Origin of the sequence: Eubacterium uniforme (genome assembly GCF_900167115.1) — a bacterium.
In the GTDB taxonomy this organism is placed as follows: domain Bacteria; phylum Bacillota; class Clostridia; order Lachnospirales; family Lachnospiraceae; genus Eubacterium_S; species Eubacterium_S uniforme.
The window spans coordinates 1-47,368 of the sequence record NZ_FUXZ01000017.1 but is presented as its reverse complement, the minus strand read 5'-3'; the positions used below and the strand labels follow the sequence as shown (position 1 = coordinate 47,368).

At 31.8% G+C, this 47,368-nt stretch carries 36 protein-coding genes and 1 pseudogene; 7 read left to right on the top strand and 30 right to left on the bottom strand.

Annotation, left to right across the window (positions count from 1 at the left end):
* From B5D16_RS11480 to B5D16_RS11465, 4 genes are all read right to left on the bottom strand, one after another.
* The coding region (locus B5D16_RS11480; protein ID WP_479723675.1) for a transposase at window positions 1-258 on the bottom strand (258 nt) is incomplete at its 3' end.
* Window positions 259-342: 84 nt separating this feature from the next.
* Window positions 343-1,215 (bottom strand): Uma2 family endonuclease, encoded by an 873-nt coding sequence (locus B5D16_RS11475; RefSeq protein ID WP_078767129.1) that lies wholly within the window; start codon window positions 1,213-1,215, stop codon window positions 343-345.
* A gap of 142 nt (window positions 1,216-1,357) precedes the next feature.
* Window positions 1,358-1,732 carry a hypothetical protein gene (locus B5D16_RS11470; RefSeq protein WP_078767128.1) on the bottom strand — a complete coding sequence of 125 codons (375 nt, stop codon included), beginning with the start codon at window positions 1,730-1,732 and terminating at the stop codon, window positions 1,358-1,360.
* 161 nt (window positions 1,733-1,893) lie between these two features.
* The gene (locus B5D16_RS11465) at window positions 1,894-3,816 is read right to left on the bottom strand and encodes a leucine-rich repeat protein (RefSeq protein WP_078767127.1); all 1,923 of its coding nucleotides are present in this window, start codon (window positions 3,814-3,816) and stop codon (window positions 1,894-1,896) included.
* 528 nt (window positions 3,817-4,344) lie between these two features.
* On the opposite strand from B5D16_RS11465, the gene B5D16_RS11460 reads away from it, so the two are divergent.
* Complete coding sequence (locus B5D16_RS11460; RefSeq protein WP_078767126.1) at window positions 4,345-5,073, top strand: LytR/AlgR family response regulator transcription factor; 729 nt, start codon at window positions 4,345-4,347, stop codon at window positions 5,071-5,073.
* Between the two features lie 202 nt (window positions 5,074-5,275).
* Window positions 5,276-6,922 carry a sensor histidine kinase gene (locus tag B5D16_RS11455; RefSeq protein ID WP_159444379.1) on the top strand — a complete coding sequence of 549 codons (1,647 nt, stop codon included), beginning with the start codon at window positions 5,276-5,278 and terminating at the stop codon, window positions 6,920-6,922.
* A 57-nt stretch (window positions 6,923-6,979) separates the two neighbouring features.
* Here the strand turns inward: B5D16_RS11455 and pfkB are convergent, their stop codons facing one another.
* The 6 genes from pfkB to B5D16_RS11425 form a co-directional block, all read right to left on the bottom strand.
* A complete protein-coding gene (gene pfkB, locus B5D16_RS11450) occupies window positions 6,980-7,909 on the bottom strand; it encodes a 1-phosphofructokinase (protein ID WP_078767124.1) in 930 nt (309 codons plus the stop codon).
* 18 nt (window positions 7,910-7,927) lie between these two features.
* Complete coding sequence (locus B5D16_RS11445; protein ID WP_078767123.1) at window positions 7,928-12,340, bottom strand: S8 family serine peptidase; 4,413 nt, start codon at window positions 12,338-12,340, stop codon at window positions 7,928-7,930.
* 85 nt (window positions 12,341-12,425) lie between these two features.
* A complete protein-coding gene (locus tag B5D16_RS11440; RefSeq protein ID WP_078767122.1) occupies window positions 12,426-15,656 on the bottom strand; it encodes a clostripain-related cysteine peptidase in 3,231 nt (1,076 codons plus the stop codon).
* A gap of 332 nt (window positions 15,657-15,988) precedes the next feature.
* Window positions 15,989-18,844, bottom strand: a complete 2,856-nt coding sequence (locus B5D16_RS11435) for a clostripain-related cysteine peptidase (protein WP_078767121.1) — start codon at window positions 18,842-18,844, stop codon at window positions 15,989-15,991.
* Between the two features lie 259 nt (window positions 18,845-19,103).
* A complete protein-coding gene (locus B5D16_RS11430) occupies window positions 19,104-20,297 on the bottom strand; it encodes a family 8 glycosyl hydrolase (protein ID WP_341465217.1) in 1,194 nt (397 codons plus the stop codon).
* Complete coding sequence (locus tag B5D16_RS11425; protein WP_078767120.1) at window positions 20,264-21,583, bottom strand: MATE family efflux transporter; 1,320 nt, start codon at window positions 21,581-21,583, stop codon at window positions 20,264-20,266. Before B5D16_RS11425 ends, B5D16_RS11430 begins: the two co-directional genes overlap by 34 nt.
* Before the next feature lie 311 nt (window positions 21,584-21,894).
* Between B5D16_RS11425 and B5D16_RS11420 the strand changes: the two genes are divergently transcribed.
* Entirely contained in the window at window positions 21,895-22,746 is an 852-nt protein-coding gene (locus tag B5D16_RS11420) for a helix-turn-helix transcriptional regulator (RefSeq protein WP_078767119.1), read from the top strand.
* 41 nt (window positions 22,747-22,787) lie between these two features.
* Here B5D16_RS11420 and B5D16_RS11415 read toward each other — a convergent pair whose 3' ends face one another.
* Entirely contained in the window at window positions 22,788-23,480 is a 693-nt protein-coding gene (locus B5D16_RS11415; RefSeq protein ID WP_078767118.1) for a PrsW family intramembrane metalloprotease, read from the bottom strand.
* A gap of 197 nt (window positions 23,481-23,677) precedes the next feature.
* On the opposite strand from B5D16_RS11415, the gene B5D16_RS11410 reads away from it, so the two are divergent.
* From B5D16_RS11410 to B5D16_RS11400, 3 genes are all read left to right on the top strand, one after another.
* Window positions 23,678-24,391, top strand: a complete 714-nt coding sequence (locus B5D16_RS11410; protein WP_078767117.1) for an AzlC family ABC transporter permease — start codon at window positions 23,678-23,680, stop codon at window positions 24,389-24,391.
* Window positions 24,392-24,429: 38 nt separating this feature from the next.
* Window positions 24,430-24,744, top strand: coding sequence for an AzlD domain-containing protein (locus B5D16_RS11405; RefSeq protein ID WP_078767116.1), 315 nt, complete (start codon window positions 24,430-24,432; stop codon window positions 24,742-24,744).
* Between the two features lie 153 nt (window positions 24,745-24,897).
* Window positions 24,898-25,734, top strand: coding sequence for a DegV family protein (locus B5D16_RS11400; RefSeq protein WP_078767115.1), 837 nt, complete (start codon window positions 24,898-24,900; stop codon window positions 25,732-25,734).
* Between the two features lie 429 nt (window positions 25,735-26,163).
* Here the strand turns inward: B5D16_RS11400 and B5D16_RS11395 are convergent, their stop codons facing one another.
* The 19 genes from B5D16_RS11395 to B5D16_RS11305 form a co-directional block, all read right to left on the bottom strand.
* Window positions 26,164-27,321 carry an ABC transporter permease gene (locus tag B5D16_RS11395; protein WP_159444378.1) on the bottom strand — a complete coding sequence of 386 codons (1,158 nt, stop codon included), beginning with the start codon at window positions 27,319-27,321 and terminating at the stop codon, window positions 26,164-26,166.
* A gap of 1 nt (window position 27,322) precedes the next feature.
* Window positions 27,323-27,994, bottom strand: coding sequence for an ABC transporter ATP-binding protein (locus B5D16_RS11390; protein ID WP_078767113.1), 672 nt, complete (start codon window positions 27,992-27,994; stop codon window positions 27,323-27,325).
* Window positions 27,995-28,004: 10 nt separating this feature from the next.
* Window positions 28,005-29,180, bottom strand: a complete 1,176-nt coding sequence (locus B5D16_RS11385) for an FtsX-like permease family protein (protein ID WP_078767112.1) — start codon at window positions 29,178-29,180, stop codon at window positions 28,005-28,007.
* Between the two features lie 215 nt (window positions 29,181-29,395).
* Window positions 29,396-30,106 (bottom strand): response regulator transcription factor, encoded by a 711-nt coding sequence (locus B5D16_RS11380; RefSeq protein ID WP_078767111.1) that lies wholly within the window; start codon window positions 30,104-30,106, stop codon window positions 29,396-29,398.
* A gap of 2 nt (window positions 30,107-30,108) precedes the next feature.
* Window positions 30,109-31,245, bottom strand: coding sequence for a sensor histidine kinase (locus tag B5D16_RS11375; RefSeq protein ID WP_159444377.1), 1,137 nt, complete (start codon window positions 31,243-31,245; stop codon window positions 30,109-30,111).
* Window positions 31,246-31,461: 216 nt separating this feature from the next.
* Window positions 31,462-32,799 carry a leucine-rich repeat protein gene (locus tag B5D16_RS11370; RefSeq protein ID WP_078767109.1) on the bottom strand — a complete coding sequence of 446 codons (1,338 nt, stop codon included), beginning with the start codon at window positions 32,797-32,799 and terminating at the stop codon, window positions 31,462-31,464.
* A gap of 203 nt (window positions 32,800-33,002) precedes the next feature.
* Entirely contained in the window at window positions 33,003-33,224 is a 222-nt protein-coding gene (locus B5D16_RS11365) for a hypothetical protein (RefSeq protein WP_078767108.1), read from the bottom strand.
* Between the two features lie 56 nt (window positions 33,225-33,280).
* Window positions 33,281-34,453 carry a sugar ABC transporter permease gene (locus B5D16_RS11360; RefSeq protein WP_341465216.1) on the bottom strand — a complete coding sequence of 391 codons (1,173 nt, stop codon included), beginning with the start codon at window positions 34,451-34,453 and terminating at the stop codon, window positions 33,281-33,283.
* Window positions 34,453-35,994 carry a sugar ABC transporter ATP-binding protein gene (locus B5D16_RS11355; protein ID WP_078767131.1) on the bottom strand — a complete coding sequence of 514 codons (1,542 nt, stop codon included), beginning with the start codon at window positions 35,992-35,994 and terminating at the stop codon, window positions 34,453-34,455. The genes B5D16_RS11360 and B5D16_RS11355 overlap by 1 nt, the downstream gene beginning before the upstream one ends.
* Before the next feature lie 103 nt (window positions 35,995-36,097).
* Window positions 36,098-37,228, bottom strand: a complete 1,131-nt coding sequence (locus tag B5D16_RS11350) for a substrate-binding domain-containing protein (RefSeq protein ID WP_341465215.1) — start codon at window positions 37,226-37,228, stop codon at window positions 36,098-36,100.
* 246 nt (window positions 37,229-37,474) lie between these two features.
* Window positions 37,475-38,575 carry a sugar ABC transporter substrate-binding protein gene (locus tag B5D16_RS11345; protein ID WP_078767107.1) on the bottom strand — a complete coding sequence of 367 codons (1,101 nt, stop codon included), beginning with the start codon at window positions 38,573-38,575 and terminating at the stop codon, window positions 37,475-37,477.
* Between the two features lie 33 nt (window positions 38,576-38,608).
* Window positions 38,609-40,195, bottom strand: a complete 1,587-nt coding sequence (locus B5D16_RS11340; RefSeq protein ID WP_078767106.1) for a response regulator transcription factor — start codon at window positions 40,193-40,195, stop codon at window positions 38,609-38,611.
* On the bottom strand, window positions 40,196-41,770 hold the full coding sequence (locus tag B5D16_RS11335; RefSeq protein WP_078767105.1) for a sensor histidine kinase: 1,575 nt from the start codon (window positions 41,768-41,770) through the stop codon (window positions 40,196-40,198).
* Complete coding sequence (locus B5D16_RS11330; protein ID WP_078767104.1) at window positions 41,751-42,890, bottom strand: substrate-binding domain-containing protein; 1,140 nt, start codon at window positions 42,888-42,890, stop codon at window positions 41,751-41,753. Before B5D16_RS11330 ends, B5D16_RS11335 begins: the two co-directional genes overlap by 20 nt.
* Window positions 42,891-43,113: 223 nt before the next feature.
* Window positions 43,114-43,821 carry a response regulator transcription factor gene (locus B5D16_RS11325; RefSeq protein WP_078767103.1) on the bottom strand — a complete coding sequence of 236 codons (708 nt, stop codon included), beginning with the start codon at window positions 43,819-43,821 and terminating at the stop codon, window positions 43,114-43,116.
* A 204-nt stretch (window positions 43,822-44,025) separates the two neighbouring features.
* Window positions 44,026-44,748 (bottom strand): LytR/AlgR family response regulator transcription factor, encoded by a 723-nt coding sequence (locus B5D16_RS11320; RefSeq protein ID WP_078767102.1) that lies wholly within the window; start codon window positions 44,746-44,748, stop codon window positions 44,026-44,028.
* 19 nt (window positions 44,749-44,767) lie between these two features.
* Window positions 44,768-45,757 carry a flotillin-like protein FloA gene (gene floA / locus B5D16_RS11315; protein WP_078767101.1) on the bottom strand — a complete coding sequence of 330 codons (990 nt, stop codon included), beginning with the start codon at window positions 45,755-45,757 and terminating at the stop codon, window positions 44,768-44,770.
* A complete protein-coding gene (locus tag B5D16_RS11310) occupies window positions 45,758-46,240 on the bottom strand; it encodes an NfeD family protein (protein WP_078767100.1) in 483 nt (160 codons plus the stop codon).
* 1 nt (window position 46,241) lies between these two features.
* Complete coding sequence (locus tag B5D16_RS11305) at window positions 46,242-46,976, bottom strand: sensor histidine kinase (RefSeq protein ID WP_078767099.1); 735 nt, start codon at window positions 46,974-46,976, stop codon at window positions 46,242-46,244.
* Window positions 46,977-47,168: 192 nt separating this feature from the next.
* Between B5D16_RS11305 and B5D16_RS11300 the strand changes: the two are divergent.
* Window positions 47,169-47,368: pseudogene (locus tag B5D16_RS11300) on the top strand (hypothetical protein); the annotation flags it as partial.

Genomic DNA, 47,368 nt, shown 5'->3' with positions numbered 1-47,368 from the left:
TTCGATTTCTCTTAAGGAACAATAACCGTTCTCCATGAAAGCAAACAGAATAACTTTTAGTAACTTTTCTGCATCACATCTTGGGCGACCTGTTTTGTAGCCTTTCCCTTCTACAAAGTATGGTGTTAGGTCAATGTGATCCATTACATCACAGAAAGTATAAACTGGATCAGAAATATTAATTATTTTTTCGATAACCAATGGTAATTTTAGCTGACGTGCTGTATAATTATCATTGATATTTTTATTTTTTAGCATAATTAATTATATCAAAAAACGGCTATGAGCGCGAGCTCATAGCCGTTTTTCTATTAGGGGATTTTTTTTACAGCCCCTTTTTTATCATTCAAAATCTTCCCATATATCTTTCATCTTCTTTATATGTTCCTTAATCTTTCCAAAATCAATTTTCAACTTCCCACCATAAATCAAAATAGGAATTTTATCATCAAAGTCAAACATATCAATCAAACAATTATCCTCAAAGTCATATCTAATAACTTTCTCATTTTTATAATCAACAACGACATACTCTCTTACACCATACTCACAATACTTGTTCATTTTTATGGTTAAATCTGTCTTTCTTGTTGACGGTGATAAAACCTCTATCACCAAATCTGGACCACCTTCTGATATCTTATTCTTTCTTTCACTTTTACATTTAACAAAAACATCTGGCTGTACAACTGTTTTATCATCATTACCCGCTGCAAGTCTAATATCAAAAGGTGCCATTCCAACAAAACAATCACCTTTATTCTTCTCTATAAATTTAGATATTTCACTATATAAATCTCCAACTATAATCTGATGAATCTGACTAGGTGATGACATATCATACACATAACCATCTATTATTTCAACTCTCTTGCCTTCCGGCAATCTAAAATTCAAATAATCATTATATGTAAATTCACCATTTTTCTTATCACCAAAATCATAACCTGAATCATAATATCCCGAATCATACTTAGCACTCTCTTCACTAAGCACTCCACAGTATCGTTCCTCTTCCACCACATAACTAGTCTTCTTATCATACTCTACAAATGCAACAGACATCTTTTCAAGAGTACTCTTTCTAGGTCTATTAATCAAACCTCCAAATACCTTTTGTACAGTACTAATAGGGAGTCCGGATTTTTCACTAATCTCTTTATAACTAAACCCATACATCTCTCTCATATTTTTCATTTCTTCCAAAGTATACATATCTTGCCCTCCCTTCAATTTTCTACAATTATTATATCATTATTTCATAATTATATCAAATATATATCAATTAAATATCAACAATATGTAAAATAGCACAAAAAAAGACTTGCCCGTCATACGACAAAGCAAGTCTTTTTTATCATTCCGATAATTTAGGCGTATTATCTTTATTTCCTTTTATCAAACACACAAGTGCTAAGCCAGCATTAATTGCACACCAACCAGACCATACTACCAAATCAGGATATGTGCTTGAATTAGCAAATCCTATCAATGCAGCTAATCCAAATATAATTAATACTGCAATATTGCCACCCTTACCTATAGATTTTCTAACCGCAATCGAAACTATTCCCCCAGCTAATAGCAAAATTGCAACTAACATTCCAGCACCACTTGATGTACTTTCATTTTCTTCCAAACCATCAGCTACTGCAACAGCACATGATTGAAACAAAACAATAACTGTAAAAACTATTGATAATATCCCCGCTACCAATTTCCATGTTTTCATTGTGCTACCTCCTCCATATCTAATATTGTTTTATAGATACCTACATGTCAATGTAGGTATCTATTTGAGATATATGTAGTATATCAACGCATTTTTTCGTTTTTTAAGCAATCTAATCATCAAAAAAACAACAAGCTAAACGCTTGTTGTTTTCTATATTCCTATTTTATTTTTCCTTCATATCCAGCCTTCTTTAAAAGCTTTCTATACTTCTTAAACTTTGTCTTAGGAACCTTAATAATAAATTCTTCTGGAGTTTCAGCAAATGCACCCATACCTATCTTTTTTATAATAACAGTTTTAAATGTTACCTTCTTTAGGTTCTTACAATTTGCTAATACACCTTCACCAATAAACTTAACATTTTTCCCTATTGTAACTTTTTCAAGTTTCTTAAGTTTACTAAATGCATTCTTTTGAATCTCAGTTACTTTATATCTATCCTTTTTATACTTAACTACACCTTTTATGGTAGCTTTTGATACTTTCTTTTTTCGAAGCCCAACTATTTTAACTTCGCCAGTTTTCTTTCTTGTACCAACTTTTCTAATCTCATATACAAATGTAGCATCTTTAAATTTGTAGCCAGCTTTATATACCTTAGTTTTTTTCTTAGTCTTTTTCGTTACTTTTACAGGTTTTTGTACTGGAGTTGTTTCTTCTGCTTTTACCTCTTCATTCTTTTCAATAGTAAAATCAACCACAACGCTTCCTGTAAACATATCAATACCATCAACCTTAACACTTGCCTTACCAGGATTTACATTTTCAGTATAACTTACTTTATAATCAACATCCTTTATAAGGCCCTTAATTGTCACTTCAGGAGTTTTTGCATTTCCATCATATGTATATTTATCTTCTGAAAGTTTAACCTTTAAATCCTTAATATCGCTGCTATTTAAATAAACTATCTTTTTAGGATTAACAACTACATTTTCAAATTCTGAATGAAGTTTTACATTACCGCTGTACGCTCTTGGTGTAATAATGATAAATCTTGTATCTTTCTGAACAAGATCATAATTTGAATATAAAATAATGCCCTCAGCCTTTCCATCTTTAGTCTCACTTAATATGGACATTTCATTATTAATCTTACCAAGCGAATCATCTACATCCTTATATTCAACCTTAATTGCTCCACCATCTAAAAATACTTTTTCAGCAAATACACTCTGTGTATAAATATGCTTAACAACATCCTTATTTACACTAACCTCAGACTGAATCATGTTAACAATAAGTGAACCAGACTTCATTGTAAATTTACATTCAGCGTATTCTTTTTTATCATTAAGATTTCTTTTAACAACTTTAAAATTTTTCCATGTAGATTTCTCAGTACTTTCCTCTGTACTATTTTCAGTTTCTTCTTCAGTTGATTCTTCCGTCTCCTCCTCGGTTAACTCTTCTGTCTCTTCCACAGAAAATTCTTCCTCAGATGTTTCTTCTACCTGACTTTCTGTTTCACTTTCTGTCTCACTTACAGTTTCAGATGAACTTTCTGTCTCTGTTATACTTTCAGTTTCTTCTTCATCACCATCAGTCTTTGTACTTATAACTTTAACACCTTCTTTAGAGTCATTTACAATAACACGTGGTCCATCAATAACTAAATCTCCATCACAAATAGATACACCGTTTCTATCATTTACGATTTCTTCTTTAATCTCATCACCTAACTCGTTAATAGTTAGTATCCCCTTGCCACTAAGTTCTATATTAGTTCTATTAACAAGGAGATTACCGTTAATAACATTATTCCCCTTAACTATAACCTTTAAGTCAGCTATTTTATATAAACTACAATCTATGTGTATACTTCCACCTTTATATCCATCCAAGGTAAGTACATTATCTTCAAGTTTAATTCCTTTAATGTCTGATTCTTCTGTTAACTTTACAAAACCATCCTCCGCTGATAAAGCAATCATAGGAACAACTATTTCATCATCAACATCAATAATCTGACTTCCAATATTTTCAGCTTTTATTTTACTTCTGTAATCACCAACTGGTCCAATTGTAACGAACATTACACACGCTAGTGATATACACAACCCTCGTCTTTTTATCCTCATTTAATTATTCATCCTCCTACAAATTATAACCCTTATGTCAAACCAACTTTAGACTTTATTATTATATCATATATATTTTTATACATACAATTATTTACAAAAATAAAAAAGACCATCTTCGCTAGCAAGACAGTCTTTTTATCTGTTTCCATAACCATTATCTCTTGCAGTATTATGATTCCCCCTGAAAACAATAACATTTCGTTTTTCTTTTCATCAATTTTATATAATACCGCCAACCCCTATTTGTTTTTTATATTTCCACGAAACATTGGTTATGCAAATCAATAAATATTAACCATACATCTGTATGGTACAACATATTTTGACTTTTTTAAAGAACTGAAAATTTAGATTTTCTTGCAAAATTGGTACTTGACAAAACACCAATTGCTTGTTCAATGGCTTTTTTACTATATTTTTTCTTATTAAACTTGCATATTCCCATAAAATATTTTATAATAAAAAAAGTTAAAAAAGGGGTTGACGAGAGGTTTTTATATAAAAAATAATGTGTTGAGGTGTTATATGGATACTATAAAAATTGCTGTTTGCGAAGATGAAGATAAGGAGTATAATCGTCTGACCGAACTCCTATCCGATTGCAAATATAATTATACTATTGAACGTTTTAATGAAGGGCAGGCTTTACTCGATAAGTACTACCCTTATAAATATAACTTAATTTTAATGGATATTTACATGGAGGGATTAGGTGGTATTGATACAGTTGCTAAAATTAGAACTGTTGATAAAATGACCACCATTGCATTTACCACAACAAGTCTAGATCATGCACTTGATGGGTATAAGCATCATGTAAATAGATATCTTGTAAAACCATTTGCTCAAGAAGATTTAATGGAAACAATCGAACTTGCTTACAATGAGATGCAAAATATTCCATCCATTTCAGTAACTCAAAACAATAAAGACATTAATATTCCATTTACTCACATTAGATATATGGAACAGATTGGAAAGGATATTAGTCTTTATCTAATGGATGAGATCATTGTAAAGCCTCAGACTAAACTTTCTGACTTACTTAAGACACTACCAAAACCACCATTTTATCAAAGCCATAAAAGTTTCGTAGTTAATCTTACACATGTTAAGTATCTTAACAAGGAACTCAACGTTTTTGAAATGAACGGCGGTGGTAATGTTTACATCAGAAGAGATAGTTTAAAAGAAGCTGAAACAACATATAAAGATTATATGTTTGAACTCGTAAGAAAGGGTATGGACGAATAAAATGAAATACTTAACCAAGAGGAATTTATCTGTTATAATCGCAGTTATTCTCTCCATGCTTTTATCAATCATTCTGATTATAACCTATGTATTCCGTGTTACTCAGATCAACCCAGCTACAACTTGTAAAACAATAAATAATGTTTCAATCTATTCTGAGGATAATAATAACAACAGGGTTAAAGGAGCACAAAAATATAAATTGCCATATACTTATGTTTGTAATAAAAACGAAGCTGAAGCTACAGTTGAATTCAACATAAATAAGAATGAAGATGACTTTTTATTTTTTGGAACTATTTACTGTCCTTTAAGAATATACGCTGATGATGAAATAATATATGATTATGGTCTTATAAACCGTTTCCCAAAAATATTCGTTGATCCACCTACTAATTTTGAATCAATCAAAATACCAGATAGGTTTAAAGGAAAAACAAATATCAAAATGGTTTATGAAAAACCAAAGACAAGAGATGCCATAAGAGTGTATGCACCTGTGGTCGGTGACAAAAACGCTATAAATGCAAAACTATTCACCGACGATGGTCCTTCATTTATATATGCTTTATGTTTCTTCTTTTTAGGAATAATGTTATTCTTCGCATCATTTGCTATTATACATTTATCTCCTAAGGCTGAAGCATTAGTATGGACTGGAGTATTTTTAGTTGCAGCCGGTACATGGCAGTTATGTGAAAACACGCTTGTAACATATTTCGTACAAATGCCGGAATTTCTATACATATTTGATTTCTTATCTTTTTATATGTTATTAATTCCATTAAGCGAAGACATGCAGGTATTTATAAACGACAAGGAAAGTCCATTCCTAAACGTTGCAGTAATTGTAAATGTAACTTCATACATAATTTCATTACTTCTATTTGTTACTAACGTATGTCCATTACACCAACAATTACCTTACTTCCATGCATTGCTTATAATGACACTGATACTTATAACAATAAACATTACATACAAAGCATTTCGATTTAATAACCGAAGGGCGAAGACATTCTTCTTCCCTTTCCTTATACTACTTATATTTACACTTTTCGAATTGCTTAGATATAGAGTAAATTCATCCTATCATATTTCATCATTCTTCCAGCTTGGAATTATGTTATTTATGTCATTCTTAATTATTTACTCTACAATTCATGTTAGATCGTTAATTAACGCAGTCGTTAAAAACACTGAATTAAAACAACAATTAAAATATCAATCAACTATCATTCAGGCTAACAAAGCTAAGATGGATCTTTTAATTAGCCACGATGATGAAATAAGAAAACAAAGACATGACATTAGACACCACTTACGAACCATTGATGAAATGATTAAAAGCGGTATGGAAACGGAGGCATCTAACTACATACAAGACATTGCAGATTCAATGCCTGCTAATACTTCCATTAATTATTGTGATAATACAATTGTTAATTCAACAATTAGTTATTACATTAGCCACGCTCAGGAAAAAGGTATTAAAACAAAGGCAAAAATTGTTGTACCCAATTCAAATCCTAACATCTCAGATGTTGATTTATGTATAATCTTTGGTAACTTATTAGAAAATGCCATCGATGCATGCAAACATCTTGAAAACATACCAAAAATTATTTCAATCAATGCACAGGTTAGTGGCGAAATGTTATTTATATATATGGATAACACATATGACAACGAAATAAAAATAATCGATAATGTCTACCAGTCAACTAAGCACGACGGTGCAGGAACTGGTCTTACATCAATCGAATCCACAGCTCAAGCTCATGAAGGAAGTGCTAAATTCACGACTAAAAATAACCATTTCATAAGTGAAGTTTGTGTTAGATTATAAAAATAATATACAATATAAAAACGCCCTAGGTATTAACCTAGGGCGTATCTTATTTTATTATTTATATGTCTTATTATATAAGTCTATTATTTCAGACTTAGTAGCTAAATTACTACTAAATGCTGATGCAGATCCAGCAGATAATCCTAATCTAAAGGCATGTTCATAATTAATTTCATCTAATAAACCACCTTCATCATTCAAACATCCAGCCACAAATCCTGCAACCATTGAATCACCTGCACCTACTGCATTAATAACTTTTCCAATTGGAGCCTCGCTTTCATATACTTTGTAGTCATCTGCTACTAACAGAGCACCATCTCCAGCCATAGATACAAGTACATTCTTTGCACCCATATCCTTAAGTTTTTTTGCATATGATATTATACTTTCCTTATCCTCTATCTTCACTTTAAAGATTTCTTCTAGTTCATGATTATTTGGCTTTATCAAAAATGGTTCATACTTTAATGTATTAAGCAATAACTCTCCTGTAGCATCTACTACTACTTTTACATTCTTTGCAGGTACAATATTTAAGATATCACTATAGATGGTATTAGGCATTGATGAAGGAATACTTCCTGCGAGTATCAAAACATCACTATCTTTTAATTCCTTTAATTTTTCAAGTAGTTCATCTACTTTTTCACTAGGAATATCTGGACCTAATCCATTAATTTCTGTACCATCAATGTTTTTTATTTTCACATTAATTCTACTTAAACCATCTTCTAACTTTATACATTCTGATTTAATCCCAAAGTCATGAACCCTTTTTTCTATTTCATCACCAGTGAATCCTGCTGCGTAAAAAATAGCTGTATTATCAATACCTAAATTTTTAAGTACAGTTGATACATTTATTCCTTTACCACCTAATAATAATTCTTCTGTTTTCGCTCTATTAGTATGTGATAATACAAATTCATCAACCGCCATATTTAAATCAAGCGAAGGATTAAAAGTTATTGTATAAATCATAGCATTCTCCATTAATCTTTATTTTATTACTTTAATCTTACTGAAGCTTCCATAGTACTTTGTTTTCTTAACCTTCTTAAATGCTCTTACCTTAACAAAATACTTCTTTCCTTTCTTAAGCTTCTTTGTCTTAAGATTTAACTTCTTTGTTGTGGCAAATTTCTTATACTTACCTTTTTTCTTATTTGAATAGTAATACTCATATTTTACGCCACCTTTAACTTTCTTAAGTTTAAATGTAATAGCACCTTTGTAGCGTTTTGATACTTTCTTTACCTTAACCTTACCAGGAACAATCTTAAATGTTTTATTTATGCTTCCTGTATATTTCTTTATACCTTTAATAACAACCGTAGCCTTACCTATTTTCTTATTATTCTTATATGTAAGCTTATAGTCCACACCTTTCTTTAATGTAGTCTTACCATCAACAATTGTCACTTTAGCTTTTACTTTCTTTCCTGTATATGCCTTTTTAGACTCAACTTTTATCTTTGTATTCTTAATGTTTTTCTGTACTTTCGGACCGACATTTTTAACTTTAATTTTCTTCTCAATCACATTACCACACAAATCACATGTAGTAACAGTAACAATATTCACTCTACTACCTTCAATATTGTAAGCATACCTTATATCATTTGTCTTCTTACTAAGTGCAATATCATTAAAATCATAAATAACTTCATCATTTACCTTAACGCAATATGAATCCATTGTTGACTTAACATATATTTCAAAAACAAATTTATTACTTTGACATTCATATACACCTTGGTTTAGTGTTTCACCTGCTGATATTACAAGATCTGCACCCTTACCATTATATATAATTCTTCCAAAGTACTTTTCACCAACTTTTGTTTTCTTTCCTGAAATAGTTTTAAATGCTTCAACATGAATTACGTTATATCCAGGCTTTAATGTAACTTCCTGACCAAATACTGAAATCTGATCATACTCTTCATAATTACTTCCTGTTATTGGAACGAATTTTGCATTTGCTCCATTTACGGTTACACTATCGGCACTTATTCCTTCAATGATACCTACAAACATATATTTATCACCCTTAGATGTTAAATCAGCAATTGCATCAAGGGCACCATTTTCAGTCATAATAGGATTACCCTTATACATATGAAGTTCGTTAGTATAATCTTCGTCGCTATTTGCTCCATATATATTAATATATAAAGTTCTCACGTTTGCATATTCATCAATAGCAATGAACTTTGCACTAAATGTATCATTTAATAAAAGTCCATGACTTCCGTATTCATATCCAGCTTTTATATCATCAGCACTAAGATGAACCTTATATTTATTTGTACCAACCTTTTCTGCTGTCTTGTAACTCTTCTCTGACACCATCTTATTAGGATTCTTAGGATTTTCAACCCATTTGTCATACGCAAACATTATCGGTTCAATACCATAATATTCAGCTTCTTCCTCATCTAACAACGCTGAATCATCCTTAACTTCAAAATAGATATCCATATCAGATGGAGCACCTGATAAAATTGCTGCTAGAGATGTTTCATCATCACCATTTGTAACTCCATGATAACTTTCATACTTCTTTACAGCACCTGAAGAAAATGTTGTCTTAACTGAGGGTGCTAATAAATCATCATCAGTTTCAGGATCAATTGAACCCATGTTATTATTTATAGGATTGTTAAAGATATAATTTCCCGCCATATCCTTAACTTTAATTGAATAATATAAAGGCTCCTGCATTTTTATCGATAACTTTTTAAAACCATTTGTATCATTTACAAAATCTGTATCTAAATTATATGTACTAACTTCATCTGATATGCTAGGTGAAGTAAACTTTAATTCAACATATGGTGAAATTGCAAAGTTATCACTTGCCTTAACGTAGATATTAAAACGGCCGTTTTTATATTCGTACTTTGTTTCAACATTTGGATTTACTGAATCCACTCTAATTGGCATCTTAATCTTCTGCTGCTTAGCATTCTTTGTAATCTGTGCAGTAATTTCAAAATAATAATTTCCATCACTAACAGATACATTCTTACCTGTCTTATAATCATACTTTGTGCCATCCCATCCAAGGCCAGCAACGGACATACTTGATACTTCACTTGGACCAGCGAATTTGGCATTTGTAAACATCGATTTAATCTGACGTGGAAGACTACCTAAATTTTTAACTAGTTTTCCATTGGAATCATATACAGAAACATTTGTCTTATATGAACCTCTTAATAATGTAAATACTGGATATGCCTTTCTATACATTGATGTTAAACTATTTGAAATAGCTGTTTTATTTTCATCAACATATGCTACTTCCGCACCTTCCTCAATCTTATATGTAAGACCAAGCACATCATCATTATTCGATGTACAATATCTAGAATCTAATCCTAAGCTGCCCATCACTGAATTCTTATCACTACTTGGTGCATCAAAAATTGGAACGCTCTCCCAATCGCCATAGAATCCTAATAGAGGCATATTAAGTGGAATATCTCCATTTAATTTAACAAAACCTTCTACGTACTGATTTGCTTTCATATCCTTAGGGATTACAACCTGTGCACTAACCTTAGCTTCACTTCCTGCTTTTACAGTAACACTATTTGCAGCAAATGCAATCTTACCACCATCTATCTGAATTAAACTATAACTATTCTTATAAGCTATTTCATCTTCAGCTTTATACTTTGTTCCACAAAGATCAGTATAGATTGGACAATCCTCTAATTTATATGTCTTATCCTTATCGCCATAATTCTTTAACTTAATTTCAATAGGAATTGAAGTTGTACCTTCTTTAATATTTCCAAGTTCAATTGTTGCATCATTCTTATATGTTGCTATAACCCTGTTATCAACTGCAGCCTTAGCATTAATCAAACCACTACCCTGCTGTCTAACTGAATATGGATCTTCACCATTTCCATATGTCTGATCCATAAGAGGCGCTGCTGTGTTAATTATGTCATATCTAACATAATCAGATAACTCATCACCACTAATCTTTAAATTATTACGTATTACTCCTTCCTTAACAAGTGCAGCCACACCTGATACAAATGGAGCAGCCATAGATGTACCGCTCATATTTATATAGTCATTCGTACCATTATCAATTGAATAAATATTCTTACCTGGTGCAGTTACTTCAGGTTTAATCTGAAGTTCCATTGTAGGTCCCCATGATGAAAACTCTGCCATCTTAGGAGTATCTGAATCAAGCTTATCATTATCGTTATAACAAGCTGCAACTGAAAGAGAATTAACTGCTGCTGCAGGAGTTGAAATTGTTGCAATATCCTTTAATCCATAAGGATTATCATATCTATCAGCATAAGCTGTAACTGATGTATATTCATTACCTGCTGCAACTGAAACAATACATCCCTGACTATCAGCCTCATTAACAACTTCAATCATTAAATGATCTGACTCTGTCCAACCACCTGGAGTTCCAAGACTCATATTAATCACATCTGCTCCAAGTTTAACTGAATCTTCAATAGCCATAACCACATCATCAGTCAAACTAAATTCGCCTTCTGAATTAAATACCTGCATTGAAATAACCTGAGCATTTGGACATACACCCTCGACTCCGTTTGAACTAGTTTTATTAGCACCAACAATACCGCTTACATGACATCCATGATTAGTAGTACCAATCTTCACATCATTAGTGCTATCAACATAATCATAGGCATATGGCACCTTATCATTTATATACTTACCACGTCCTAAAGACTTGATTTTTTCCTGCATTTGCTCCTTAGTATATTTAACCTTTTTTCCACTATCAAGTCTCATGTCTTTATGATTAAAGTTTACGCCTGTATCAATTACAGAAACAAGCATGCCTTCACCATCTAATGGAAGATTATAATCCTCCCAAACCTGTCTTACACGACCTTCATCCACTGCGTCGTTCATAAGAGCCTCGTATGTGTTAGCTTCATAAACTTTCTTTACATTTTCAATCTTTTTAATCTTATCTATTTGTGATCTTTTAGCATCAATACTAATCGCATTAATTAAATATGCAAACTTCTTTTCACACTTAGTTCCTGTGATTTTTTCAATCTGCTTAACATAGCTTTCCTGTTTCTTTAAAGATTTTTTCTCTGACTGTTTAGCTAATTTGTTATACTTTTTAAAATCCGAACTAACAGCTTCATCTTTAAATTCAACCATGATCCTTACTGTCTCATTCGGATTTACTTCCTTAACTACCTTTTCTTCACTCTTGTCTCTTTCCTTTTGAACACTCTGTGTTTCCTTAAACTTCTCTAATTTCCCCTTAAGGTCTTTCTGTGTGCTCGCCTCCGTAGTTTTCGCACAAACCAAAGAATTAGAAACTGGCGTATTAGATACAACCATACACAACGCCAATGCAATACTACTAAACTTCTTCATAATTCACGCTGCTAACAGCTTCCTTTCTTATTTATACACTACTCATTATACAAGAAAAAGGGCTGTATAAACAGCCCTATATTTTCTATTTTGCAACTTTTATTTTTTCAACATCACTCCATTTACCATATACTTTCTTGCCATCTTTAGCAACTGTATATGCTCTAACCTTTACGAAGTATGTCTTATTCTTTTTAAGTTTCTTAACTGTAAGTGAAAGTTTCTTTGCATCCTTAACATTCTTAACTTTCTTACCCTTAGTTAATTTCTTATTAAGTGCATATTTAACCTGGTAGCCTGTAGCACCTTTAACTTTCTTCCACTTAACTGTGAAAGCTTTCTTCTTGTTATTCTTAACTGACTTAACAACTGCCTTCTTAGGTTCTTTAACAACTACTGTAACATATACTGTCTTTTCCTTAGTTGCTTCATTAACCTTAGCCTTTGAAATAGTAAATTCAACAACCTTTTCTGGAATGATTGCTAACTGACCAAGACCCTTAACTACTACTTTACCAGTTCCAATACCAATATTGTTTTCATATGATACTTCATAATCCTTACCTTCAACAAGGCTACCCTTATTTCCATTAAAGATTAATTCAGGCTTAATTTCTTCACCTGTAAGTGTATATTCTTTTGATTTAACTGAAACTTTCAAATCAGCAAATGCTTTGATTTTTTCAACATTATAAGTTTTATAATCTACATTACAAATATATTTATCTGTTTCTTCATTGTATCCAACCCAAGCATCATATCCTAATAATAAATTATCTGTAATGCCCTTATCATCCTTAAATGTAAGATTTGGTGTATATACTTTCTTATCAGTTACAACCGCATCTCCATCTGCATCATATTCTGTATTATTAAATGAAACCTTATCGTTCTTTGAAATTACATATTCTTTTGAATAATCATATTTAAGAACGTCTTCATAATCATCAGTTAAATATTTTTCTTCACTAGCAACTGCTGATTCTAACTTAATAACATCACCAGGTTTTAAAGTTTCAACGCCACCAAAGAAACCACCGAATAATAAAGTAAAGATATCATCTTCACGTGTTGACTTAAGATTATGCTTTGCATTATGACGCTTAATAGCCTTCTTAATCATGTTCTTTCTGAATTTAGCCTTATCTTCTGCATCTACAACATTATCTGGTTCTTCAGCTTCTTCAAAGTAACTAAATACATACTTACCTGTTTTTGAATCCTTAGTAAATTCAAATGAACCATATGTATCATTTAAATAACCACTAATATATTTATAATGATTATCCCATTTACCATTTTCACCATCATAAACATCCTCAGAGCTTGTAGCATATAATGGCTTATCATCACCAAGTGTATAATAACCATAATCAGGTGTGAAATTTAATACATTAAGTTCATCCCACATTGTATCTACTATTGCAGTATTTGTTAAGTATGTTTTATTATTTACAGTCTGATAGTTATATGCGCTTAAATAATCTACACTAAACATATCTTCTTCAGGAATACTTACTGAGAAAGTACCTGTTGTTAAATCATAGTTATATGTTGTATCAAATTTCTTATTTGCAATATCTTCAAGAGCTAAACCACTACCATATAAATATGCTAATTTTGCATATGTTTCACCAATTGAATAATTTGGATATTCTTCAGCTGCAAACATAGCAACCTTACTACCAGCATACTGATCAGGAACGAATAATGACATACCTAATGAATCGTAAAATTTATTAACTTCCCAACCGTTATATGCATTAATTAAACTTGCATCAATTTTTTCTTTTAAAGTATCAACATTACCAAGTAAATTATCATATGCTTCAACAGCGATTGCATGATATGGATTTGATGAATCCTTTAATTCTGCTTTTCTTTCAGGAGCAACCTTTGAAACTGAATCTAATAATTTTGAAATTTCTACAATTTCATAGCCTTCTTCAACGCCACCTTCTTTTGTAGCTGTTTCAAAAATAGTCTTAAGGCCCTTTTCATCTGCATATGCTCTATATAATTCATCAGCAAATGCTGAAAATTCTACTGCAGATGTTGCAAGCTTTTCGAGATCTACTGCACAAAGCATAGCTGGTGATAAGTATTCTTCAGCTTCTTTTATGAAGTCTTCATCGTACTCTGTACCTTCTTCTTCATCAACTTTGCCATCACCTTCTAAGTCATTCTCTCTGCCTAATACTTTCTTAGCATATTCACTTTCTGTGTATTCTTCTTCATCATATGCTTCCTGCATAAGAATACCATCATATTTATAGTAGTCATTATATGCATCTACAATACTTGAAGCTAATTCTTTAGCTGTGTATTTTTCATCAGCATAATTTGCTCCTAAGTCTTCGATAAATGGTGTATAATACCATCCATCTCCAGGTTCTGATGTTAATGAACCAACACCAACTTCAGCATATGCTGATAAATTAATCCATGATTCATAACTTGACATAAGACATGCATCATATCCTAAAATGTCTAATTTTTCAAAACCTTCATCAGCTCTATCTGAAAGAACACTCTTAAGTTCACCTAATGTGATAGGATCTTCTGAATATTCATCATAACATACACCACCTACGATACCACCACCATGGTTCCATAAATCAAGTGCCATATGTTCAGCCGGATAATTATTATCAAGATCTTCTAAAAACGCTTTCAAGTAATATTTATTACCCATGTCAGCACCTTTAACTTCATCTTCTTTTACTTCTCCATCTGCTTCTCTTGACATATCTTCACCGTCATGGAGCTGATCGATATCCTCATCTCCATCTGAAGCTTCATCTTTAGAAGAATCCATGTCATATTTAGCAACTTCCTTTACAAATTCAAGTGCAGGAATTGTCTTTACTTCACCTTCATCTGTAACATACTCATGTTCAAAATTAATCTTATACTGTGAGATTTTATCTTCTTCGATTTCGAAAGGAATAACCTGAGCAATTTCCCTTCTACTTAGGCCTTTTTCCTCCTTAAGGTAATCAGTGTAGATTTCCTGGAAATGCCATCCCATACATCCACCTGTTTCAACAATAATATTATTGTTCTTTGAAAAACCTGCAGGAACATCTGCCTTTAGAATTTCCAAAAGGTCTGCTGATGCGCTACCATTCCATTCTTCAAGGTCCTGGCCGCATAAATACAAACCAAATGTCCAGCCACTTGCCTTAGCTGGTACGATAGGCTTTTGAGCCTCTTCGGCATAAGATGTCACTTGCATACTAGGTACATTAAAACCTGTTACAGCAAGTGCTGCCGCACTGGTAAGACTGATCAGTCTTTTTTTGAAATTATACATAATTCCCTCCTAAAAAATAATGTTGAGTATTTCGATTTTTTATCTACCGAAAACATTTACACATTATCCTTTACGAATAAATCCCCTATTCAATTTTCGTCCTCATAGTTTTTTCAAATTGAATCTAGTATTCAACCATAAATTTTTCATGTGTAAAAGATAACTATTAATTTCGTATCCATTTTTATCGAAATACCCCTAATTAATACGTTCCATTTTGTAACAGTTACCTTTCAACTAAAAATTATACTATAACGTCCGTTATCAATCAAGCATTTTATTCTTAATAAAATCTTAAAAAAAGGATGTGGTCTAAACCACATCCTTAAAACTTATTTCTTAATCTTTACAGTTTTTACTTCACTCCAGTCACCATATACTTTTTTACCATCTTTAGAAATTGTATATGCTCTAACCTTTACGAAATATGTCTTATTCTTCTTAAGTTTCTTAATTGTAAATGAAGTCTTCTTTGCATTCTTAATTGTCTTAACTTTCTTACCCTTAGTGAATTTCTTGTTATAAGCATACTTAACCTGATATCCAGCAACACCTTTAATCTTCTTCCACTTAACTGTGAAAGCTTTTTTCTTATCATTCTTAAGAGTCTTAACCTTAACCTGTTTTGGTGTATTTACTACAACTGTCTTATATACTACTTTTTCCTTACCTTCTGCTGTAACAACCTTAGCTTTTACAATATCAAATTCTACAACTCTTTCAGGTAACATTGCGTATGCACCAAGTCCCTTAATTGTTGCCTTAGCTCTACCAAGTCCAAGATTGTTTTCATATGTTACTTCATAATCAACACCCTTTACGAATTTATCAGCTTTGTCATCAAATAAGATTGCTGGTTCAATTTTTTCACCAGTAAGTTCAAATTTATCATTTGAAATACTTACCTTTGCATTTGCGTATTCATTGTATTTGCTGTAATTAAATGTAACAATATCCATATCAATATCTTCTACATTTTTTTCACCAAGCAAAACAAAGGCATAATCATGAATTGCTGCAAAATAATATGTTACATTATTTGCATTATTATCCTTAACTTCATTTAATGGTAAAACGCATGCATTCTCTCCATCAATTTCTATAAAATTAGACTTCTGCATTACATACTTTTCCATTTTAATTTCCGGTTCACCTTCTACAAAGTTTCTATCTAACTTATTATAAGTTTCAGCAGCAAATCCTACAGTATCACCTGCTTTAACATTAATAATTTCTTCATTTTCAGCGTCCATGAAATAATTAATTATATACTTTTTACTTGTATCATCATATGCGAAACTAAAGATACCTATCTTACCATTAAGTTCACCATCACAAATATATGTTACGAAAGAATTTGCTCCAACATCCATTAAACCGCCCAAACGTACAACAGCAATAGGTACTCCATTCATTTCAAAATGAAAATCGTGTAATTTATATTTAACTGTATAATCTCTTACATTGATTCCAATGTCAGCTGGTAACTGCATCACATCATAATACTTTCCATCTTTTTCAATGAATTTTTCTCCTTTAATATCACTATATAACGCTTCTTTTTCAGGCAAACCTATTGTAAATATATTTTCCTTAGTATCTAAATTCATCTGCGCCTTTACACGATCATTTATAATAGACCCATTCTCATAAGCAGTATAATATGTGTATAAAGTATAGTTTCCATTAAGTGAATATTCTGGATATTCATCTAAAGTAAATAATGCCACTTTTGAACTAGTCTTCATATAATCAGGATAAAATATAGACATAGCACCAAGATCTTCAGCTCTATTACCTTCACGTCCATTATATGAATTAATAACACTCTTTTTAATATCTTCCTTAAGCTTTTCTGCCTGCTGTTTTTCTAATTTATATAGTTCAACTGTATGAGGATCAAATCCCTCATTGCTTCCTTCAAATTTTTTAATTCTATTATTTGCATTCTCAATAATTATGTCTAAAAATTTATCAAATCCTGAAATATTACAATTATAAAAAACTACTGCTTTTTCCATCTCTTTTCGAATAAAGTCTGTACCTTCTCTTTCACCATAAAGTTTAATAAGATTATCTGATAACTCATTAAATGTTGGAATTGTCTTATTTAACTTTTCAAGATCAACTGCTGCAAGAACAGCATCATCATAGAAGTTACTTCCGTAATACGTTACACTCCCTTCATTCATCATCTCATCGACAATTCCATTTGTCTTATAAAAATCCTTATATGCCTCAACGATACTACTTGATAATTCTCTGCCATCGAATTTTTCGTTATTATAATTTTTTCCTAAATCTTCAATAAATGATGTATAATACCATCCTTCACCAGGTTCTGCAGTAAGTGAACCAACTGCATTCTTAGCATATGCTGATAAGTGATTAAATGTCTCATAATTTGACATAAGACATGCATCATATCCAATAATATCAAACTTACCTAATTCATCAGACTTTGTATTATCAAGAGCTGATAAAATTTCTTTAAGTGTTAAGCAATCATCTCCTGCATTTTCATCATAGCATACACCACCTGTAATTCCGCCACCATGATTATAAAATTCAAGCATTCTATGTTCTGATGGGAAATTCTTATTTAAGTCATTAATAAAACTCTCCAAATATTTTTGATTTCCCATACTTGTAAAACCTGGATCATTTACATCTTCTTCTGTTAATTCTTCATAATCAGAATAATCTGCAACATCCTTTATAAACTCTAATGCAGGAATTGTTTTTATCTTTCCCTCATCATCCCTATACTTATGTTGGAAGTTAATTTTATATTCCTGTATTTTTCCTTCATCAATCTCTTTTGGAATAATCTGATTTATTTCCTCTTCACTAAAACCTCCCCTTAATAATTTCGTTGTATACTCCTCTTTAAAATGCCACTTTCTTGCTCCGCCTGTTTGAATTACAATATTTACATTATCTGAAAAATTCTCAGGCACTTTTGCATCAAGCATTTCGAAAAAGTCCAACGTTGAAACATAACTTTCTGATTCTAAATCAGCACCACACATGTAAATACCGATTGTCCAATCATCCTGATTCCCTTTCTCAATTTTAATTGGTTCTTTCTCTGCATAAACTGGTGTGTTTACTGGAACCAAAATTGTTATAGTCGCTAGTGTTGCCATACTCATTAAGCTAATAGCTTTCTTTTTTAGATTAATCATATAATCCCTCCTTTTTCTTCTCTTAATTTTTTCATGCTATTGTGCAACATGGTTATAATAACATTATTAAACCTTACATATCCATTGATTTATAATTGATTATCCTTACAAAAATGTAAGAATAATCAAACTATTTTTCCACATAATAAAACAACCCGGTAACATACCACCTACTATATATTAGTAAAATACTAATACATAGCAAATGATATGATACCAGGTTGTTTTGTTTGTATTTAAGATGAGGGTTTTAACTTAATTAATACTTTCTATAACTACCACTTAATAACATATAAGCAAATATGTATAAGCAGTTATCATAGTATCTTCTGTCACCATCTCTAAGTGGTGTTTCTATAAATCTCTTAAGCCATGGCTTACCTTCTTCTGTAAGCACAGCTGTCGTTGCATTTGTTGCAAGAAGTCCTACTGGATGTAATACCTTTTCTGAAAGTGGTGTACCATCAAGTTCAAAGATATTATCCCAAGTACCTTCTTCATATGCCTTGTTAAAGAAAGTTGCATGATTATTTGCTATCTTGACTGAATCCTCTCTCTTGCCACACCATATACTATCAAGTGCAATATTTAGAATTGTTCTGTATGCATCCGAATAGAACCAATCATGTCTTCCACCAAAAATCTCATAATCCTTATTATGTGGTGTTCCATCATACTCTGCATACTCTGCCGACATACCAGTTACTGGATGACAACACTTATTCCAATACTCTCTACTACAAATAGCAGCCTCACGGAAGAATTCCTTATCCTCGTCGTACGCATACTCTGCGTATATCTCATAAAAATGAGGGAGGTGATATGACGGATCTGTAAAGTTCACAGCGTCTACGAACTTTATGTAGTGGGTGTTGCTATCAAACATTGGGAATCCAGGCTTACCATCGCTTCCTTTTCTTATAACGTCGTGCATAAGATCTTTAGCTTCTTGATGGTAATTAAATATGCCTTCACCGTTGCCCCATCTGTTTCCAGCGAAAATCAGATCCAGGATAAAGAATTCTTCTCCGTCAGGAGCTGCACCATATGCATTCTTTTCTCCATTAAGTTTACATGACCATGCAAAATAACCTTTCCCTGGGCCATCTTCCATATACATATATGTTCTTGCCCATTTCCATAGTCTATCAAACTCTTCTTTTTTGTCTAACTGAACGCACATCATCATACCGTATGACATACCTTCTGTTCTAACATCTATGTTACCTGTATCAATCATAATACCCATATCAGGGTCTACAGGTTTATATATTCTCTCTTCTTCACTTCCGTAAAAAAGAGTATTAAAAATCTCGTTAAGTCTTTTATTTGCATCTTCATCAGATACACCGAATTCGTTAAGATAATTCTTGTATTCGATCATTAACATATCCATCCTTTCATTAGATTGCATATGCTCTATGCTTTTAGTACCAAGCCTTTCTTTCTCCATATTCCGGTTCGCCATCTAATCATGACACATACACCTCTTATGAACTCATCAAGAGCCATTGCAATATAAGCTCCTATTACAAGCAAGTCTAACTTTATTCCTAATAAGTAGGAACCACCTGCTGCCACTAAAAACATAACTATTATTGCACAATATAACGGGAAGAATACATCCCCACTAGTCTTAAGAGCACCACCATAAACAAGGTTTGTAACTCTTCCAACTTCAAGTATAATATCTATAAATAACAATTTTTGAACTAAATCGATTATTTCCTTATTATCAGATAACAGCGGCATATATAATCCAGCTGTTATAGCAAATACTGCATCAAGTATTGCAGCTATAATAATACCAATTCTTGCTGCCTTTCTTGTTTGAAAATCACATTTATCATATTCTCCAGATCCTACAAACCATCCAGTCATAATTGAATTAGCCTGAGCTAAACCGCATCCCACACAATATGAGAAATTTGCAACCTGGGTAGTATAAGCTCTAGCGGTAACATTAATACCATCTGGATCCATTGAATTTAAGAACTTAATAACCATTGTAATTGCAACATTATAACATGCAGTTTCTAACGCTGCTGGAAGTCCAACTTTTATAATCATAAGTAATATCTTAAGATTACCAGTTCTTTCCTTATATTCTTTATGTTTAATCTTAATGGATGCAACCATAACAACAACCGCATTAACTATTCTTGAAATAAGTGTAGCAATTGCAACACCTGCAACGCCCATATGAAATACATATAAGAATACAGCATTCAATACAAGATTAATAACATTCGCCGAAAATGTTGCCCATAAAGGCTCTTTAGTATATCCAAATGCTCTTAAATAACTACCAAAAATTGGTATAATGGCCATAACAAAACAACCACCACCAACAATTTGCATATACGTAGTTGCATATCCTTTTAAATTACTTGCTATTCCAACTATCTCTAATACATTCTTAGAAAAAAATAACAAAAAAATAGAAAGGGCAACACCTATACACAAGTTAAAGACAAGCCCTATCTGTCTTGCCTGATAAGCAATTCCTTTTTTACCGGCACCTATAAACTGAGTCATTACGGCAATAACACCACTACTTATTATTGAAAATGAAATTACAAAAACAGATAAGTAGGTGTTAGCCGTGCCAACTGCTCCGACTGCTTGATCGCTTACAGAGGAGATCATTAGCGTATCAATTATGCCTGCTAACATAAAACAGAGCAGTTCAATGGTTATCGGAATAAACAATTGCTTAAGTGTCTTCCTTTGCGCCATCTCTTAATCCTCTTTTTTACAAATACAATTTCCTAGTTTTCTTTTTTCTTTTTTTGTTTTATAAATATTTTGGTTTTATAAATGGTTTTTATTCTCTCTTTTTTTCCCATTGATAAATGAGACGTAATTAGGTTTAAACTTAATTTCATTTTTTCTCAATTTTAACATCAGAATACCCCTTTTTCTTGCATTATTTTCACTTAAAATTGCACTTTTTCTACTTTTATGGTATAATCTATGTTAACTTTCATTAACCGTTTTTAACACAGTTTCCAGATTTTATTTATATCAAAATATACGGAGGTTCCTAGATGCGAATAGATTTAAGAGAAAACGTTCCACACGGAACTAAAGAATATGGTTATGTTCAATATCATATAAAAAATAACCCAAGAATGTATCAAATACCAGTACACTGGCACGAGCATTTTGAGATTATATATATTGTTAGAAGTGGCGTAAAAGTTAACATTGAGGATAAAACATTTGTTGGTAATGAAGGTGATATTTTCTTAGTTAATCCAGGGGAACTTCACTATATAGGAACAGAGAATTATGAAGCTGAATTCTATACTATCCTTTTCCCACTTGAATTTATTTCATTTAGAACGGATGATACTTTAGAAGAAAACCTAACAAAACCTTTAAGAGTTGGAGCTCTAAAATATGAGCATCAGGTTAAAAACAAAAGTTTAATACGGGAATTTAGAATGATCATAAATAGTCTAATTTTACTAGACCACAATAAAGCAAAAAATCATTTCCAATCAAGAATATATCTGCTTCAGATTTTTCAACTTTTATATACATATAAGCATCCATTATATAAAATTTCGAAACAAAATGAGACGCTTCTACAAAAAGATCTTATTGAATATATGCGAAGTAAGTATGCTGAAAATATTTCACTGACCACAATGGCTGAGGAATTCCATATGTCAGAAAAATACTTATCAAGATACTTTAAAGCACATTTTAATATTGGATATAGTGAGTTTCTTCTTCACTTGCGCCTAAACAAGGCACGTGAACTTTTAGAAACAACTGAGCTTCCTATCACCGATGTTGCACTTTCTTCCGGATTTGGTAACATCAGTTATTTTATAAGAAGTTTTCGCAAACTTTTTGGCATGCCGCCATTACAATACAGAAAATCTCTATAATAAAAAACAGTAGTATCGTAATTACTACTGTTTTTTATCATCTACTGTATTCTTCTATCTGCACCTGCTAATAATTTCAATTTCTTATATGTATGAAATGTAAACCATATTTCAAAAATCAAAAATGGAATTACTATAACAACCTGTCCTGTCATCAAGCAAAAATCATATGTACCATGAATAAACACAGCTGCTGCATATGCTCTAAATAAATTCTTATCCCTACCTGCAGTATTAATATAACTTTCACTTAATTTTGCTATTCCATAATATGTACCCATATATACACCAAACATAGCATGGCCCGGAACTGATAATAAAGCTCTCATAATTGCAACACCAAAACTTCTTGTTGATAAAACATACATTATATTTTCAATCACAGCAAATCCTAACGAAACTGTCACCGCATATACAACACCATCAAAAGTATAATTAAATTCTGGCGATTTCCAAGTTGCCATTTTTAAAAAAAAGTACTTACCTCCTTCTTCGGCTAAACCAATTGCAAAATAGCACAGTGCAATAAGATAAACAATATTATTAAACGCAAATGTACTCTGATAAACATTCTTTAAAATAAGCTCAACTATTGCCGCTGGTATTACCGATATTGCTCCAAGACAAAATAATTTCCACATAAGTCCCATAGGTTCTTTTTCATTCCTATCAAGACCATACACCAGCGAAAATAATACTATTCCTGGTATAACTGCAAGTATTGTTAAAACCATGATATAACCTCAAACTTTCCCTTATATTATTTATACGAAATCCCACGATTTCTCATATCAACAATTATAACCTTTTTCTTTATATTTTTCATCTATTTATTACATATTATTCCTTGAAGTTAATTAGTATTTGCTCTATAATATCATGGTATGAATTTGGATAAATAAATAGTTTATCCATTATTTTTGGAGAAAATATGAGTAATAAAAACTTTATTCGTGGAATCAAGAGCGGGATACCAATTTGCCTTGGTTACTTATCGGTTTCTTTTACCTTTGGAATCATGGCCGTTTCTCTTGGTTTTACTATATGGCAGTCGGTTTTAGTATCTATGCTTTGCGTTACTAGCGCCGGTCAGTATGCTGGTATTCAGATTATGACAAACCCTGGCCATTACATTGAAATGTTAATATCACAATTTACCATAAATGTACGTTATTCATTTATGTCGATATCTCTTTCACAGAAAGTAAGTAAAAAATTTTCTGGAATATGGAGATGGATATTCGGTGCATTTGTTACGGATGAGATTTTCGGAGTGGCAATAAGTGAAGAAGAAATTACTAGATCTTTCTTTGCTGGTTTATGTATTATGCCTTACATAGGATGGACATCTGGCACACTTCTAGGTTCGATTCTAGGTAGCATTTTACCTAACAGACTTATGAGCGCTCTAAGCATTGCCATATACGGCATGTTTGTCGCCATTGTTGTTCCAGAATTAAAAAAAGGATATTCCTATGTTTTTGTAGTTATTATCGCCGCGATATTTAGTACTTTATTTAAATTTCTGCCATTACTTAACAAGGTACCTGGCGGGATTGCTATTAGTATATGTGCAATCATTGCATCACTTCTTGGTGCTATATTCTTTCCAATTAGCGATGATGAAAATGCATCTACTAATTAATCATTCCATTCATTCTTATTTGTAAGGAGATTATCATTTTGAATAACAAATCGTATTTTTGCTATTTATTTTTAATGGCTTTATCAACATATCTTATTAGAGCATTGCCATTTGCTCTTGTTAAGAACAAAATAGAGAATAAATTTATAAGATCTTTTTTAGCATACATACCTTATGCGGTTCTAACAGCCATGACTATTCCAGCCATATTTTATGCACCTAACAGTGTCATTGCTGCTAGTGTCGGTCTTTTCGTCGCCGTTATGTTATCACTTAGAAACGCTTCGCTTATGACGGTTGCATTTCTTGCTAGTTTAACCGTTTTTGTATGCGAATTAATTATACCATTTTAAAAGAATTCATGATCATTACATGGATTCTTTTTATTTGACATTGTTGTTTTAGTATAATATAATTTCTTTATGATATCGAATACGATAATATGTGGTATTAATTACTACATAGAATCTAAAGGGTATATAAAGGAAAGTACGAGGAATTGATTTATGAAGTGGAATATTGTATCCGACAGTAGTTGTGATATTTTTAAACTTGATAATTTAGGTGAAGACGTTGAATTTTCAACGGTACCATTTGTTATGACTATTGATGGGGTTGATTATGTCGATGATGAAAACATTAATCTCGATGAAATGATCGATGCAATGTATGCAAGCAAGAACGCAAGCCTTACTGCTTGTCCATCACCTGAAACATGGTATAATGAGTTTTCAAAAGAAGGATATTCTTGTGCGGTTACTATTACTTCTTCTCTTTCAGGAAGTTATAATAGTGCAGTTGCTGCAAAGGATATGATTTTAGAAGATAATCCTGATAAAAAGGTTTTAATCGTTGATTCATTATCAACTGGCCCATCACCAATTTTAATTTTAAAGAAATTAAATGAACTTATTTCTGAGGGCCTTGATTTTGACGAAGTATCTAATAAAATAAAGGAATATCAAAAATCAGTTCATACATTATTTGCATTATCATCTTTTGATAATCTAGTTAAAAACGGACGTATGAATAAGATGGCTGGATTCGTTGCTCATAAGCTTGGACTTATCGGTGTTGGTGAAGCAACTGAAAAAGGAACTATCGGTGTTAAACATATATGCCGTGGTAAGAAAAAAGCATTAAACTCAATTATTAATGAGATTAAAAATATTGGTTTTTCCGGCAAAGAAGTTGTTATTACTCATTGCCAAAACTCAGAACTTGCTGAAACTCTTAAGGGAATCATCGAAGAAACCTGGGCAAACATTTCTGTAAGTATCCACCCAACCCGTGGTCTTTGTTCATTCTACGCAGAACGCTTCGGTCTAATCATAGCATTTTAAATGCCGATTAGTATGTAGCGACTAAAGCCCCATGGGCTAAGCAGAATATATTGTTCATCCCGGGCACTGCTCTCGCACAGTGCGGGCTACCCCTAGCAGTACTAAGTTCGTAAGCAGCAGTATTGTATATATTACATATAATAAATATATATTATATATCATATAATTCATTCGTATAATACAAGTATTACATAATAATAAAAAAGATAGGATAACTTGAATACAAGCATTCAGTTATCCTATCTTCTTTATTATTACATAACGCTTTCGCGTTATGCAAATGAATTATATTAATATATCTTATTATACAGTATAATCTTAGTATCAAACTGCTACTTACTCACTAAGTGCTGAGACCCGCAATGGTCCGTGCTAAAAAATATTATTCTGCTTAGCCCTTGGGCTTTAGGCTCATAATACAATCGGCATTTAATATACTGTAACATCGTATTTATTTGTTCTTCTGTAATTAAAAAATATTACAGGTATTAAGACACATATGTCACATATGATGGCGGCTTTTATGCCATTTGCTGAGATGAAGTAAAAGTGGAATCCTTGTTCATACATATTTTCGTTCAATACAGCAAATACAATCGCACAGAATACACATCCCAAAATTACTCCAGCAGCATTCATAATTAACGTTTCAGAGCATACCTTTTTAAATATACTCTTTTTATTATATCCTAGTGCTTTATAGATTGAAAATTCAAACTTTCTCTTTTCATAAGTTGCAGCAACTGTTGCATTAATTGTAACTGCTAACACAACTGAAACTACACCAATTATAAGACCAAGAACCGAATACATAAATCCAATATCTCGATCCAAATCTTTCATAAAAATCTCATTAGTACTAGCTCTAACATTCTTAAATTCCGAATTTATACTATCAGCAATCTTATTTAAATCATCTGCTACACCTTTACCAGTTCCACCTAAAAATAAAAGATTATCACTATTATTATATGTGGAATCAATAGCTGCTACCCATATTCCCTTCATGTTTACGATTTTAACTTTTAAATCTCTGTTATATAATCTTACAAAACTTGAATTAACCTTGTGTGATCCTACTCTTTGACATTTACCTGCATCTTTATCATAATGAACTATGTCACCATCCCTTAGTCCAATATTATTTGCAAGTAGTTCAGACATCAGAATTTCGCCATCACTAAGTTTAACATCATCAGGATAATCAGTTGTATATTTCTTATACTTTTCAAAATCTTCAACGCTATAGAATATAAAACTTTCGCTATTATTATTAAATCCCATAATTGACATATACTGACAATTTAAATATCCAACCTCCATGTATTCTTTAACATTTTTGGTTAAATAAGAATCTATTTTATTTCGAAATTTTCCAGTCTCTTCATCCCCACCATTATTTGATGTATTAACATATACCCAAGCATATTCAGCTGGTTTATCATACCTAATAAAAAAGCTTTCAGATATGTTATCAAGATACATTCCTCCCATAAAACATACCATCACAAAGCTCATCATAATAGATATGACTATACTTCTTTTAAAATTATTTTTTATATAGTACAATGCAGAAAATGGCTTCATATTATGCATTCTCCTTTACATTAGAAACTTCTCCATCCCATATCTCAACAATCATGTTAGCGTCCTTTATAATACTAATATCATGTGTAATAACAATAACAAGTCTGTCCTTTGAATATTCCTTAAGTCTTTTCATGACAAGAAATGCATTCTCATGATCAAGACTAGCAGTAGGCTCATCAGCAAATAACACTTTAGGATCATTCATCATGGCTCTAGCAATTGCAACCCTTTGTCTCTGACCACCTGATAATTTAGCAGGTCTTTTATTTAACTCTTTTTCCTTTAATCCTATTTCTAATAAAAGTTTCTTAGCCTTCTTTTTACTTTCTGAAACCGAAGCATTTGTTGCTAATACTGCATTATCAACAGCAGTCATGTAAGGAACCAAGTAATGTCTCTGAAATACAAATCCAAATTCATCCCTTCTTAGGTGCTGTCTTTTATTATCATTAATATCTACAATAGACACTCCATTATAAAGAATATCACCTTCAGTTAACTTCTTTAATGTTGACATAGTATACATTAATGTTGACTTTCCGCTTCCCGAAGGACCAATTATTCCAACAAGACCTGTATCAGGTAATTTTAGATTTATCTTTTTCATGGCATAGACCATATCATCTTTATCCATGTCATATATCATTGTTGCATCCTTAAATTCAAACATATTCCACTCCTTATTCTATCTCATCAATTGTTGTAATCTTATTTAAATTAACAAATAATGGTATCTGGCATAACGCAAGCATTAATATATACATTGAAATAATTAACACTATAGCATCAACACTAAATAAGTCTATACTAATTCCCAGATTTTCCATCACGGTCCTATCCATATAATAGGCACATCCTATTCCACTAACTAGTCCAACTATTAAAGCTATTACAAATCCAATCAGTAACTCCTTAAACGCCATCACATATACTTCAATTTTAGAAAAACCTATTGAACTAATAAGGCACCATTCATTATGTCTATCCGATATGTGAAACGACAATACAACTATGATACACAAAGATAACACAATATTTGTTACTATCGTAAACACGTATTTAACGTTCTCAAGACTTCCTATTGCAGTATCCAAATCCTTTTCAGCCGAATCATAATCATAAGCGTATAAAACAGGAAATCCAAGTTTTTCTATATCTGACTTTACACTAACACGTTTATCTGTAAGGACTAATTCCCAACCATTATTTTCATCTTCCACGGCGTAGCCAAAACATGCATAATCATCAGTATCTGTATATCCTACAACCTCATATCCTTCAGCTAATTTATCTAATAAGTGATCACCCTGATTTTTAGCAATCTTCTTATCAACTACTATCTCTCCCCTTTTTTCAGGCATTCTCCCCTTTATAATTTTCAAATCAATATGATTCATATAAGTCTTTATATCATCAATACTCTCAAATAAATAAACCACATGTCCATAATTACCTGCGATACTCTGATAATTTACATATCCGTTTTTATACATAAGCACATCATCCACATGGTCTAATTTTTTTAACTTTTCCTTATCCTTAGCAAATTCCTTATATGCTTCCTCCCAGAATCGCCTATTATATTCCTTGTCACTCATCTTGCCATTACTCTGTTCTTTTTCTTTTTGTATTTTTTCATTGATTCTATCACCATAATTAATAGCAATCTCATTTAAATGATCATATTTATTCAGACAAACCTCATAAAACGGTTTACACGATGCATCAATGCAATAACACACCATATATATCATTACAGCAAATGCCGCCAAACTTAATATTAAACTTGCCATTCTTCTTTTATTATTCCTTACATATGGCCATGGGCTAAGCTTTGATTTTCCATTCTTCTTCATAATATTTTTAAAGATATTCTATCTTTAATACCTCCCTATATCATTAATTTTCACTCTTTATAATTTTTTTCACTCTTTATAATTACTTTAATTTGATTTTTAAATCAGTATAATTATTCTTAATACACTATAAATATATATTTTCTTATCCAAAAACAAAAGTGACTGCAGTCATATTTTTTTCATATGACCACAGTCACGTATTACGTACATGATTATCTTATTTTTTCTCTTAAAAAAATAACTAATTGAGTTCTATCATGAATATTCGCCTTATCATAAATACTTGAAACATAGTTTTTAACAGTACCTTCGGATATAAATAAAATTGATGCTATCTGACTATTAGTACATCCATCCGCTATAAGCTTGGCGATTTCAAGTTCCCTAGGTGTAAAATCCTTTATAATTTCATTCACATCCTCACTTTCATTACTACCTATGTGATTATTTCCTTCTTTAGTTTTATCAACACTAATGCTTTCATTCTTATCTGTTTCACTGTTATTTTTAAGTAAGCCAGTAAGTTTTTCCATAACCTTATTATCCAAAACACCATTACCAGATACTGCCTGGGTAATTGCATTTATAATAGCACTCTTACCCGAATCCTTAAGAATATAGCCATTAGCTCCATTCTTAAGTGCTGATGTAATATTACTTTCATCATAAAAAGTTGTAAGAACAACAATTTTAATATTATCATTAATCTTTTTAACTTCTTCTATAAGTTCTATTCCACCCATAACCGGCATGTTTAAATCAACTAGCATTACATCCACTTCTTCACTTCTAATAAAATCAAGAGCTTCCTTGCCATTATTCTTAAGACCTACCACCTTAAATCCATCTTCATTATTTAATATTATTTCAAGACTCTCTATAAGTAATGGTTCATCATCCACCAACAAAATTCTGATTTCCATATCTACCCCTCTATTCCTATTTCCATTTCAACATCGAATCCATCGTTAGAACTTACCTTCATGTTACCACCATGCTTTAGCAAATACTCTTCTATCTTTTTAAGACCAAATCCCTGACTCAACTTAAAACGCATATCATCCTCTTTTTCTATACCTTTTCCATTATCCTGAACTTTAACTTTAAGAAAATTATTATCTTTAACCATCACAATAACAAATACGTTAGCCTTTCCATGTTTTACGCCATTAGTAAGTAATTCTGCAATAGCACCACTTAAAAATGCAGCGTTTTCTATACTTATTTTACTATCATCACGGACCTGTTCAAAATTAGAAATAATATTTATGTTTGTATCCATTTTAAAGTTCTTAATAAGTTCCTCTAATGAATCAATATAATCACTCATAATTATGGTATCATCATCGGAGTCCATGGTTCTTACTACCTTTCTAATGGATTCTATTGCTTCATGTATTCTTTCATTTGCCTTACTAACTTTATCCTTTGTAGTACTAATATCAACATCATCACTATCCATTAATACTTCCACAGCATCTAGTGTAACTGCAGCTGCTGATAAGGTATGACCTACCTGATTATGAATATCCCTACTAATTCTATCTCTCTCTGATAATCTTATGTTTTCTAATTCCAAATTACGTTCTCTTGCAATCTTTTCACGTAGTGATTTTTCGTTCATAGCTTCAATAGCAAGTTTTTTCATTGCTTTTTCCATATTTACATTTAGATTAATATACTTACATTCACTATAATGTATAACATTAACCACCAAAACAACACATATTGAAATTAGTACAAATATCAATGACCATATTATTTTTAAATCATTTAAATAAAGTATTAGTATCATTGTGATACTATCTACTACACAGGTATAAACAATAAACCTTCTATTATCATCCATACCTAAAACCAGGCAACATACAACTGGAAAAGCAAATACAAAATAAATAGGATTAATATAAACCCATATCATTGCCATTGCTAGATATAGATATTTATAAATGCTTATTGCCTTACCATCATAAAAGTATATTATGTTTAATAAGCATAACAAAACAAGCCCCATAATTACAGTAATAGCATAGCTTGAATTTAAAACTCCTACTAATCCCATAATAATAATGGAGAACATGTTTATATACCAATTAACTTTTTTAAATAAACTCTCTACAGCATATTCTTCCATAATCTAACCACTTATATATAATTAAACCTTTCATTATATACATAATCAAGTCGTCTACAATACATATATATCTTCTAATTATATACTTTATCAAAATACATAAATAATGTCCATAGGCCTACACCTATGGACACTTAATTATCTTTATTTAACTTTTTTAAGTCCTGATTTCTTAAGTAACTTAATGTATTTTTTCCTAACTTTCTTAGGTGCTTTAACTTTAACCTTTTTCTTAACATCTAAGATTGCTTTCTTTTTAATCTTTTTAACAGCTTTTCCTTTAAAGATTATCTTTGTTAACTTTGGACAATGGAATGAATTCTTACCAATTGTTGCGATGTTCTTTCCAAAAGTAATCTTCTTAACATTATCATAAAATGTACCGCTATTATCACTAACCTTTGTTACTTTATATGTTTTACCATTATATTTTACTGTTGCAGGAATAACAATCGATTTAACCTTCTTATTCACAGTACTTGTAAATTCAACTGCTTTACCTGATATAACTCTATAATAGTTATTTTTATAAGCAAATACTTTTACTTGTGTTGTATTAGATGAGTTTGACGAACCATTGTTAGTATTTATTTTCGCTGGATCACCAGTAAACTTTTTAGAAGTTGCCTCGTTTCCAGGCTTTCCAAAATATACTGTACATGGTAAATCATAATAAAATCCACTTACTAATGCTACATTATTTCCAGCCTTGCCTTCCTCCCACTTATGAGCAAGATTCTTCTCATTAAATGTAGATGGAGCATAGATTTTATTAATTGTTATATTTCTTCTAATATCAAGATATCTAAGTTTAATACAATCACTTACATCAAGAGAAGTCATCTTTGATTCAAACATTATATATGCAGCATCAAGTGCGCTACAACCTGTAAAATCAACCTTTTCAAGATCAGTATTTTTCATTAACATAACAGATTTTAACTTGCTATCATTTGAAAAATCAACTGATGTAATCTGGGTATATTCCTTACCCATTATATCACCTAAAACAAATGTTTCTAGATTAGCCATATTACTAGCATTAATTGAAAAGCTTCCTATGTATTTTTGTATGTAAACTTCCTTAAGATTATTACACTTAGCAAGATCCATATTTGGAACATTGCAATGACTAATATGTAATTTTTCTAAATTTACAAATTTCTCAATATTCTTAAGTTCACAAACAGTTCCAGCTGACATCGTAATATTACCGTGTCCATCAGTTTCATCAACTATACTAATTTCCTTTATTGATGCCTGTTCATCTAAATCTAGATAACCACTATCATCCTTATCAAACTTTCTTAAGTAATCAATGTAAGCAGAGTTATCAAGTCCAAGTTCAGATTCAAAATCCCTATCAAAATACAATCTGTCTGATAAAGAATCTGCTTTTACCTCTTTTACATAATTTCCATTAAACGGACTAACCGTTACTGCCATGGCAAGCGTAGTTGCCAAAATCTTTTTGATTTTCATTAAAATCCTCCTTACTATTCTAGGTAAAACAAACCTAATATTTTATTATTTACTTCCCCATATCAATATGAATTCAAATATTTATCACATTTCTACAAAGTTATAAATACTCATTCATATATCTACATTTTCAAGCATAACATAAAAAATTTTCAAAAACAAGACCTCACATTTCTGTGAGGTCTTCATTAAAACAATATGTATTAATTATCACTATCATTAGAATCTTTCTTTTTGAAATAATCCAATATTGCATATACTATAAATGCACCAGATGCAAATATAAAGAATATTGCAATTATTGTAAATACGGTCTGATTATCGCCTGTGTCCGATGAAGTTAGAAGTTTAACTGACATAAATATTATATAACCAGCAACTAATACTCTTAATAATAATTTTGTAAACACATTATCCATAGCCATAATCCCACTCTCCAGTATTTTTATTTTTTGCGATAATTAAAGTTTTTAACAATTTATCACGATTTACCTGTCTTATGATTTGATACTACGTCGAATACAACGGCTACTAAAAGAACGCCACCTTTAACAACGTACTGCCACTGATCTGAAAGACCGTAGATTGACATACCCTGGTTAATAACACCGAGTAAGATAGCACCTACCATAACTCCAGGTATATTACCTGAACCACCGTAAGCAGAAGCACCACCGATGAAACATGAAGCGATAGCATCCATTTCGTATGAATTACCCATGTTACCATCAACAGAACCGATACGTGATGCAACCAAAAGTCCTGAGAAACCTGCAAGTACACTCATCCAGAAGTATGCCCAGAAGTATACTTTTCTTGGATCGATACCTGAAAGTTTTGTAGCTTTTTCATTACCACCAACAGCATAGAAGTAACGACCAAATACTGTTGAAGATGTAACGAAGTGGAATACTAATACCACTATAAGAATCCAAACTAACATTACAGGAATACCCTTATATTCATATAATTTGAATGAATATGCAAGAACTACTGCTGCAATTACAGCTGCCTTAACAATTTCTGATGTGCTATTAGAAGTATCATATCCTTTTTTCTTCTTGTTAGCAATACCAATAACTTTTGATAAAACAATAATAACTGCAACTATAACACCAACGATAAGCGCTGATACATATTCATGTTTCTTATCAATAGCACCAATCTTAATATATGATGCAAAGATATTTACAAACTTTTCATTCATAACTGCAATTGTCTTTGAGTTAAGTACTACTCTGGCAAATCCTCTAAATAAGAACATACCAGCAAGTGTACAAATAAATGGTGGAATGTGAATATAACCTATCAACCATCCTTGCCAAATACCAATTATAACAGCAACTACCATTGGAATTAAAATAGCAAGGAAAGGATTCATTCCCTTTTCCAAACTATTAGCTGCAAGTGCAGCTGATAAACAAAGTGTTGAACCTACTGAAAGGTCTACGTTACCACCAGTTAAAATACAGAGTAACATACCACATGCCATTACAAGTACGTATGCATTCTGAAGTAAAAGGTTGGAAATATTTTGTGCTTTAACTAATTTACCTTCTGTAAGGAATGTAAAGAATATAAACACAACTACCAACGCAATTATCATAGTATATTTTTTAATAAGCTTTTTTACATCAATTGAGCTTGTATTCATTAGTTCGCCTCCTTTAGATTACTATTATCATTATTATGAGTTAATATAGCCTTCATAATCTTTTCCTGTGTTGCTTCAGCAGCTTCAAATTCACCCACGATTTCACCTTCATCCATAACATAGATTCTATCACACATTCCAAGTAACTCTGGAAGTTCCGATGAAATCATGATAACTGACTTGCCTTGGGCAACCATTTCATTGATTATACAGTAAATTTCATACTTAGCACCAACATCGATACCTCTTGTTGGTTCATCAAGTATCAATACTTCAGGTTCAGCGAACATCCATTTTGATAAAAGAACCTTCTGCTGATTACCACCTGATAGATTTCCAACATCCTGTTCAACGCTAGGTGTTTTTGTTCTCATAGCTTCAGCATATTCAACTGCATATTTTTTCTCTAAAGCATAATCGATGATACCCTTATTAGATATCTTTTCCAATTTAGCCATTGTAGTATTTCTAGCAATTGTATCTGAAAGAACAAGACCATTGGTCTTTCTGTCTTCTGTTACATAAGCAAGACCATGATTAATAGCATCATGTTCATTCTTTAAGAAGACCTCTCTGCCATTTATAAATTCATGACCGGTTATATTACTTCCATAACTCTTTCCAAAAAGAGACATTGCAAGTTCTGTTCTACCAGCTCCCTGGAGTCCTGAAAAGCCTACAACTTCACCCTTGTGAACCTTAAAGTTTACACCCTTATCAACGCATTTTTCAGTGTAGATTGGATGATATACTGTCCAATCCTGTGCTTCAAATACAACTTCACTGCTAACATTATGTTCACGGCTTGGGAATCTGTTTGTAAGTTCACGACCTACCATACCCTGAATAATACGATCTTCATCAATATTATGTTCAGGATTATCAATTGTTTCAATTGTTGATCCATCACGGATTACTGTGATTCTGTCAGCACAATAAGCAACTTCGTTAAGTTTATGTGTAATGATGATAGATGTAAGTCCTTCTTCCTTGAATGCCAAAAGCATATCAAGAAGCATCTTACTATCTTCTTCATTAAGTGATGAAGTAGGTTCATCTAAAATTAATAGCTTAACATCTTTTGAAAGCGCTTTTGCAATTTCAACGAGCTGCTGTTTACCTGTACCTATATCTTTAATTAAAACTGAAGGACTCTCCTTCAAACCAACTCGCTTCATCTGTTTTGAAGCCTGTTTGTAGGTATCATCCCAGTTGATTTTTCCAAATCCATTACTTCGCTCATTACCCAGAAACATATTCTCTGCAATAGTAAGTTCAGGAATAAGCGCAAGTTCCTGGTGAATAATAACTATTCCCTTTTGTTCACTATCACGGATTGTACGAAATTCGCAATAATCTCCGTTAAAAAGAATGCTACCTGTGTACATACCAAAACGAATCGTACCCGATAAAACATTCATAAGTGTTGATTTACCTGCACCATTCTCCCCAACCAAGGCGTGAATTTCGCCTCTTTTTACCTTAAGATTTACATCATCTAATGCTTTTACTCCGGGATAAAGCTTGGTGATACCTTTCATCTCCAATATGTATTCTGTTGATTTCTCTGCCAAGTCATTACCTCCTTCTTTAAAAACGGGCAGGGGCATTAACGCCCCGCCCTAATTGTGTTTATATAGTTAATTAGTTCTTTGGATGAAGATATCCCTGATCATCCTTTGTATAATATCCTGTATCTACAAGTTCTTTGTCCATATTCTCTTTTGTAACAATTGTAGGTTCAAGTAAGTATGAAGGAACTTTCTTCTTACCGTTGTCATATGATTCTGTATCATATTTACATGTGAACTTCCAACCTGCATCGTCGATTAACTTAGCATCTGGCTTTTCACCCTTAAGAAGTTTCTCACCTAAGTCAAGTGTTGCAACTGCTTCGTTAGCAACTGCTTTGTAAACTGTCATAGTCTGTTTACCATCAACCATGTTCTTAAGGTTAGCTTCATCACCATCCTGACCTGTTACAATAATGTCAGCCTTGTTATCCTGATTGTAGTCTGTTTCAATAGCCTGAGCAACACCAAGTGCTGTTGAATCGTTAGAACAAAGAGCTACGTCAAGTTTATCACTTGAATAGTTAGAACCTAAAATGTTCTGGAAACGTGTCATAGCTGTTGCTGTATCCCATGCCTTTGTAGCAACCTGATCAAATGTGTTCTGACCTGACTTAATAACTAACTTACCACTATCAATGTATGGTTTAAGTGTATCAAAAGCACCATTGAAGAAGAAACCAGCATTGTTATCAGCAGGATCACCAGCTGTAAATTCAATATTGAATGGGCCAGCAGCATTATCAAGATCTAACTGATCTCTTACGAATTCACCCTGTAACTGACCTACTCTGTAGTTATCGAATGATACGTAGTAACTAACTGCTTCAGTATTTCTTATAAGACGATCGTATGAAATTACTGGAATATCTTCTTCTTTAGCATCATCTAATACCTTTGTAAGAGATTCACCATCGATAGCAGCGATTACCAATAAGTCTACATCATCAGCAATAAGACCTTCAATATCTTTTACCTGCTGATCAATCTTGTTATCTGAGAATTTAAGAGATACATCGTATCCTTTATCCTTAAACTGTTTCTCAAGATATGAACCATCTCTGTTCCATCTTTCAAGTGTCTTTGTAGGCATTGCGATACCTACTGTCTTTTTACCACTTTTCTTTCCGCCACCACATCCTGATACGAGTGAAGCAACCATTGCTGCACCGAGGAGTGATACGAGTAATTTCTTTTTCACCATTTTAAAAACCTCCGTATGTGTAAAAAATTAGTCTTAAAGATGTCCGCTCCAGACACCTCCCGTAACCTATGTACATATACTATCACAATATATCTAGTAATAGTTTGCAACTTTCTTCCAATTTTTATTATTTTTTTGTACATATTGCAAAAAGACTAGCACTATTTTGCCATAGTGCCAGTCTTTTTGCCATTTTGTGCTATTGTTTATAACAATATTGTACAATTAGTTTCCGTTTTTCCGCATTTATTCGGTAATATTTTCAGATATTTCCTCATCTAAATAACCATTAACATACACTTCATCCCTAGAATGAAACCCTGAGTAAATAATTACCTCTTCCATATTTTTCTTAGTTACTGGTATTGTTTCTAAGCAAACATATGGATAATCTATATCCCCATCTTTGTATCTTTCTGTTATTTTTACCTTTATACCTTTAGCAAATTTATATGCATATTCTGCAGCTGTTTCAGCAAGTTTCTCAACTTCTTTGTATACTGTCATAACCTGAATTCCTTCTACAATTCTCTGACAAGCATCCAAATCAGCATCCTGCCCTACAACTTTTATCTTTCCAACAAGTTTTAACTCTGATAATTTTGTAATAACAGTTGTCGCAATATTATCATTACCACACATTATTCCATCTATACTTTCTAGCATCTTTCTTTTTTCTTCATCTTCGTATAGATTTTTTATATAATCTGCAGCATCATCGGCATTCCAGTTTTCTGTATAATGTTTATCAACTATTTCAACGCCATTTTCTTTCATGACTTCTTTAAATCCTTCTTCAACCGTTGAAACATTATTATCTTCTTTAGGTCCAGCAATCATTAATACTTTTTTTCTTGGTAAGCCTTCATTACACAAAGCTCTTGCCATGGACTTTCCAACCTGTTTATTATCAAATGTTATATACAAATCTACTTCCGGATCCCTAATCAATCTATCATAAGCAATTATTTTAATATTTTCCTTTTTTGCTTTTTTAATAACACCTTTTAGTTTTTCTGAATCAATGCTGACAATAACCAAGACATCAACCTTTTTATCAATAAGATACTCTATATTATCGATCTGTCTCTCCACATTTCCATTTGCATTTTTTACTATAACATCAGCACTGCTGTCACAGTCTTTTATTTTTGAAACAAATACATCTCTATCTTTTTTCCACCTGTCAACGAGGAATGTATCAAAACTAAATCCTATTGTTATTTTATCTGCCTTATTCCTTCTAGCAGATTTATTATTTTTTACTTCATTGTTTTTTTGCAACCCAACCACAGCAATAATAACCAAAAGTAAAGCTGCGCATACTATATATATCTTCTTTTTCATTTTTTGTCCTCTTTTTTAGCCGCCATCATTTAATTAGCCTTTATACTCCGTTGGTGTAACACCAACATTCTTTTTAAACGATCTACTGAAATAATTTGGATTAGAATATCCAACTTCTAAGCATATTTCCTTCATGCTCATATCAGTATTTTCAAGTAATTCCTTTGCCTTCTCAATACGAATATTAGTCAAATATTCAATAAAGTTTTCTCCTGTTTCCTTTTTGAAAATCTTACTAAAGTAATACGGACTAATGTCAACCTCTCGTGATACATCATCTAAAGATATATCCTTTTTAAAGTTAGCATATATGTATTCTTTAGCCTTATCTATTATACCTGTAGATTGTGCTTCCTTTCTGAACATAACGTTCTGGCAAGCTTCAGAAATTTTATCAATAAACCAACTTCTAAGTTCATCATAATCCTTAACAGAATTAATGTATGGTAAATAATCTTCTCTAGATCTAAATCTATAAGTTTTACCACCCTTAGAATAACCTAGATGTTCAGCCCATATAACAAATTCCAATGTCTTAACCTTTATGTCAGAATCATAATCATTATAATTTTCAACCATCCAGTCAAAGAACTGACCAGCAGCATTAATCGCCATATTAAGGTCACCCCTTCTAACACCCTCAATAAGATTGTTCTCAGTGTCAATAGGATAATCTTCTTCATATCCACAACCAATAGCCAAATCGTCAGCGTGAATAACCGAATCAGATGACATAGTTAACCCGTCAACACCTTCATTATACGATGAAACCATCTTATCTAATGGTTTTATAGTACCTATGCCTGCTCTAAATTTAATATCAAACTCTCTATTAAGTCTTCTTACCATGAGTCTTGCGGTTTCAATTAAATTTATTCTTTCATTATATTCAAATTCTGTTTTCTCCGTAGGAACAAATACTGCGATTTTATTAGCCATAACAGGACCTACTATCCCTCCTGTATAACCTTTTACTATATCTCGCAAATCTCTTATATAGTTTTGTACTTTTACAGATGTACCAATTGCATTAGTCATTTGATTTCCCTGCTGATCATCACCAAATAAAAGAACAATCATGTATCCATATTTTTCATCAATCTCAAGCAACTTATTAAAACTTACAAGATCATCCTTGAAGAAATCCTGGAATAGCAAATTATAAATCAATCCGCTTTCAATAATAGGTACAACTGTTTCAAGTTTTTCCTTTGTTTCAAGTTCCATGGTTCGTTTTTCTCTGTCTCTATCAATGATTTCCATGGCCTTTTTAACCGTTTCAATAAACTGGTTTTTTTCAACTGGCTTATTTAAATAATCCATTACACCAAGATTGATTGCCTCTTTAGCATAATCAAATTTATCATATGCAGAAGCAACTATGAAAACTACTTGAGAATTTCTCTTTCTGATTTCTCTTATGGCATCAATACCATTAATACCAGGCATTCTAATATCCATAATAGCAATATCAGGTCTAAATCTTTCAGCAAGTTCTATAACACTTCTACCAGTTTTTCCCGATTCAATTATAACGTCATCACCAAATTCTTCCTCCAGCAAATACGTAAACGAATCTATTACTATTCCCTCATCATCTGCCAACATAATTCTATACATTTATTCATCCACCTTATCTTCACAAGGAATTCTTATAACAAATTCAGTTCCTTGATCTTTTCCATTACTATATATTTCAAACTTACTCTTCCCATTGAAATATAAATCAAGTCTTTCAATAACATTTCTAAGCCCCAAACCATTGCCTTTTTTATCTTCTTTCTTGACTTTTTCATATGCGGAATCTGTTTCTTTTATAACAGCATTTGCTTCATCTTCAATGTTTTCGCCTTTACCACTTAAAAGGTTATCTATTACACTTTGTTCAATTCCTACACCATTATCACCAATATTTATGCAAACATAACCATCTTCTTCATAAATTGAAAGATATATGTATTTCTCTCGTTCTATATCTCTAACACCGTGATTAATGCAGTTTTCAACAATAGGTTGTAATACCATACAAGGCAACTTAACATTTAAGTATTCTTCGTTCTCTATCTCTTTACAATAATTAATTTCTCCAGAGAAACGAACATTCAAAATAAAAATGTACGTATCTACTATTCTTAGTTCGTCAGCAAGCTTAACCTCATCACTTGCAGATATGTTATATCTATAAAAATCTGCAACATTCTGTATATATTCATAAGTTCTATCAGATTTTTCAAGCATAGCAAGCTGTGCACCTGCGTTTAACGTATTAAAAAGAAAATGCGGATTAATCTGAGCCTGTAAAACCTTTAAATGTGCTTCTTTAAGATTAGCTTCCATCATAAGTTCTTTCTCTACTAACTCGCGTTCTTTTTCCATACTGTCTTTTAATCTATCAAGATACATCGGAATGCTACTAACCATTTGATTAAATGCCTCCGTAACTACACCCACTTCATCCCTTGCATATACATTAACAACTCCAGTTTCATCAAGTTTACCTTCTGAAACTTTATCCGCTGCTCTAGCAAGTTCATGTAAAGGTCTTGTTATATTTCTTGTGATTAATAATACAACAAATACATCAAAAATCGCTAATATCATAAAAATCAACACACTCGAAATTTCTAGAAATCGAATGGCTGATGATAGTGCTTCATACGTAACTTCATTATCTCTAAAAAGCTGACCATTAAGACTAGTTATGTGAGCTCTAATATATCTATATGTTTTATCAGCCTCATCATAAACTCTTCTATAACTTTCAACTTTACTTTTCTGTCTTACACTTTCATCTTTAAGCTGCCTAGTCTTTTCTGTAATTGGAAGGTAATAATCAGATAACTCTTTAATATTTCTTTCCATTAAGAAAAACTTACTATCTGTAATATCTTCATTAAGTTGATCAACCAAATTCTGATAATCAATAACACTCTCTTCATGTTCTCTTTTCTTATCTATTCGTCTAGTATTTAAATACTCTGTAAGACTAAGTTGTACATTATTTAGCGCATCTTCAAGATTATTAAGTTTAACGTTACCTGCATAAATATCATCTATCTGTTTTGATAAACGATTAATATTGTAATACATGTAAATACTAACTAAAAACATGACAACCAACGTGCCTATAACCATAAAAGTAAATTTAACACGTATGGAAGCATCTTTAAACTTGCTACTTAGATTCTTCTTCAACTACGACTCCTTCCATATCAAATGTGGCTAAATTTTCTCTTGTAACGGTTTTTGTACCAACTGAGTAAATATCACTAACATTACCTGCTAAATATAATTCAGTCAGTGCCTCAACAGCATCATATCCTACTTCTTCAGTATCAATCAAAACTGTCGACATAATATTATTATAAGATATAGCTTCTTTAATCTCCGGTGTAATATAATATCCTAACACTTTTACTTTATCAGTGTTTGTTGAATTAACCACAGCCTGATACGCACATATTGTATTCTTTTCAGTCAAACACACTACAACATCAGGTAACTTAAATCCACTACCATCTTTTCCATTCTCAACATGAGGAATAAACATATCATTAATCTGTTCTTCTGCTAAGTATTCTACAATATTCTCAATTATTTTACTTTCTATCTTTATAATACTATCTTTTTGATCATCTTTAATTCTACTATTAATACCAGAAATTATAGCATCCTGGCTATTCATCTGTGTTTCATTAAAAATCACTCTTACATCGCAATTATTAAGTTTGTTTTCAGCCACATACTCACATAACTGCTTTCCATACTCTCTTCCTAGCTCATATTTATTTATACCGATATAACTCTTTCTATTCTCTTCATCCGCTATATCTTCACAAATTGTAACGATTGGTATATTTCTTTCGTTTGCTTCCTTTGCAAGTTCATTAACTTCTTCTGTATTATCACCCTCTAAAATAATACCATCAACACCCATGTTAATTGCCATCTTTAATAAGTCTTCAACACGATACTCTTCATCTAGATTACTTCCTAAAAGATCAACATAAGCATCATTCTCTTTTGCAGTTTTAAGAGCACTTTCATATATACTGTTTCTTATGTCTTCTTCCATGTTATTCGCTATCATAACATAATATTTATCATATGTATTAATCTTATCTTTACTTAAAAACTCTTCTGTTTTTCTAATTCTTTGTTTAAAAAATACAATACTACTAATAATAATAAGACCTAACGCCACACCAAATACAACTGTCATCCATACAAAAAGTTTGTCTCGCAGTACTCTTTTGTGTTTTTCATTATGCTTTTCCATATCTATTGTACTTTTATTATTATCCTGCTTATTCAACTTAACACCTCAAAGTTAGTTTGATTTATATTTTTATCGCATAAAAATCCACTTTAAATCCTATAATCAACCTCTTAAAATTATAGAATAACGCAAAAGTAGTGTCAAGACAAAGCCCATCAACATATCTACCAAAAAAAAGCCCATCTACTTATGCAAAATAGATAGGCTTTCTTGTTTAATTTATACACTTATAAGAAATAATATAATTATAACCTTAATTCTATTCATGATCTCCATCCTCTAACTTATATCCATATCCCCATACTGCTTTTATCTTCACTCTACTCTTTGCATCCTTTAATTTATGTCTAATTCTTCTTACTGTTTCATCTGTAACCCTTGATTCAATATCCTCAGAATCAATTCCCCAAACTTCATCTAACAGTTTATCTCTTGAGCAAGCTGTTCCTGCATCCTGCAACAAGCATTTAAGTAAAGAAAACTCAGTCATTGAAAATCCCAAATCTTTACCATTGCAGCATATAGTATGTTCCGCATCACTAAATTTCAAATCTCCAAATTCAATAACACTCTTATCATTATTATCCTTAACACCATTAGACATCTCTGCTCTTCTTAGTAACGCATTGATTCTAACTACTAAAAGTGCAGGTGAAAATGGCTTAATAAGATAATCATCCCCGCCAAGCATAAATCCTCTAATATAATCAACTTCACCTTCTTTAGCTGTAAGAATAATAACAGGAACGTTTGAAATCTCACGAATTTTTTTACAAATTGTAAGACCATCTGTACCTGGCATCATAATATCAAGGATTACAAGGTCTGGTTCCTTCTTACGAAATTCTTCATATAATTCATCACCTGTTGGAAATGTCTTTACTTCAAAACCTGCATTAAGTAAAAAACCTTCCATAACATCTCTTAAATCTTTTTCATCATCAGCTGCATATATTAATTTCTTCATACTATCCTCCAAACATACTTACTCAAATCACTTATACTCATTGGCAAATAATTCTTTCACTTTTATTATTTTACCACAATACAATAATATCATCAGCACATAAAAAAATAACCAAGTATTTGCTAGAAAAATGTAATAAAAATGTCAAAGCATATTTAGGCAAAATAAAAAGACGCTTAATGCGCCTTTTTATATCTCAATTTTTTATCCAAAAACATGTTTTATTTCATCATATTTAGCCGATGTCATAAGTGCTGTTTCATCAGTATTCTTAAACATAACATTATATGTCCATCTACCGTATACCTCTAACTTCTTAATTGCATCAACCCTAATAATATATGACTTATGGCTTCTGATAAATTTATCAGGATTTAACTTTTCCTCAAGAGCCGCAAGAGACTGCGTAGTTAAAAAGATTTCATCTGATGTAACTATTCTAGACATTCCATCAACTCGTTCAACCATAATGATGTCATTTGTATCAACAAGATTGATTTCTTCCTTACCCTTGATAATTAATTTATCATGCGCCGTCTCTGATTTTCCAGAAGACTCCTTAACATCCGACATGCTTTTAATTCTATCTAAAGTATTAGCTATACGTTCCATGTTAAATGGCTTAACCAAGTAATCAAAAGCATATATTTCAAATGCATTTGCCATGTACTCACTATGGGCCGTAGCAAATACTATTTTAACTTTTGGATCAACCTCTGTAATGGCTTTTGCACAATCAAGACCACTTTCTCCATTAAGATCCATATCCATAAAAACAACATCTGGACGTAATTTCATAAAATCACTGATAGCTGTTGCGAAGCTTTCACACGCAGATACCACCTTACAACCTTCATTCTTTTCTATCATCTTTTGAAGAATCTTACGAATCTGTTCCTCATCTTCCACTACCATTACATTAATCATGACTTATCCCTTCCAAGTTTTATTTTTCTTTTTTATTATCTACAAATTCCATAACACCATTTCCAATGTCATTCTTCATCTTTGTATCAGCCTGAACATTCTGGAGTTTATAATAATCAATTGCTCCCATGTTACCCGATGCTAAAGCCTGTGAAAGTGCCTTAGGTACTTCTGCTTCTGCTTTAACTACTTCCGCTTTAGCCTTAACTACTTCAGCCTTCATTTCCTGTTCAAGAGCAACAGCCATTGCTCTTCTTTCTTCTGCCTTAGCCTGAGCAATCTTTGTATTAGCTTCAGCCTGTAAACTCTGAAGATTAGCACCAATATTTCTTCCGATATCAATATCTGCAATATCAATTGAAATAATTTCATAAGCTGTACCAGAATCAAGACCTTTTTCAAGAACCACCTTAGAAATATCATCTGGATTTTCAAGAACGCTACTGTGAGTATTTGCTGAACCAACTGTTGTTACAATACCTTCACCAACTCTGGCAAGTACTGTTGATTCACCAGCACCACCAATTAACTGATTAATGTTTGTTCTAACTGTTACACGAGCCTTAACTAAAAGTTCAATACCATCTTTTGCAACTGCTGCAATCTGTGGTGTTTCAATAACCTTTGGTGTTACGCTCATCTTTACAGCTTCAAAAACATCACGTCCAGCAAGATCAATTGCTGAAGCCTGTTCAAATGATAAATTAATTCCTGCTCTTTCTGCAGCGATAAGTGCATTAACAACACTATCAACATTACCACCTGCAAGATAATGAGCTTCAAGTTCATTTATTTTAACTGATAAACCAGCTTTTGTAGCCTTAATCATAGGTCTAACAATACTCTCTGGTCTTACTCTACGAAGTTTCATACCAACAAGTGAGAAGATACCAATCTTAACTCCACTAGCTACTGCTGAAATCCACATTCCTACCGGAATTACTGATATAAATACTAATATGAAAAATACTATTAATGCCGCTATTATAATTGGTGCGCTAATATCCATTTACTTTTCCTCCTTTACCATTATCTTATTATTATCAATAGCTGTTATTATAAGTTTTGTATCTTTTTTGATGAAATAATTAGCTGAGAATATATCAAATGTTACTCCATCAAATTCGCCTTTTCCTGCAGGTCGTAAATCTGTAATTGCAACTCCCTGCTTACCAATTAAATATTCCATATCCTGCTCTTCAATAAAAACATTTTTACCTTTAAGATCAGTATCAAGTTTCATTGGTGATTTGAAATTTTTTGAACTAAAAACAATAATACTAATCACCAACATAACTGCAACAATTACAATTGCAATTATTCCAACTATTATTCTTTGCGATGTATCCTTACCTGTTAAGTATACACCCGCTGCTGTACAAATCGTTCCTGTTATTCCCGGAACACCAAAGCCAGGCATATAAAATTCTATGCCTATAAGAAGTATTCCTATTACGAGAACAACTATCCCTAAAATCTGAATTGCTTCCATCTTAATCTCCTTTTTTTAAATTTATTGTAAATACTGTTTTTTCATGATTTGATTCAAGATTAATAATTCCCTCATGCTCGTTAATGATCTGCGAAATTATCGCAAGTCCCATTCCATGTCCTTCTTCCTTCTTAGTTGAAAATCCTTTTTTAAAAATCTTTTCTCTTAATTCCTCTGGAATTTCAGGTCCATTATTTCCAACTTCAAAAAGATATTCCTCTCTGTTTTCATTAATATTAACCCAAATTTTCTTTTCATCTTTATTACTGTCATCTAATGCTTTCTCTGCATTATCAATCAAATTTGAAAGTACCTTACACATTTCCCAATCTTCTATTTTTATATCCTTCAAATCTGATTTAACTTCAATAACTAGTTCTATCCCCTTTGTTTCCGATTCAGATGATTTAGCTGCAAGTAATGCATTTATTGCAGGTTTTGAAGTTTTAATTGCTTTACCTGTTTTTAACATTTCCTTATAAATTTTATTAAGATATGAACTCATCTCTTCATATTCTTCAAGTTCCATTAATCCATATACAACCTGCATATGATTTAAATAATCATGTCTGTCCATTCGTAATTTGTCATTAAGCTTTCCAAGATTAACTATGGTATCTTCTAAAGTCTCATTTCTTTTTAATAGTTTCAAATGAACTTTAGCTAAAACAAATATGCAGCCTATCAATATAACAACTAAAATCAAACAAAGTATCAAGTAGAAATTATTATCCAAAATTCCCTCCTTATAAACTTCATAATCAAATCATACCATTTTTACTAATATAAGCAATTCATACTCTCTCAATTATACAAAAATTCAACTCAAATGTCATTTTGCATTTTCAAAAGGGGCTGTAAAAAAAATCCCCTAATAGAAAAACGGCTATGAGCTCGCGCTCATAGCCGTTTTTTGATATAATTAATTATGCTAAAAAATAAAAATATCAATGATAATTATACAGCACGTCAGCTAAAATTACCATTGGTTATCGAAAAATTAATTGATATTTCTGATCCGGTTTATACTTTTTGTGATGTAATGGATCACATTGACCTAACACCATACTTTGTAGAAGGGAAAGGCTACAAAACAGGTCGCCCAAGATGTGATGCAGAAAAGTTACT

What these genes read in the sequence shown, in the direction of transcription:
- B5D16_RS11415 (WP_078767118.1), bottom strand. Translation starts at nt 23,480, where the DNA reads ATGGTTTTAACAATACTTGCAGTTATACCAGGAATAGTATTATTTTCG.
- B5D16_RS11355 (WP_078767131.1), bottom strand. Translation starts at nt 35,994, where the DNA reads ATGAAAGGTATCACCAAGCTTTATCCCGGAGTAAAAGCATTAGATGAT.
- B5D16_RS11350 (WP_341465215.1), bottom strand. Translation starts at nt 37,228, where the DNA reads ATGGTGAAAAAGAAATTACTCGTATCACTCCTCGGTGCAGCAATGGTT.
- B5D16_RS11325 (WP_078767103.1), bottom strand. Translation starts at nt 43,821, where the DNA reads ATGAAGAAATTAATATATGCAGCTGATGATGAAAAAGATTTAAGAGAT.
- B5D16_RS11360 (WP_341465216.1), bottom strand. Translation starts at nt 34,453, where the DNA reads ATGAATACAAGCTCAATTGATGTAAAAAAGCTTATTAAAAAATATACT.
- B5D16_RS11385 (WP_078767112.1), bottom strand. Translation starts at nt 29,180, where the DNA reads ATGAAGAAGAATGGAAAATCAAAGCTTAGCCCATGGCCATATGTAAGG.
- B5D16_RS11375 (WP_159444377.1), bottom strand. Translation starts at nt 31,245, where the DNA reads ATGGGATTAGTAGGAGTTTTAAATTCAAGCTATGCTATTACTGTAATT.
- B5D16_RS11470 (WP_078767128.1), bottom strand. Translation starts at nt 1,732, where the DNA reads ATGAAAACATGGAAATTGGTAGCGGGGATATTATCAATAGTTTTTACA.
- B5D16_RS11430 (WP_341465217.1), bottom strand. Translation starts at nt 20,297, where the DNA reads ATGGAGAAAGAAAGGCTTGGTACTAAAAGCATAGAGCATATGCAATCT.
- B5D16_RS11435 (WP_078767121.1), bottom strand. Translation starts at nt 18,844, where the DNA reads ATGATTAATCTAAAAAAGAAAGCTATTAGCTTAATGAGTATGGCAACA.
- floA (WP_078767101.1), bottom strand. Translation starts at nt 45,757, where the DNA reads ATGGATATTAGCGCACCAATTATAATAGCGGCATTAATAGTATTTTTC.
- B5D16_RS11420 (WP_078767119.1), top strand. Translation starts at nt 21,895, where the DNA reads ATGCGAATAGATTTAAGAGAAAACGTTCCACACGGAACTAAAGAATAT.
- B5D16_RS11310 (WP_078767100.1), bottom strand. Translation starts at nt 46,240, where the DNA reads ATGGAAGCAATTCAGATTTTAGGGATAGTTGTTCTCGTAATAGGAATA.
- B5D16_RS11340 (WP_078767106.1), bottom strand. Translation starts at nt 40,195, where the DNA reads ATGTATAGAATTATGTTGGCAGATGATGAGGGAATAGTAATAGATTCG.
- pfkB (WP_078767124.1), bottom strand. Translation starts at nt 7,909, where the DNA reads ATGATTTATACAATAACTTTTAATCCTTCGCTTGATTTAAATATGGCG.
- B5D16_RS11345 (WP_078767107.1), bottom strand. Translation starts at nt 38,575, where the DNA reads ATGAAAAAGAAGATATATATAGTATGCGCAGCTTTACTTTTGGTTATT.
- B5D16_RS11390 (WP_078767113.1), bottom strand. Translation starts at nt 27,994, where the DNA reads ATGTTTGAATTTAAGGATGCAACAATGATATATGACATGGATAAAGAT.
- B5D16_RS11440 (WP_078767122.1), bottom strand. Translation starts at nt 15,656, where the DNA reads ATGTATAATTTCAAAAAAAGACTGATCAGTCTTACCAGTGCGGCAGCA.
- B5D16_RS11410 (WP_078767117.1), top strand. Translation starts at nt 23,678, where the DNA reads ATGAGTAATAAAAACTTTATTCGTGGAATCAAGAGCGGGATACCAATT.
- B5D16_RS11380 (WP_078767111.1), bottom strand. Translation starts at nt 30,106, where the DNA reads ATGGAAATCAGAATTTTGTTGGTGGATGATGAACCATTACTTATAGAG.
- B5D16_RS11395 (WP_159444378.1), bottom strand. Translation starts at nt 27,321, where the DNA reads ATGAAGCCATTTTCTGCATTGTACTATATAAAAAATAATTTTAAAAGA.
- B5D16_RS11445 (WP_078767123.1), bottom strand. Translation starts at nt 12,340, where the DNA reads ATGAAGAAGTTTAGTAGTATTGCATTGGCGTTGTGTATGGTTGTATCT.
- B5D16_RS11475 (WP_078767129.1), bottom strand. Translation starts at nt 1,215, where the DNA reads ATGTATACTTTGGAAGAAATGAAAAATATGAGAGAGATGTATGGGTTT.
- B5D16_RS11425 (WP_078767120.1), bottom strand. Translation starts at nt 21,583, where the DNA reads ATGGCGCAAAGGAAGACACTTAAGCAATTGTTTATTCCGATAACCATT.
- B5D16_RS11370 (WP_078767109.1), bottom strand. Translation starts at nt 32,799, where the DNA reads ATGAAAATCAAAAAGATTTTGGCAACTACGCTTGCCATGGCAGTAACG.
- B5D16_RS11465 (WP_078767127.1), bottom strand. Translation starts at nt 3,816, where the DNA reads ATGAGGATAAAAAGACGAGGGTTGTGTATATCACTAGCGTGTGTAATG.
- B5D16_RS11460 (WP_078767126.1), top strand. Translation starts at nt 4,345, where the DNA reads ATGGATACTATAAAAATTGCTGTTTGCGAAGATGAAGATAAGGAGTAT.
- B5D16_RS11365 (WP_078767108.1), bottom strand. Translation starts at nt 33,224, where the DNA reads ATGGCTATGGATAATGTGTTTACAAAATTATTATTAAGAGTATTAGTT.
- B5D16_RS11400 (WP_078767115.1), top strand. Translation starts at nt 24,898, where the DNA reads ATGAAGTGGAATATTGTATCCGACAGTAGTTGTGATATTTTTAAACTT.
- B5D16_RS11320 (WP_078767102.1), bottom strand. Translation starts at nt 44,748, where the DNA reads ATGATTAATGTAATGGTAGTGGAAGATGAGGAACAGATTCGTAAGATT.